41 protein-coding genes (2 of these 41 running past the window's edge) are annotated in these 57671 nt (G+C 60.3%); 26 read left to right on the plus strand and 15 right to left on the minus strand.

Annotated features, from left to right (window positions below):
- From ABH909_RS16450 to ABH909_RS16510, 13 genes are all read left to right on the plus strand, one after another.
- Positions 1 to 3172: the 3' end of a filamentous haemagglutinin family protein gene (locus tag ABH909_RS16450; protein WP_429434981.1), read on the plus strand. The gene continues 9419 nt to the left of window position 1, outside the view; the window shows 3172 of its 12591 coding nt (coding positions 9420-12591); its start codon lies beyond the left edge, outside the window; the stop codon is at positions 3170 to 3172.
- Positions 3173 to 3808: 636 nt separating this feature from the next.
- Positions 3809 to 4168 (plus strand): DUF6124 family protein, encoded by a 360-nt coding sequence (locus tag ABH909_RS16455; protein ID WP_429434983.1) that lies wholly within the window; start codon positions 3809 to 3811, stop codon positions 4166 to 4168.
- Positions 4169 to 4528: 360 nt separating this feature from the next.
- Positions 4529 to 5140: a transposase gene (locus ABH909_RS16460; RefSeq protein WP_429434986.1), complete on the plus strand. Its 612-nt coding sequence runs from the start codon at positions 4529 to 4531 to the stop codon at positions 5138 to 5140.
- Between the two features lie 53 nt (positions 5141 to 5193).
- A complete protein-coding gene (locus tag ABH909_RS16465) occupies positions 5194 to 6789 on the plus strand; it encodes a ShlB/FhaC/HecB family hemolysin secretion/activation protein (RefSeq protein WP_429434989.1) in 1596 nt (531 codons plus the stop codon).
- A 19-nt stretch (positions 6790 to 6808) separates the two neighbouring features.
- Positions 6809 to 8617, plus strand: coding sequence for a DUF2341 domain-containing protein (locus tag ABH909_RS16470; protein ID WP_429434992.1), 1809 nt, complete (start codon positions 6809 to 6811; stop codon positions 8615 to 8617).
- 11 nt (positions 8618 to 8628) lie between these two features.
- Entirely contained in the window at positions 8629 to 9054 is a 426-nt protein-coding gene (locus ABH909_RS16475) for an ExbD/TolR family protein (RefSeq protein ID WP_007901242.1), read from the plus strand.
- Between the two features lie 2 nt (positions 9055 to 9056).
- Positions 9057 to 9761: an energy transducer TonB family protein gene (locus ABH909_RS16480; protein WP_429434995.1), complete on the plus strand. Its 705-nt coding sequence runs from the start codon at positions 9057 to 9059 to the stop codon at positions 9759 to 9761.
- 40 nt (positions 9762 to 9801) lie between these two features.
- Positions 9802 to 11502, plus strand: a complete 1701-nt coding sequence (locus ABH909_RS16485; RefSeq protein ID WP_429434998.1) for a putative porin — start codon at positions 9802 to 9804, stop codon at positions 11500 to 11502.
- Between the two features lie 17 nt (positions 11503 to 11519).
- Positions 11520 to 12149: a DNA repair protein gene (locus tag ABH909_RS16490; protein ID WP_429435000.1), complete on the plus strand. Its 630-nt coding sequence runs from the start codon at positions 11520 to 11522 to the stop codon at positions 12147 to 12149.
- A gap of 20 nt (positions 12150 to 12169) precedes the next feature.
- Positions 12170 to 12649 carry a YbjN domain-containing protein gene (locus ABH909_RS16495; protein WP_429435003.1) on the plus strand — a complete coding sequence of 160 codons (480 nt, stop codon included), beginning with the start codon at positions 12170 to 12172 and terminating at the stop codon, positions 12647 to 12649.
- Positions 12646 to 13587: a peptidylprolyl isomerase gene (locus ABH909_RS16500; protein ID WP_429435006.1), complete on the plus strand. Its 942-nt coding sequence runs from the start codon at positions 12646 to 12648 to the stop codon at positions 13585 to 13587. Before ABH909_RS16495 ends, ABH909_RS16500 begins: the two co-directional genes overlap by 4 nt.
- A 159-nt stretch (positions 13588 to 13746) precedes the next feature.
- Positions 13747 to 14727: a LysR substrate-binding domain-containing protein gene (locus tag ABH909_RS16505; protein WP_429435008.1), complete on the plus strand. Its 981-nt coding sequence runs from the start codon at positions 13747 to 13749 to the stop codon at positions 14725 to 14727.
- A gap of 171 nt (positions 14728 to 14898) precedes the next feature.
- Positions 14899 to 15423, plus strand: coding sequence for a GNAT family N-acetyltransferase (locus ABH909_RS16510; RefSeq protein WP_429435011.1), 525 nt, complete (start codon positions 14899 to 14901; stop codon positions 15421 to 15423).
- A gap of 162 nt (positions 15424 to 15585) precedes the next feature.
- Here the strand turns inward: ABH909_RS16510 and ABH909_RS16515 are convergent, their stop codons facing one another.
- A complete protein-coding gene (locus ABH909_RS16515; protein ID WP_429435014.1) occupies positions 15586 to 16278 on the minus strand; it encodes an aspartate/glutamate racemase family protein in 693 nt (230 codons plus the stop codon).
- A gap of 210 nt (positions 16279 to 16488) precedes the next feature.
- On the opposite strand from ABH909_RS16515, the gene ABH909_RS16520 reads away from it, so the two are divergent.
- Positions 16489 to 16983: a hypothetical protein gene (locus ABH909_RS16520; protein WP_429435017.1), complete on the plus strand. Its 495-nt coding sequence runs from the start codon at positions 16489 to 16491 to the stop codon at positions 16981 to 16983.
- A gap of 137 nt (positions 16984 to 17120) precedes the next feature.
- On the opposite strand, the gene ABH909_RS16525 is transcribed toward ABH909_RS16520, so the two are convergent.
- Complete coding sequence (locus ABH909_RS16525; protein ID WP_429435019.1) at positions 17121 to 17342, minus strand: cbb3-type cytochrome c oxidase subunit 3; 222 nt, start codon at positions 17340 to 17342, stop codon at positions 17121 to 17123.
- A 15-nt stretch (positions 17343 to 17357) separates the two neighbouring features.
- Positions 17358 to 18785, minus strand: coding sequence for a cytochrome-c oxidase, cbb3-type subunit I (gene ccoN / locus ABH909_RS16530; protein WP_429435022.1), 1428 nt, complete (start codon positions 18783 to 18785; stop codon positions 17358 to 17360).
- Between the two features lie 687 nt (positions 18786 to 19472).
- On the opposite strand from ccoN, the gene ABH909_RS16535 reads away from it, so the two are divergent.
- Entirely contained in the window at positions 19473 to 20150 is a 678-nt protein-coding gene (locus tag ABH909_RS16535; protein ID WP_429435025.1) for a DUF3313 domain-containing protein, read from the plus strand.
- Positions 20151 to 20479: 329 nt separating this feature from the next.
- Here ABH909_RS16535 and ABH909_RS16540 read toward each other — a convergent pair whose 3' ends face one another.
- Positions 20480 to 20905 carry a YciI family protein gene (locus ABH909_RS16540; protein WP_123496885.1) on the minus strand — a complete coding sequence of 142 codons (426 nt, stop codon included), beginning with the start codon at positions 20903 to 20905 and terminating at the stop codon, positions 20480 to 20482.
- Between the two features lie 593 nt (positions 20906 to 21498).
- On the opposite strand from ABH909_RS16540, the gene tpx reads away from it, so the two are divergent.
- The 7 genes from tpx to ABH909_RS16575 all read left to right on the plus strand — a co-directional run bounded on the left by tpx (position 21499) and on the right by ABH909_RS16575 (position 34774).
- On the plus strand, positions 21499 to 21999 hold the full coding sequence (gene tpx / locus ABH909_RS16545; RefSeq protein WP_429435027.1) for a thiol peroxidase: 501 nt from the start codon (positions 21499 to 21501) through the stop codon (positions 21997 to 21999).
- A gap of 176 nt (positions 22000 to 22175) precedes the next feature.
- Positions 22176 to 23492, plus strand: coding sequence for an MdtA/MuxA family multidrug efflux RND transporter periplasmic adaptor subunit (locus ABH909_RS16550; RefSeq protein ID WP_429435030.1), 1317 nt, complete (start codon positions 22176 to 22178; stop codon positions 23490 to 23492).
- Positions 23489 to 26581, plus strand: a complete 3093-nt coding sequence (locus ABH909_RS16555) for an MdtB/MuxB family multidrug efflux RND transporter permease subunit (protein WP_429435033.1) — start codon at positions 23489 to 23491, stop codon at positions 26579 to 26581. Before ABH909_RS16550 ends, ABH909_RS16555 begins: the two co-directional genes overlap by 4 nt.
- Before the next feature lie 112 nt (positions 26582 to 26693).
- Positions 26694 to 29801 carry an efflux RND transporter permease subunit gene (locus tag ABH909_RS16560; RefSeq protein ID WP_429435035.1) on the plus strand — a complete coding sequence of 1036 codons (3108 nt, stop codon included), beginning with the start codon at positions 26694 to 26696 and terminating at the stop codon, positions 29799 to 29801.
- Positions 29798 to 31291, plus strand: a complete 1494-nt coding sequence (locus ABH909_RS16565; protein WP_429435038.1) for an efflux transporter outer membrane subunit — start codon at positions 29798 to 29800, stop codon at positions 31289 to 31291. Before ABH909_RS16560 ends, ABH909_RS16565 begins: the two co-directional genes overlap by 4 nt.
- A gap of 370 nt (positions 31292 to 31661) precedes the next feature.
- Positions 31662 to 33743 (plus strand): putative bifunctional diguanylate cyclase/phosphodiesterase, encoded by a 2082-nt coding sequence (locus ABH909_RS16570; RefSeq protein WP_429435041.1) that lies wholly within the window; start codon positions 31662 to 31664, stop codon positions 33741 to 33743.
- A 284-nt stretch (positions 33744 to 34027) separates the two neighbouring features.
- Entirely contained in the window at positions 34028 to 34774 is a 747-nt protein-coding gene (locus ABH909_RS16575; RefSeq protein ID WP_095631465.1) for an SDR family oxidoreductase, read from the plus strand.
- A gap of 98 nt (positions 34775 to 34872) precedes the next feature.
- Here ABH909_RS16575 and mapR read toward each other — a convergent pair whose 3' ends face one another.
- The 3 genes from mapR to ABH909_RS16590 form a co-directional block, all read right to left on the minus strand.
- Positions 34873 to 36282, minus strand: coding sequence for a GntR family transcriptional regulator MpaR (gene mapR, locus ABH909_RS16580; protein WP_048397653.1), 1410 nt, complete (start codon positions 36280 to 36282; stop codon positions 34873 to 34875).
- Positions 36283 to 36451: 169 nt separating this feature from the next.
- Positions 36452 to 37882, minus strand: a complete 1431-nt coding sequence (gene ccoG / locus ABH909_RS16585) for a cytochrome c oxidase accessory protein CcoG (protein WP_429435044.1) — start codon at positions 37880 to 37882, stop codon at positions 36452 to 36454.
- A gap of 195 nt (positions 37883 to 38077) precedes the next feature.
- Complete coding sequence (locus tag ABH909_RS16590; protein ID WP_429435047.1) at positions 38078 to 38311, minus strand: DUF3203 family protein; 234 nt, start codon at positions 38309 to 38311, stop codon at positions 38078 to 38080.
- A gap of 130 nt (positions 38312 to 38441) precedes the next feature.
- Here ABH909_RS16590 and ABH909_RS16595 point away from each other — a divergent pair, with 130 nt between their 5' ends.
- Complete coding sequence (locus ABH909_RS16595; protein ID WP_429435050.1) at positions 38442 to 38942, plus strand: MgtC/SapB family protein; 501 nt, start codon at positions 38442 to 38444, stop codon at positions 38940 to 38942.
- A gap of 121 nt (positions 38943 to 39063) precedes the next feature.
- On the opposite strand, the gene ABH909_RS16600 is transcribed toward ABH909_RS16595, so the two are convergent.
- Positions 39064 to 39246 (minus strand): hypothetical protein, encoded by a 183-nt coding sequence (locus tag ABH909_RS16600; RefSeq protein ID WP_429435052.1) that lies wholly within the window; start codon positions 39244 to 39246, stop codon positions 39064 to 39066.
- Between the two features lie 216 nt (positions 39247 to 39462).
- On the opposite strand from ABH909_RS16600, the gene ABH909_RS16605 reads away from it, so the two are divergent.
- The 3 genes from ABH909_RS16605 (at position 39463) to glgB (ending at position 47251) form a co-directional block, all read left to right on the plus strand.
- The gene (locus ABH909_RS16605) at positions 39463 to 41460 is read left to right on the plus strand and encodes an alpha-1,4-glucan--maltose-1-phosphate maltosyltransferase (protein WP_429435054.1); all 1998 of its coding nucleotides are present in this window, start codon (positions 39463 to 39465) and stop codon (positions 41458 to 41460) included.
- Between the two features lie 218 nt (positions 41461 to 41678).
- Complete coding sequence (treS, locus tag ABH909_RS16610) at positions 41679 to 45020, plus strand: maltose alpha-D-glucosyltransferase (protein ID WP_429435057.1); 3342 nt, start codon at positions 41679 to 41681, stop codon at positions 45018 to 45020.
- A 2-nt stretch (positions 45021 to 45022) separates the two neighbouring features.
- A complete protein-coding gene (gene glgB / locus ABH909_RS16615; protein WP_429435060.1) occupies positions 45023 to 47251 on the plus strand; it encodes a 1,4-alpha-glucan branching protein GlgB in 2229 nt (742 codons plus the stop codon).
- A 131-nt stretch (positions 47252 to 47382) separates the two neighbouring features.
- Here the strand turns inward: glgB and ABH909_RS16620 are convergent, their stop codons facing one another.
- From ABH909_RS16620 to ABH909_RS16650, 7 genes are all read right to left on the minus strand, one after another.
- Positions 47383 to 48450, minus strand: coding sequence for an autotransporter domain-containing protein (locus tag ABH909_RS16620; protein ID WP_429435062.1), 1068 nt, complete (start codon positions 48448 to 48450; stop codon positions 47383 to 47385).
- Between the two features lie 322 nt (positions 48451 to 48772).
- The gene (locus tag ABH909_RS16625; protein ID WP_429435064.1) at positions 48773 to 51322 is read right to left on the minus strand and encodes an autotransporter outer membrane beta-barrel domain-containing protein; all 2550 of its coding nucleotides are present in this window, start codon (positions 51320 to 51322) and stop codon (positions 48773 to 48775) included.
- A 286-nt stretch (positions 51323 to 51608) separates the two neighbouring features.
- On the minus strand, positions 51609 to 52409 hold the full coding sequence (locus ABH909_RS16630) for an endonuclease/exonuclease/phosphatase family protein (RefSeq protein ID WP_429435067.1): 801 nt from the start codon (positions 52407 to 52409) through the stop codon (positions 51609 to 51611).
- A gap of 242 nt (positions 52410 to 52651) precedes the next feature.
- Positions 52652 to 53410: a PIG-L deacetylase family protein gene (locus ABH909_RS16635; RefSeq protein WP_429435070.1), complete on the minus strand. Its 759-nt coding sequence runs from the start codon at positions 53408 to 53410 to the stop codon at positions 52652 to 52654.
- Between the two features lie 334 nt (positions 53411 to 53744).
- Positions 53745 to 55904: a glycogen debranching protein GlgX gene (gene glgX, locus ABH909_RS16640; RefSeq protein ID WP_429435073.1), complete on the minus strand. Its 2160-nt coding sequence runs from the start codon at positions 55902 to 55904 to the stop codon at positions 53745 to 53747.
- 128 nt (positions 55905 to 56032) lie between these two features.
- Positions 56033 to 56377: a DUF2934 domain-containing protein gene (locus tag ABH909_RS16645; RefSeq protein ID WP_429435076.1), complete on the minus strand. Its 345-nt coding sequence runs from the start codon at positions 56375 to 56377 to the stop codon at positions 56033 to 56035.
- A 21-nt stretch (positions 56378 to 56398) separates the two neighbouring features.
- Positions 56399 to 57671 carry the 3' end of a malto-oligosyltrehalose synthase gene (locus ABH909_RS16650; RefSeq protein WP_429435079.1) on the minus strand. It continues 1523 nt past the right edge of the window, so only the last 1273 of its 2796 coding nucleotides appear in the window; the start codon falls outside the window, past its right edge; its stop codon occupies positions 56399 to 56401.

Genomic DNA, 57671 nt, shown 5'->3' on the forward strand with positions numbered 1-57671 from the left:
TCGCACCGCTGCAGCGGACCTTGAGCTGCTGTCGGCAGACGATCTGAAAATGGATTCGTTGTACGGCGTTTATACCGCCGGTACATCGGCGAGCGCCACCGACGCCAATGACCCTTATAACCAGCCCAGGGCGCGGGGGGGCAATGACACGGTGCTCAATGACGCGTTCGGCGAGAATGAAAAACTGGTGGATGGCAGCACCAGCAGCCTCTACCGCGCTTGGTACCCTGAGCTTGGCGGCAACCTGACACTGAAGGTCGGCGGCAACCTGACTGGCAACAGTATGGATGTGGTGACCTCTGGTTATGGACGCCCCAACACAGGTGATCTGGGTTATGACACGGTCAATGTAGGCAATTGGTTATGGCGCCAGGGCAGTGGTTCAGTCGCCACCGGCACCCAGGCACAACCGACCGCCTGGTGGATCAACTTTGGCAGTTATACCGCTGCACAGGACGGCAAGGCCGACCTGATGGTCGGGTTTACCGGTTTCGGCACCTTGGGTGGTGGTGACCTGAACGTACAGGTTGGGGGCGATGCCGGGGTGTTGAATACCCTGGCTGGAAACTCCTTTCAAGGTATCAACCCACGGAGCCAGGGGCTGGTACTGGCAGTGGGCAGCACCGGGCGCGTGGGCGCCGATGGCAGCGTGCAACTGACCGGCGGTGGCGACCTTGACCTGCGCATCAGCGGCGCAATCAATCCGGCCAGCACCACCGTCGACGGGCATCTCAATGGTGCCGTGATCGACCTGCGCGGCCATGCTCAACTCGACAGTGCGTCGATGGGCAGCCTGAACCTTCATTACGGCAGTGTGTTGAACGACCAGTCGCCTGGAGAAACCCGTGCTTATGACGTATTCCGTGCGACCCGTGGTCTCGCGGCGGGCGGGCTGACATTGATGCCCGGTGATGCCACGTTTGCGCTGTCGACGCTGGGAGATCTGGTGGTGCAGGATGTCGCGGATCCGGGGCGTGCGCCGTTGATGAGCGGTTCGGCGTTTACCTCTGGCGCTGGCGTCCATGGGCTGGGGCACAGCTGGTTCACATTGTGGACAGAGCGCACTGCCATCGATCTGTTCGCGGCGGGCGGTAATCTCACGCCATATACCCAAGGTTTGGAGACGGACCTGGCGGTGGTTTACCCCTCCATTCTGCGAGCGGTTGCGGCCAGCGGCAGTCTTTACTATGGCGAAGCCAGCAAGCTGGGGACCGGTGGTGGTGTGAGCAATCACCGCCCTGCGTTAGTACTCGCACCGTCGGCGAGCGGGGAATTGCAGTTGCTGGCCGGTGATTCCATCTACGGCGGTGATCTGACCGTCACTCAATCGAGTGCCTCCGGCAGTGCGATGGCGACACCTCAACGACCTGCATTTTTGGCAACTGTCTCTACAGGAACAGTCGGCAGCAATCTGTCCGAAACCGGCAATCGTTACGGGGCCGGCTCTAACATCTTCCCACTATTCGCCTTTGGTGCAGACAGCGCGGCCGGCGAAGGGGACGCTAATGCCAACCCGGCTCGTTTTTACGCCGTGAACGGCGATTTGCTGGCGGTCAGCAGCGGTCGGGCGATGACCTTCACCACACCTGGTGATGCGCGTCTGGGGCAAACCTGGTATGAGGGCGGCGGCCCCGTCTGGATGATGGCCGGGCGGGACATCGTCAGCAGTGGCACACCCCTGAGCGGCGGTCGGGGCGGTGAGTCTGTCACTGGGGAATACAACAGCGCCGGCAACCTCTTCATCCACAACAACCCAACCGATATCTCCATCGTTTCAGCCGGTCGCGACATTCTCTACAGCAACTTCAACGTCGCCGGTCCCGGCACGCTGGAACTCAGCGCCGGGCGCAATCTGCTGATGGAAGACAAGGTCAGCGTCACCAGTATCGGTGCCGTGGTGCCGGGGGATTCCAGAGCCGGGGCGAGCATTGTGATGCAGGCCGGGGTTGGTGCCGGTGGACCTGACTACGATCGCTTCATCACTCCTTATCTGTCGTCCGCGAATCTGGCTGAGGCCGGTCTTGGGCTGGCCAGTCAGGATGGCAAAGTCGCCAAGACCTACGAAACCGAACTGGTCAGCTGGCTGGTCGCTCGTTATGGCTTCATGGGCACCCCGCAGCAGGCGCGCAGCTTCTATGCCGCCTTGCCGGCCGAGCAGCGCCGGGTGTTCGCCCGTGAGGTGTACTTCGCCGAACTCAAGGCCGGTGGCCGCGAGTACAACGAAGAGGGCGGCCTGCGTCAGGGAAGCTACGTACGTGGCCGCGAGGCGATTGCGGCGTTGTTCCCAGAGAAGGACGTGGCCGGGAATCCGATCACCTACAAGGGCGATATCACGATGTATGGCGGTGCCGGTGTGCACACCGATTTTGGGGGTGGCATCCAGATGCTGACGCCGGGTGGCGGCCAGGTCTTCGGCATCGAAGGCACTGCACCGCCGTCCACCGCTGGTGTGATCACTCAAGGCGAGGGCGACATTCAGCTGTACGCCAAAGGCAGCATCTTGCTTGGCCAGAGCCGGATCATGACCACCTTTGGTGGCTCGATCATCGGCTGGTCCGCCGAAGGCGACATCAACGCCGGCCGCGGTTCGAAAACCACCGTGGTCTACACACCGCCCAAACGTCTGTACGACACCTGGGGCAACGTGACCTTGTCGCCCTCGATGCCGAGCACCGGTGCGGGGATCGCCACGCTCAATCCGATTCCGGAGGTAGCGCCGGGTGACATCGACCTGATCGCGCCACTGGGCACCATCGATGCCGGCGAGGCGGGGATTCGGGTGTCGGGCAACGTCAACATCGCGGCATTGACGGTGGTGAACGCGGCGAACATTCAGACCCAGGGAAAATCGACCGGGGTGCCGATGACTGCTTCAGTAAATACCGGGGCGATCACCTCAGCCAGTTCCGCGGCGTCGTCGGCCACCCAAGCGGCGGAGGACGTGGCGCGTCAGCAGCAGGCAGCATCACGGCAGAATCAGGCGTCGGTGTTTACCGTGCAGGTGTTGAGTTTCGGCTCCGAACAACTGGCGCCGACCCGCGATGGCGCGAGCCGGGTGCCGGAGGCTGGGTACAACCCGAACAGTCCGGTGCAAGTGTTGGGGGCCGGGGCTCTGGATGAATCAGCGCGGCAGCGGTTGACCGAGGAGGAGCGGGGCAGCCTTACCTTGTAGGACTCTCGTTGTAATTTTGGGCGACCTTTGGGTCGCCTTTTTTTTGCAAATCTGGTGGATGTACACAGTCCATCTGTGGGAGCGGGCTTGCTCGCGAAGACGGCGGCACATTCAACAGGGAAGTGACTGACAGACCGCTTTCGCGAGCAAGCCCGCTCCCACAGTTGATCTCGGGCGTACGCAGATAGTGTGTTCACCGAAGGTCTACTGTGGGAGCCGGGCTTGCTCGCGAAGAGGCCGATACAGCCACCACAAGGCTCGATGTCAGAGCGCTAAACAAGCCATGTTTAAACGACACTTCCAGATACTCACTCAGGCTACACATCCTTGCGCCGCTGCCTACGACTGCGCCAGAATCCGCCGGCTTGTGCGCCTTGGGTCCGGGCCCTATCGTTTGCCTGTCGCTGAAAAACAGCGAACGGGTTTGGTAGCCCGGATTAATCAAGGCGCACAACGCCGACGTTTCAAGCAGTTGACGCTTTTTTTCGTCTGCTGTTTTGTTATGGCGGTTGTGCGCAGGGCGCCCTCGGACGCGCTGGGTTCCCTTGATGCCCGGTCTACCAACCTGCGTACAGCCGCCACCCTAATGTTTGGTAGCAATAGGTCTGCGGCTCCATTTATCAAGGAGTTTCATCTATGTTCAAACCAACACCCAACCCACCGGAAACCGATCCGGCATCCCCCTACGAATCCCTCGATTCGAAAAAGCTCAACGAAGCCGCCGATCGCGCCCTCGATTACTACCTCAAACCACCCATCCCCAAAGACACCAAGCGCAAACCCAGCACCATTTACCACGTCGGCCCCGAGGTCGATAACGAAACCCTGCTGGTCAACGCCTGCGAATCCCTGGCGTCAGCCAGCATGATGCTCAGCGAGTTCGCCGGATTGATGGACATGCCACATCGCAACATGATGCTGGGGATTCAATCGGTGGTCATGCTCGGGGAGCTGGCGGTGAACCGGGTGCTGGATAACCTCGACCCGCGAGGCTAGCGAAGAACCTGTGGCGAGGGAGCTTGCTCCCGCTGGGCTGCGTAGCGGCCCCAAAACCTGAGCATGCGGTGTCCTGATGGGGCCTGCGTAACCGGTTTTGCGGGCGCTGCGCACCCGAGCGGGAGCAAGCTCCCTCGCCACAACAGCGTGTTCGGCTTCATTTCTTCATGCGTAACTCCCCGCCACATCCTGCCCACCAGTCGCCCATCGTCAAAACACCCCACTTCCAAACCCCTGTAATGAAGCTTTTATGACAAAAGTTCGGTAGCACATCGCCATTCCGGTCATGCCTATGTAACGCGCTTGAGGGGGCCGCAGGGCCACTTTTCCAGCCGAGGGCGGGAAGCCGGGAGTGAGGCAATGGGGACTATGGAACGCTACTCGAAAGTGGGCATGCAAGAGCTCGATCAACGCTTGTCGAAGATCGTCGAAGCCGCGCGCAAGAAGCCGGTTTCGGTCTATCGCTACGGCGCACCGTGGGTCTGGATCGTGTCCCAGGATGACTGGCAGGGCGCCTTGAAAGAAGTGTCCAGCTACATCCCGCCGGGCCATTCACTGGTGTTGCTGCGCCCACAAATCGATGACCTGCTCCAAGAGCACCACGACATCCTGCACGGCCTCAATGTCGCGCCCGGCATGTTCATCGCCCCGCAAACGGTCATGCACATCCTGCTGCTGCAGTTGCTCTATTCGGTGCCCAGCGAGCAGCAACTCTACGAACAGCTCAATTACAACCTGCTGTTCCGCTGGTTCGTCGGCCTGGACCTGAACCAGAAGGTCTGGAGCTTCAACGTATTGAGCCGCGACATCGCCACGCTGCTGAACAACCCGCGGGCGGTGCAGCTGATCCAGAAAATCATTGGCGAAGTGTTCTGCGGTGCCTTGCTGCAAATGCCCGAGTTCTCCTTGAACTTCGCGCTGCTGCACACCTGGCTGGGCAAACACGCCGCGACGTCGACAACAAGCAATTGAGTGGGCCGAACGCTGGGCAAACAGCGACGGTCATTTCGAATTCAGGGGGTGGTGTGGAGCATCTTTTCAAGTCACGGCTGGCGCTGTGGGGCTGGCTGCTGGTGGCGGCCGGTGTGCAGCCGGTATTCGCCGACGAGACCGAAACCGCGGCGCCGACCAAACGGGTCGATGTGAACGAATACTTCGTGCGCGGTAATACCGTGCTCGACGCCCGGGCGATCGAAGAAGCGGTTTATCCGTTCCTCGGTCCGCAAAAGACCCTGAACGATATCGAAGGCGCCCGCGAAGCCTTGCAGAAGGTTTATCAGGCCCGTGGTTATCAGTCGGTGTTCGTCGAGTTGCCGGAGCAGAAGGTCGAGGACGGCATCGTTTATCTGCAGGTCAGCGAAACCAAAGTCGGCCGGGTGCGGGTGGTCGGTGCCAAACACTATTCGCCGGTGGACATTCGCGAAGACGTGCCGGCCCTCAAAGAAGGCGAAGTGCCGGACTTCAGTAAGGTCCAGGGCGAGCTGGCGCAACTCAACAAGACCCCGGGCCGGCAGGTGATGCCGCTGGTGCGTGAAGGGCAGCGCCCCGGCACCATGGACGTGGACTTGCAGGTCGAGGACCAGAACCCGTGGCAGGCCAGCGTCGGGCTGAACAACGATTACAGCGCCGACACCGAGAAACTGCGTGCCGTCACCAGCCTGGGTTACAACAACCTGTGGCAACTGGGCCACAGTATTTCACTGACCTATTTCACCGCGCCCCAAGACACCGAGAATGCCAAGGTCTGGTCCGGTTCCTACACCGCGCCATTGAACGAGCGTTGGAGCCTGCAACTGTCCGGTTATCAATCCGACAGCAACGTCGCGACCATCGGCGGCAGCAACGTGTTGGGCAAGGGCCACTCCTACGGGATCTCGGCGATTTACACGCTGCCGTCCAGCGGCAACTGGTCCAACTCGTTCTCGGCCGGCATCGACTTCAAGGACTTCGACGAGCGCCTGACCCTGGCCGGTGAAAGCGACAAGGTGCCGCTGCAATACGCACCGTTCACCTTCGCCTACAACGGCTTTCGCTACACCGAAAACTCCCAATTGGGTCTTGGCCTGAGTCTGGTCGCCGGCACCCGCAGCCTGTTCGGTTATGGCAGCTCCGACGAAGACTTCGACTACAAACGCTACCGCGCCAGCCCCAGCTTCGCCGTGCTCAAGGGCGACAGCAACTACACCTTCACCTTCGGCAACGACTGGCAGACCGCGAGCAAAGCCGCGTTCCAGCTGGCGTCCGGGCCGCTGGTTTCCAACGAGCAATTCTCGGCCGGCGGCGCGACCTCGGTGCGCGGTTATCTGGCCGCCGAGCGCACCGGTGACGACGGCTACCTGTTGTCCCAGGAGCTGCGCACGCCGTCCCTCGCCAAATACCTGGGCGCTTACGTCCAGGAATGGCGCTTCTACGCCTTCGCCGAAGGCGCCCAGTTGTACCTGCGTGACGAGCTCCCCGATCAGGACGCCGATTACGCCCTGGCCAGTGTCGGCCTGGGCACCCGCGCGAGCTTGAGCAAATGGCTATCCGGCAGCGTGGACTGGGGCTACCCGCTGCTCGAAGGGCCGAACACCTCGAAACAGGAATCGCGCCTGCACTTCAACCTGCAAGCGACGTTCTGAACCTACGGAGAAATTTTTCATGCAGCGCTTATTCATCGCTTTCCTGATCTGCCTGGGCTTCGTGCTCCCGGCCACTGCCCAGGCCTGGTGGCAGGACGACTGGCATTACCGCAAACAGATTTCGCTGGACACCACGCCCCAGGGCGCGGCGATCAACGAGACGCTGGGGCGCACAGCGCTATTGGTGCGCCTGCACACCGGCAACTTCACCTTCGACGGGGTCAAGGAAGACGGTTCGGACCTGCGCTTCGTCGCCGCCGATGACAAGACCGTGTTCAACCACCAGATCGAAAGCTTCGACCCACTGATGGGCATGGCACTGATCTGGGTCGATGTGCCTGTGATTACGGGCGGCCAGCGGCAGGACATCTGGATGTATTACGGCAACCAGAAAGCCCCGGCCACCGGCAACGGTCAGTTGACCTTCGACCCTAATTTCACCGCGCTCTATCACTTTGATGGCGCCAACGGCACACCGCCCAAGGACACCACGGCCTACGGCAACACCGCGCAAAGCGCTACCGGCGCGAGCATTGACGGCGTGATGGGGCGGGCCTTGCAGTTGAGTGGCCAGCCATTGCTGCTGCCGGCCAGCCCATCGCTGCAACACAACGCTGGCAGTGCGTTTACCTTCAGCGCCTGGTTGCGTCTGGATCAGGCCAATGGCGAACAAGTGGTGTTGGCAAGACGGGAAGGGGCGAACAGTCTGTTGCTGGGCCTGAACCAGGGCATGCCGTTCGTGGAGATCGACGGCCAACGCGCCGTGTCTACCCAACCGTTGAACCCCGGTCAATGGCAGCACCTGGCGTTGACCGCCGAAGGCAGCAAGGTTTCGCTGTATGTCAACGGCCGTGAAACCGCGAGCTTTGCGGTCGCGATGCCGGCGTTCAATTCGGTCATGGCCATCGGTGCCGACCTGCCGAGCGAAACCCCTGGCACGTATCTGCCCTTCAGCGGCGCCATCGATGAGTTGCGCCTGTCCAAAGTCGTCCGGCCTGCCGCGCAGTTGCTGGCAGACGCCAACGCCCAGGGCGCCGAGTCGAAACTGCTGGCTTACGGCGTCGATGAAGAACAGTCGGGTTACGGCTTCGGCAGCCTCGGTTTTCTGCTCAACGCCGTGCCGATGGACGCCTGGGTGATCATCGCGGTGCTGGTGCTGATGATGTTCCAGTCGTGGGTCATCATGATCCGCAAGAACCGCATGGTCAGCCGCCTCAGCGCCGCCAACGAAGCATTCCGCGAGCAGTTCGCCACGGTTGGTACGCGTCTGGAAATGTTCGCCGACGATCAGGACCTCGCCCAGCGTTTGCAGCATTCGTCCTTGTGGCGCCTGTATCAAGTGGCGGTCAAGGAAATCCGCACCCGCCGCGAGCAGGGCGCCGACACCTCATCGGTGTCGGCCGCGACCATCGAAGCGATTCGCTGCTCCATGGACGGCGTGCGCACCCGCGAGAATCAGGCGCTCAGCTCAAAACTCTCGACCCTGTCCAACGCTATCGCCGGCGGCCCGTACATCGGCCTGCTCGGCACGGTGCTGGGGATCATGGTGGTGTTTCTCGGCACGGCCATGGCCGGTGACGTCAACATCAACGCCATCGCCCCGGGCATGGCCGCTGCCTTGCTGGCCACGGCCATGGGCCTGTTCGTCGCGATCCCGGCGCTGTTTGGCTACAACCGGCTGATCACCCGCAACAAGGAAGTCAGCGCCGACATGCGCGTTTTCGTCGATGAGTTCATCACCCGTCTGGCGGAGATGCACGGCGAAAGCCAGTCCAGTGAAGCGGCCCATCGCCGCGGCAACCACACCCACGCATCGGTCCCGGCCTGAGGAGCACTGACATGGCTAGCGTCAATACCTCCCACGACGATGACGATGATGCCGCGGTGGACAGCATCAACATCACGCCCCTGGTGGACGTGCTGATGGTGGTGCTGGTGATGTTCATCCTCACCGCCACCGCCCAGGTTTCCGGCATTCAGATCAACCTGCCCAAGGCCAGTGCCTCGGTGTCGCTGTCCGAGGCCAAGACCAAGGCGATCTCGGTCAACGATGGCGGCCAGGTGTTTCTCGATGCCTACCCGGTGACTTTGGCGGAGCTCGAAGACCGCTTGCGCATTGAAAAGGCGCAGAACCCTGACTTCCCGGTGATCGTGCGCGGCGACGCCACGGTGCAGTACCAGAAAGTCATCGAAGTGCTGGACTTGTTGCGCCGGCTGGAACTGTCCCAGGTCGGTCTCGTCACCGGCAAACCGACCCAGGGCTGACCATGACCGCACAACTCCCCATCCGCCCGTCGCCCGTCAAGCCGTCGTCCCTGCGCTTTGTGAAGTGGGGCGCCGGGTTACTGATCGCCGGCGTGGCCGCGTGGTTTCTCTGGCAGTGGGCCAACGACATGAGTGGCGTACGCCGGGAAGCCCCGAAGGTGCCGACGATTATTCCGTTGCCGCCACCGCCACCTCCGCCGCCGGAAAAACCGCCGGAGCCGCAACCCCCCCTGGAAGAAAAAATGGTCGAGCCTGAACCGACGCCGGAACCGGAGCAGGTCAAGCCCGAAGAAGAGGCGCCGCCATCGCCCGCCGATGACCTGGCCAACCCGATGCAAATGGACGGCGACGCCCAGGCTGGCAGCGACGCCTTCAACGTCGGCGCCCGCAAGGGCGGCGGCATGGCCGGTGCCGGAGGCGGGCGCCTGGGCAATGGCACGTACAGCCAGTTTTTGGCGTTCACCTTTCAGCGTTTGCTGCGGGAAAACCCGGACCTGCGCAACCTGGCTTTTTCGCTGCAGACCGACGTCTGGCTGAGCAGCGTGGGCGAGATCACCCGGGTCGAGCTGGTGAAGTCCAGCGGCAACCCGGACGTCGACGCCCAGGTGCTCGTCGCGTTGCGCGGCGCACCGCATTTAACCGAACGGCCACCGGCCTCCATGACCTTGCCTGTGCGCTTGTCCCTGCAAGGGCGGCGTCCGGGTTAACCGAACATTTTCAGGTTTTGCCAAAAGGAGTTGTGTGCAGATGATTTCCAACGTGAATCGATTGTCCCTGGCGGTCGGCATGGTCATTGCGACCCTGGTCGGGCACGCAGCGGCAGCCCCTGCGCCCTCGGAAAACGCCACGATCAATCTGATCCGCTTGCTGGTGCAGCAGGGTGTGTTGAAGCAGGAACAAGCCGACGGGCTGATCGCTCAGGCGGAAAGAGAAGCGGTGCAGGCGCGTCAGGCCAGCACGGCGGTCGCTGCCGTCCCTGCCGGCCCGGCGGCTGCGCCGGGTGACGTGCGGGTGCAATATGTGCCGGCCGCGGTGCGCGATCAGATCCGCGATCAGGTCAAGGCCGAAGTCATGGCCACCGCCAAGCAGGAAAACTGGGCCCAGCCCAATACCTTCCCGGACTGGGTCTCGCGCATCAGCTTCGACGGCGACATTCGCCTGCGCGACGAGTCGCGCTATTACTCGGGCACCAACAGCAACGAAATCGTCGACTTTGCCAAACTCAATAACAACGGCCCGTACGACGTGAACCCCAACAGCAGCACCAACCTGCCGCCGTTGCTCAACACCCGCGAAGATCGCGAAAACCTGTTCCGCCTGCGGGCGCGCCTGGGCATGAAAGCAGTGATCTCACCGGAATGGACCGCCGGCATCCGCATCGGCACCGGTTCGGACAACAACCCGGTGTCCACCACCCAGACCCTCGGCGGCGGTTTCGGCAAAAAAGATATCTGGCTCGATCAGGGTTACCTGACCTGGAAACCGTCCGATCAGTTGACGTTGACTGGCGGGCGAATCGCCAATCCGTTCTTCTCCACCGACATGCTCTATTCCACCGACCTGAACTTCGACGGCGTGGCGGCGATTTTCGACCATAAGCTCAACCGCGATTGGGGCTTGTTCGGCACCGTCGGCGCATTCCCGGTGGAGTACACCAACGACACCAGCAGCAGCAACGGTTTTGACAAGGAAGAGAGCGACAACAAATGGCTGTATGGCGCGCAGATCGGCGCCAATTGGGCGATAAACAACAACAACCGTCTGAAAGGCGCCTTGGCCTATTACCGTTTCGACGACATCGAAGGCCAGCGCTCCAGCCCTTGTGAACCTTGGGCCGGCGCACCAGGCTGCGACAGCGACGGCAGCCGCTCGGCGTTCATGCAGAAGGGCAACAGTGTGTTCCTGCTGCGCGACATCACGCCCAACCCGCTCAACCCGGCCGCCACGCCGCAACCGCAATTCGTTGGCCTGGCCTCGGAATTCAATCTGCTGGACCTCAACCTGGTGTGGGACACCGATCTGCCGGAAGACTTCAAGCTGCGCAGCCAGGGCAATTACGTGCACAACCTCGGTTACGACGAAGGCGAAATGCGCAAACGCTCGGCCGGGCAGATCGTCAACAACCTCGACAGCGATGGTGAGCTGGAAAGCGGCGCCAATGCCTGGATGGTCCAGTTTACCCTCGGCAACTCGCTGGACTTGAAGAACCAGGGCGACTGGAATTTCTTCGCCGGCTACAAGTACATCCAGCCGGACGCCTTGCCGGACGGTTTCAACGATTCGTCGTTCCACCTCGGCGGCACCAATGCCAAGGGCTATTTCCTCGGTGGCAACTACGGCCTGGCCAAGAATGTCTTCGCCACCGGTCGCTGGTTGAGTTCCGAAGCGGTGTACGGCGCACCGTTCGATATCGACGTCTTGCAGCTTGAAATCAATACGCGCTTCTAAGGCGCAGGGAGAGCGTCATGAACACGAAAATCCTGCTGTTTGCCCTAGGGTTGCTACTGACTCAAGGGGCGAGCGCCGAAGGGATGGAGGAACGTTTGCGCACTCAACTGCGCAGCACCACCCAGCAGTTGCAGGCCCTGCAAAGCCAGCAGGCTCAGGCCAGCGCTGCGCAAGTGGCGGCCGAGAGTCAGGCCAAGGCCGCGCAGGCGCAAATCAAGCAACTGACGGCGGAATTGGCCAAGGTCAAAGGCGTGGCCGAACAACTGGCCGGCCAGCACGACAGCCTGCAAAACCAGGCCCAGGCGCAAGCAGCGGCCAGCAGCGAGCAAGTCAGCAAGTTCAAGAAGGCTTACGAAGAACTGTTGGTGATGGCTCGGGGCAAAGAAGCCGAACGCGCCCGGCTCGAGACGCAACTGGCTGAACGTGACACACAAATGCAGCAATGTTCAGTCAAGAATCAACAGATGTACGGCGTGGCCAAGGAGATCCTCGCGGCCTACGAAAAGATCGACGTCGCCGAGGTGATGAAAATCCGCCAACCGTTCGCAGGCGCTGCCAGGGTCAAGTTCGAAGAACTGGCCCAGGGCTTTGGCGACGAACTCTACAAGACGCAATTCGACGCGCCCCAGGCCGCGCTCGCTCATTGAATGACAGGGAAGACTTTCACATGACTCAATTGATCAGCCACGTATCGCCACAATCCCTCACCGACGTGCTGCAAGCCGCCGGTTACCGGGTCAATCAAACCGAACAGAACGGCATCGTGCAATTGCTCAGCGCCAGCCAGGGCATCGGCTACGCGGTGCGTTTCGGCAATCCGGCGGCCGAGCCGGGCCGCTACGTCGACTTCACCTTCAGCTGCGCCTTGCGGGTGCAGGGCGAGTTGCCGGCCGGATTGGCGGAACTGTGGAACGCGTCGCGACGCTTTGCCCGGTTGTCGGTGCAGGGCGAGTTTCTGGTGATGGAGATGGACGTGGTGGTCGCCGCCGGGGTGAGCGACGATCACCTGCGGGGCAACCTTGAACTGTGGGATCGCTTGCTTCAGGAGTTCATCGTTTACCTGCGTGAATACAGCCAGAACGCTGCGCAGTTGCAGGCCCAGGCTGAAACCGCCGAGGCCCCTGCGCAAGAGGTGTCAGCCCTGTGAAAAAACGCACAGTAGTGGCCGGCGCCGGTGCGTTGGCCGTGTTGGTGGTTGCCGTTGCGTTGGGCTTGCGTCCGGGCAATGACCCGGTCGCGGCGCAGCAGCCGGCGCCATTGGTAACGAATGAGCCTGCGGTCGCGCGCCTGGGCAATCAGCAGGTCGCCGCCGAAGAACTCAAAGCACTGCTCGCCACCTTGCCGACGGAGGCTGGCGAACAACTTCGGGCCAATCGCGGGGCGCTGGAAAGCTGGATTCGCTCGCGCCTGGCCGAAAAAGCCGTGCTCGAACAGGCCGACGCCCAAGGCTGGCGTCAGCGCCCGGAAGTCGAGCGGCAAACCCGCGCCGCCACCGAGCAGATCGTCTTTCGCGACTACTTGCAGTCGGTCAGTCAGGTGCCGGCCGATTACCCCAGTGCCGCCGAATTGCAGCAGGCGTATGAGGCCGGCAAGGCAGGTTGGGTGACGCCGCCGATGTACCGGGTCAGTCAGATTTTCCTCGGCGTGGCCGATCCACAGACACTCGAAACAGTGCGCAAGCAAGCGCTCGAACTGAGCAAAAAAGTCCAGGCGGCGCCGACGGAATTTGCGGCGTTGGCGAGTCAGTATTCACAGGACCGCGCCAGCGCCGAACGGGGCGGCGACACGGGATTGCAACCTTTGCAGCAACTGATGCCGGAAGTCCGTGGCGTGGTGGCGCGACTCAAGGTCGGCGCGGTGTCGGAGCCGGTGCAGAGCGCGGCGGGTTTTCATGTGATCAAACTCACCGAGCAGCAACTGGCGCGCACCGCGACGCTGGAAGAACTGCGCGAACGCCTGACCCAGGCCTTGCGTGCCCAGCGTCAGGAACAGATCGCCAAGGCTTATCTGGAAGGCATGCTCAATACGGCGACGTTGAGTATTGATGGTGCCGAGCTCAACAAAGTGCTGGAGGAAAAACGCTAATTTTCCCGTTTACAGCGATCCAGTGTGGGAGCGGGCTTGCTCGCGAAGAGGCCTTCATAGGCAACATTTCCATTGAATGTGCCGACGCCTTCGAGAGCAAGCCCGCTCCCCACGGGGATGTGTGGAATACCTAAAACAAAGATCGACAGGGAGTCATCGATGTCATTCATAGAACCCACAGGACGTCAGGGTGTTGTCGAATACCGATCCCCGCAGGAGCCATCCACGTCCTGGCTGACACGGGCCGCAGGGATTGATGCCGAGGTCGCGCAATACTTTCTGGTCAGCGCCCGTTGCGGCTGTTTCATGCAGGCCGCGCGCAGCCTCAATGTGCGGGCGACCCTGCTGCGCAAGCACTTGGCGCAGCTGGAAGATCAGCTGCAACGTTCGCTGTTCAAGTTCCAGGGCAGCGCGCTGACCTTGAGTCGTGACGGGCAGCAGTTGCAAGCGCAGTTGATTGCGCTGGTGCACGAGCGCAAGTTGCCGGTGATCGAACAGCCGTTGATTCGCCTGGCCGTGGCCGAGTCGATCCTGCACGACATCCTCGGCCGAGATCTGATCTCACTGTTGCGGCGCAACGCCAGTGTGCGCCTGGACATCATTTCCCTGGACAGCGAACTGTCGCTGCGAGCGATCAGCGCCGATGTGGTGGTGTGGCTGGGGGGCACCGATTCGCCGTTGCCAGGTCCCAGTTTCGCCATCAGCGAGCCCCAGCGTCTGGCACAGCTGGACTATCTGCCACACATCGCCAAACGCTATTCACGGGTCGCGGCGCGGCCGGACAGCCTGGGTGACCTGGCTGATTTCATGCTGGTGCAATGGCAGCACGACCGCCATGTCAGCGCTTTTGGCCCGTGGAACAGCCTGGTGGAGCAGCGTCTGGCGGGGGTGGTGCAACTGCATGCCTATGAGCTGATGCTGGAGATGATCCGCTGCAGCGCCTGCATCGGTCTGCTCCCGCATTACATGAGCCAATTCGACCGGGGGCTGGTGGCGTTGCCCGGGCTCTTCAAGCAGCCGATGCAGCGCCAGGTGTGGATGGCAGTCAATGCCGATTCCCGGGATGACGGTGAGGTGCAGAGCATCGTCGAACTGATCCACAACACCTTCAACGAGCGGCGGGAGTGGTTCGAGAGTTGACGACTAACAAATGTGGGAGCGGGCTTGCTCGCGAAGGCGGTGTGTCAGGCAACATTGATGTCGACTGACACACCGCCTTCGCGAGCAAGCCCGCTCCCACAAGGTTCTCGCCATACCGAAAGTATGCGTTATAGAGTAGGCAGCCATGCACGCATCAAGGACGAAACATTCATGCCCGCCGACTCTGTCATTACCCTCGAACGCTTCAGCGAATCCCACATCGAGGGCATCACCGCGCTCTACAACGATCCCGCCGTGGCCCGGCAGGTGCTGCAAATGCCGTTTCAGTCCACCGAGGTCTGGCGCCAACGCCTGATGGCGGACAACGAGCGGGCGATGAAACTGGTGGCGCTGCACCAGGGATCGGTCATCGGCCACATTGGCCTGGAACAGTTTTCGCGGATCCGCCGCAGCCACGCCGGTAGCTTCGGCATGGGTGTCGCTGTGGCTTGGCAGGGCAAGGGTGTCGGCTCGAAATTGCTGGCGGCGGCGCTGGACGTCGCCGACAACTGGATGAATCTGCAACGGGTCGAACTTTCGGTGTACGCCGACAACGAAGCGGCCATCAGCCTGTACCGCAAATTCGGTTTCGAGACCGAAGGCCTGTTTCGCGATTACGCCGTGCGTGACGGTCGACTGGTCGATACCCTGAGCATGGCGCGCCTGCGTCGCACCCCCGAGGCCCAGTTTCGGTAAGTCAAGGCGCAGAACCTGTGGGAGCGTGGCTTGCCCGCGAAGAATTCATCGCGGTTTTTCAGGTATTACGCGTTATCGTTCTTCGCGGGCAAGCCACGCTCCCACAGGATATTCGTCGCTCAAATTTCTTGACTTACCGGCATTAGGCCAAAGCCGATTGAGTCAGTCACCCAACGCAAACGCCACCGCCGCCTGCGCATGCAGTTCGGTGGTGTCGAGCAAGGGCAGGGCGCTGTGCTCGGGTTTGATCAGCAGGCCGATTTCGGTACAGCCGAGGATAATCGCCTGCGCGCCACGCTCGGTCAGCGACTCGATCACCCGTTGATAAACCTGACGTGACGCCTCGCTGATCACCCCGACGCACAACTCGTCATAGATGATCCGGTGCACGGCCAGACGTTCATCAGCCTCCGGTACCAGCACCGTCAGGCCCTTGGCCGTCAGACGTGCCTTGAGAAAGTCTTGCTCCATGGTGAACGCAGTGCCCAGCAAACCCACGCGCAGCGCACCGGTGTCCAGTGCCGCCTGACCCGCCGGATCGGCAATGTGCAGGAACGGAATATCGATCGCTGCCTGAATCTGCCCGGCCACCTTGTGCATGGTGTTGGTACACAGCACCACGCACTCGGCGCCACCCGCCTGCAGACGCTGGGCCGCATCCACCAGAATCGCCGCCGCGTCGTCCCAGCGCCCGGCATGCTGGGCCTGTTCGACCGGGCCGAAATCGACGCTGTACATCAGCAGTTTCGCCGAACGCAACGGCCCGAGGCGATCGCGTACCTGCTGATTGATGAGACGGTAATATTCGGCGCTGGACTCCCAGCTCATGCCGCCGATAAGGCCGATGGTGCGCATGTTGTGCTCCTGTGAATGGCAAACCCTTGCGAGAGCGGTCTTTGTTCGAGGATATCCCGTGAGCTACTTGGCAATCTATCAGGAAATTTCAAATGCCCACCTCGGCATGACCCCAAGCCAATACCGTTCACGCTTTTAGTCGTACGCCTGTGGCGCGCATCTGCCATGCTCAAAGTCCGCAGCAACGCTTCAACCAAAGGGAACACAGCAATGGACGATGTACAGCAACTGGGCGAGATGCTTCGCCACTACGCAGAAAGCGAAGCGCACAAGAAGCAACTGTTTGAGTCGCAATCGGCCGTGTGGGCGACGCGCATTGGTGAGTTGTTCGACCAGATCCAGCAGTGGCTGGCACCGGTCCTGACGCCGAATTTGCTGGAAGTGAGTCGCGAGGCGTATGTCGCGTCCGGGCCGAGCGTGCCGCTTGAGACGTCGACATTCAAGACCGAGAAACTGTCCATTGTGATCGCCGGGAAACCGGTGGAGTTCGTGCCGGACGTGATGGGCGCGGGTGGGCAGATTTCCCTGGCCGTGATGGGCTTGACCGCCGCGCGTTATGGCAGCATTTCGCTGGTGTGCCTGCCACCCTCCAGCAATTGGCAATGGCGCAAGACCAATGGCTTGAAAGACCCGGACACCTTTGCCTTCGATGCGAACTTCCTGGCGCAGCAACTGCAGAGCCTGATTCCTCGCGAACGCGGCTGAAGCGTGTTATTGGTGACCAACACATAACCACTGTGGGAGCGGGCTTGCTCGCGAAGAGGGAGTGTCAATCGGCATCAATGTTGCCTGACACACCGTCTTCGCGAGCAAGCCCGCTCCCACAGTGGATGGGGTGTGCCTCAGATTTCGAGGTTGCCCCAACCGGGCTTCACCTCTTGCGGCGCGACCGCATTCACTTTCTTGCCCGTCGCCAATTCCACCCGCCGCGCCACCTCCGGATCATCGGCGAATGGAATCAGGCTGGCATCGTCCAGGCTCTCGGCCGTCTGCTGTTTCAGGCTGTACTCGACCGCCAGCCAAAGCCCCAGAACACCCAATAGATTCAACCCTGTCTCGATCATGTCAGGCTCCTTGCCTCAGGCAATCTGCGCTTCAAGTTCGGCCATTTTCACGTCCGCTACCCGCACCGTGCGCCAGGTGTTGTAGGCCATCAGCAACATGCCGCTGAGGAAAAACACTCCGCCGACAAAACGCACCACAAACCCCGGATGACTGGCCTGCAAGGCTTCGACGAAGGAGTAGGTCAGCGTGCCGTCGTCGTTGATCGCGCGCCACATCAAACCCTGGGTGATGCCGTTGACCCACATGGACGCGATGTACAGCACGGTGCCGATGGTCGCGAGCCAAAAGTGCGCGTTGATCAGGCCGATGCTGTGCATCTGCGAGCGGCCGAAGACTTTCGGGACCATGTGGTAGATGGCGCCGAAGGTAATCATCGCCACCCAGCCCAAGGCCCCGGCATGCACGTGGCCGATGGTCCAGTCGGTGTAGTGGGAGAGGGCGTTCACGGTTTTGATCGCCATCATCGGCCCTTCAAAGGTCGACATGCCGTAGAAGGCCAGTGACAGCACCAGAAAGCGCAGGATCGGGTCGGTGCGCAACTTATGCCAGGCGCCCGAGAGCGTCATCATGCCGTTGATCATGCCGCCCCAACTCGGCGCCAGCAGAATCAGCGACATCGCCATGCCCAGCGACTGCGCCCAATCCGGCAGCGCGGTGTAGTGCAGATGGTGCGGGCCGGCCCAGATGTACAGGGTAATCAGCGCCCAGAAATGCACGATCGACAAGCGATAGGAATACACCGGCCGGCTGACCTGTTTCGGCACGAAGTAATACATCATTCCAAGGAAGCCGGTGGTCAGGAAGAACCCCACCGCATTGTGCCCGTACCACCACTGCACCATGGCGTCGGTGGCCCCGGAATACACCGGATACGACTTGAACCAGTCCACCGGGATCGACAGGTGATTGACCACGTGCAGCATGGCGATCACCACGATGAATGCGCCGAAAAACCAGTTGCCGACGTAGATGTGTTTGGTCTTGCGTTGCACCACCGTGGTGAAGAACACGATGGCGTAAGCGACCCAGACCAACGTCATCCACACCGCGCCGGAGAATTCGATTTCGGCGTATTCCTTGGTGGTGGTGTAGCCCAGCGGCAGGCTGATCAGCATCACCACGATCACCGATTGCCAGCCCCAGAAGGTGAATGCGGCGAGTTTGTCGGAAAACAGCCGCACCTGGCAGGTGCGTTGCACCGCGTAGTAACTGGCGGCGAATTGGGCGCTACCGGCAAAGCCGAAAATCACCAGGCTGGTGTGCAGCGGACGCAAGCGGCCGAAGGTGGTCCACGGCAGGTCGAGGTTCATCTCGGGCCATACCAGTTGCGAGGCGATCCACACCCCCATCGCCATCCCGACAATGCCCCAGACGATGGTTGCCACGACGAATTGGCGAACGACCTTGTAGTTATAGGCCTGTCCGATTGTTGCTGTGCTCATGGTCAGTTCTTCCACGGTTGCAAAGACTTGCCAGGCCACCCGGTCTGGCATGCCATGAACTGTAGAAACCCTGCCGCAAACAAAACAGGCTCAGAAAAACCGAGTTTATGCGGATCAGATGCGATGCAAGCCTGCGGCCATAGGCCGCGCTCCTGATACGGTTTCCTCGTGTTTGGCTGAATCTGTAACGTACAGCGCGGCCCGTGGCGAGGGGGCTTGCCCCCGTTGTGCGGCGAAGCAGCCCCAGAATCTCTGGTGTGCCAAAGATTTTGTGAGTGCGGCGCACTCAAACGGGGGCAAGCCCCCTCGCCACAAGGTTCTTCCTGGCTGGTTTTTCTGCTTGGGCCACTGGTGGCATTTTGGTAGAGTTCGCGCCTTTTAGGAGTCGGCAAAGAAAGGAGTCTGGTTTGAGCGTGGGGCAAGAAGGTTTTAGGGCTTTTCGCGTTGCTGCTGATGGCGGCCCTGTGGGGCAGTTACTTTTATGTGTTCAAAGAGAACCGTAACGGCCAGCTCGGGGAGACGGTCCTGCAGGCACGAGGCTTGCCCGCGGAAGGGGCCTTTAAAGCATTCAACGGCCGTAACAATAGATGAATATTGTATGTATCGATAACAAAATGCCCAGTATTGGCTATACCTTTAATTCCCATATGCCATATTGTTGCCGGCCTTCTGACAGGAGTTACAAGCATGAAGCTTGCGTTAATGATGAGCACCCTGTGCATTGCCTCTATCGGAGTGGTGGGTTGCTCCAGCAAAGTCGTCGAGCCAGACCAGTATTCCGGCTTTCTCAAGGACTACAGTCAGCTGAAGGAGGCCAAGTCGCCATCGGGCGCCGTGGTGATGCGCTGGATGGACCCCAAGCTCGATATCAATAAATTCACCAGCGTTTATATCGAGCCATCTCAGCTTTATCCTAAACCGCAACCGACGGTGAAAATTCCTCAGGCCACCCTGAACGGCATCACCAGTTACTACGATCAGGCACTTAAACGCGAAATAGGCAGATCCCTGCCACTGGCCAGTGGTCCTGGCCCTGGCGTGATGGTGGTGCGTGCGGCGATCACCGCCGTCAGCAGCAAGACCGAAGGCCTCAAGCCTTATGAAGTCATCCCGATTGCCCTTGTGGCAGCGGCAGTCAGCACGGCCACCGGCATTCGAGACCAGGAAACCGATCTGGCCACCGAAGCTGTGTTTCTCGATGGCGGCAACAATAAAGTCCTTGCCCAGGTCGTACGCAAGGGCACCGGCAAACCGTTGGAAAACTCAGATCAAGTGATGAAGCCCAATGACGTGAAAAACGTGATCGATGGTTGGGCGTCGGACCTGCATCAGTCGTATTTGAAACTCAAGTCCACGTCCAAATAATGCGGCGGGGCTGACAATCCCGATACCCCGCGTAGGAGCTGCCGAAGGCTGCGATCTTTTGATCTTGCTCTTCGGCAACTTCAAAAAAGAAAAATCAAAAGATCGCAGGCTGCGCCAGCTCCTACAGGGGTTGAGGTACACCCGTTATCTCACGGTCGCACGCTATCAATGTAGGAGCTGCCGAAGGCTGCGATCTTTTGATCTTGCTTTTGCGGCCCCCGGAAAGAGCAAAATCAAAAGATCGCAGCCTTCGGCAGCTCCTACAGTGCATCAAGCGGCGCCAGGTGCATCAGAAGTGCATCAGGTATGTCAGGTACATCAGTTTTGCTTCAATGCTTCTTCGCCTGCGCACGTACTCGTTCTTCCTGCTCGCGCAACTGCGGTGTGAACTCGGCCCCGAAGTCTTCGGCCTCGTACACCTGACGAATTTCGATCTCGGCCTCTGTGCCCGGCATCGGGTTGGGGCAACGCTTGACCCACTCGATCGCTTCCTCTTTCGACTTCACCTGCCACAACCAATAGCCAGCGATCAGCTCCTTGGTTTCGGCAAACGGGCCGTCGATCACCGTACGCTCGTCACCCGAAAAACGGACGCGGGCGCCTTTACTGCTGGGCTGCAGGCCGTCGCAATCGATGAGGATACCGGCCTTGGCCAGTTCCTCGTTGAAATTGCCCATCGCGGCCATCAGTTCTTCGCTAGGCATTACACCCGCCTCGGAATCCGGGCTGGCTTTCACAATGATCATGAATCGCATGGTTTTATCTCCGCTGTTTTTGAGTGACTCACTGTCTAGTCGAATGACCATGGACCAAATCGACAACGCGGCCCTAGGAAAATCGCTGCAAACCTTGTGCTACCCCATATCCCTGTAGGAGCTGCCGAAGGCTGCGATCTTTTGATCTTGCTTTTGCGGTGCCTGGAAAGAGCAAGATCAAAAGATCGCAGCCTTCGGCAGCTCCTCCACGGGATAGGTAGGATTTTAGCGTGATGGTAGTCTGCCAATCCCCTGGCCGATGGGATGCCATCATTCATGCCCGTTCTGGAACTCACCACCCTGATCCATCGGGGGCTCTCGATTCCAGGGCATGGTCAGGCAGCTCCTGACCGTATTTCATACCTGTAAACGATGCCTCCGGTTTAAAACGTAAAGGATGTCTCCGGTTTCTACCCGAGCAAGCCCGCTCCCACAGGGGGGGCGCTGCTTGTAAGCTTTGCTGAAGCGTTTGTATCCAGTTTTGTGCGACGACATATCACAATTTGTATCTGGGCATAGGTCGTCGGGCGATTTCGTGGTTAACTTCGGCCTCGTCAAAATTCTCTACACCAACGTTCAGAAGGACTCCGTTCATGGCTCAAGTCACTCTTAAAGGCAACCCGGTTCAAGTCAACGGCCAATTGCCACAAGCCGGTTCCCAGGCGCCAGCCTTTACCCTGGTTGCCGGCAATCTGTCGGATGTATCCCTGAAGGATTTCGCCGGCAAGCGCAAAGTGCTGAACATCTTCCCAAGTATCGACACCCCGACCTGCGCCACTTCGGTTCGCAAGTTCAACGCCCAGGCCAACGACGTCGCCAACACCGTCGTGCTGTGCATCTCCGCTGACCTGCCGTTCGCCCAGGCTCGTTTCTGCGGCGCCGAAGGTCTGGAAAACGTCCAGAACCTGTCGACCCTGCGCGGTGCCGAGTTCATCGAGAACTACGGCGTGGCGATTGCCGATGGCCCACTCAAAGGCCTGACCGCCCGTGCCGTTGTGGTACTGGACGAAAACGACAAGGTCCTGCACAGCGAACTGGTCAAGGAAATCGCTGAAGAGCCGAACTACGAAGCTGCTCTCGCAGCTCTGAAATAAGCATACCGTTACTATTGTTAACGGCCTGGCCCTGTCCAGGCCGTTTTCATTTGTGCTTCAGCGTCTTAGATAAATCTTCTGTTACGTAAGCCAAAGGTAAATTGCCGGTAAAGGCGCTTTGCTTCAGACCCGCCAGTGCTTATCGTTCAGCCTCATGTAAAAAGCCCACGCGCCCAATGGTTGATCACTCAATGCAATCCTCCGCTTCCCGTAGTCCCCGTCGCTGGCTGTTTGGCCTGTTTGTCCTGTTGGTCATCGCCGCTCTGTGCTGGAAATTCTGGCCCGGCGGCGCTGCGCCGAAAGAAGGCGCAGGGCAGAAAGCCGTTGCCGGGCAAACCGGCAGGTCGGGAGGGATGCGTCCGGGGTTCGGCGGGGCGTCCGGTCCGGTCCCGGTGCGTGTGGCGCCGGCGGTCCAAGGCGATTTCCCGCTGTATTACAAGGCGCTGGGCACCGTGACCGCGCTGAACACCATCAATGTGCGCAGCCGGGTGGGCGGCGAACTGATCAAGATTTCGTTCGAAGAAGGGCAAATGGTCAAGGCGGGCGACCTGCTGGCCGAGATCGATCCGCGTCCTTACCAGAACGCCTTGCTCCAGGCTGAAGGCACCTTGCTGCAGAATCAGGCACAACTGAAGAATGCCCAAGTCGATGTCGAGCGCTATCGCGGCCTGTACCGCGAAGACAGTATCGCCAAGCAAACCCTGGACACCGCCGAAGCACTGGTCGCCCAGTACCAGGGCACGGTCAAGACCAATCAGGCGGCGGTCAACGACGCCAAGCTCAATTTGGAATTCACTAAAATTCGCGCGCCGATCGCCGGGCGTGTGGGCTTGCGTCAACTGGACGTCGGCAACCTCGTGGCGGCCAACGACACCACGGCGCTGGTGATTATTACCCAGACCCAACCGATCAGCGTCGCATTCACCTTGCCGGAAAACAGCCTGGACACCGTGCTGGCCCGCTATCGCACCGGTGCCAGGCTGACCGCCGAAGCCTGGGACCGTGGTGATACCAAATTGCAGGCCACTGGCGTGTTGCAGAGCCTGGACAACCAGATCGACGTCACCACCGGCACCCTGAAATTCAAGGCCCGCTACGAGAACCGCGATCAAGCGCTGTTCCCCAACCAGTTCGTCAACGTCCACTTGCTGGCCGACACCCTCAAAGGCGTGGTGCTTGCGCCCTCGGCGGCGATCCAGTTCGGCACGAACGGGACGTTCGTTTATGCCATGGATGGCGACAAGAAGGTCACCATCCGCCAGTTGAAAGTCGGCGCCAGTGACGGTGACAACACGGTGATCACCGAAGGCCTGGCCGCTGGTGATCGGGTGGTACTGGAAGGCACCGACCGCCTGAAGGAAGGTAGCGAAGTGGAGGTCGTCAACGACAGCAAGGATGTGCCGGCGACTCCGACCGAGCACTTGCAAGGCAAATCGGCGGCCGATGCGACTGAACCTGCGACCACCGACAAGGCGAAAAAGGGCGGCGCATGAACATCTCGCGGCTGTTCATCCTTCGCCCGGTCGCCACGACCCTGAGCATGCTGGCGATTATTCTGGCCGGTGTGATCGCTTATCGGCTGCTGCCGGTGTCGGCATTGCCTCAGGTGGATTACCCGACCATTCGCGTCATGACGCTCTATCCCGGCGCCAGCCCGGATGTCATGACCAGCGCCGTGACTGCGCCGCTGGAGCGTCAGTTCGGGCAGATGCCCGGCCTGACCCAGATGGCATCCACCAGTTCTGGCGGCGCCTCGGTGCTGACCCTGCGGTTCAGCCTCGACATCAACATGGACGTCGCCGAACAGCAGGTGCAGGCCGCAATCAACGCCGCGACCAATCTGCTGCCCAAGGATTTGCCGGCACCACCGGTGTACAACAAGGTCAATCCGGCGGACACCCCGGTGCTGACCCTGGCGATCACCTCCAAAACCATGCTGTTGCCCAAACTCAATGATCTGGTCGACACCCGCATGGCGCAGAAAATCGCCCAGATCAGCGGCGTCGGCATGGTCAGTATTGCCGGTGGCCAGCGTCAGGCGGTGCGCATCAAGGTCAACCCCGAGGCTCTTGCGGCCAACGGCCTGAACCTGTCGGACGTGCGCACGTTGATCGGTGCCTCCAACGTCAATCAGCCCAAGGGCAATTTTGATGGCCCGACCCGGGTGTCGATGCTCGACGCCAACGACCAACTGACGTCACCCAAGGACTACGCTAACCTGATCCTCGCCTACAGCAACGGCGCGCCGTTGCGGCTCAAGGACGTGGCAGAGATCGTCGACGGTGCCGAGAACGAACGTCTGGCGGCATGGGCCAATGAAAACCAGGCTGTGCTGCTGAACATCCAGCGCCAGCCCGGCGCCAACGTCATCGAAGTGGTCGACCGGATCAAGGCCTTGCTGCCGAGCATCACCGACAACCTGCCGGCCGGCCTCGAAGTCACAGTACTCACCGACCGCACCCAAACCATCCGCGCCTCGGTCACCGACGTGCAACATGAACTGCTGATCGCCATCGCGCTGGTGGTGATGGTCACGTTCCTGTTTCTGCGGCGGGCCAGCGCCACGATCATTCCGTCGGTGGCGGTGCCACTGTCATTGATCGGCACCTTCGGCGTGATGTACCTCGCAGGCTTTTCGGTCAATAACCTGACCCTGATGGCGTTGACCATCGCCACCGGTTTTGTGGTGGACGATGCGATCGTCATGCTGGAGAACATTTCACGATACATCGAAGAGGGCGACAGCCCGCTGCAAGCGGCGCTCAAGGGCGCCAAGCAGATTGGCTTCACCCTGATTTCCCTGACGCTGTCGCTGATTGCGGTGCTGATTCCACTGCTGTTCATGGCCGACGTGGTGGGGCGCTTGTTCCGCGAGTTCGCCATCACGTTGGCAGTGGCGATCCTGATTTCACTTGTGGTGTCCCTGACCCTGACGCCAATGATGTGCGCGCGGCTGCTCAAGCGTGAGCCCAAGGCAGCGGAGCAGGGCCGGTTTTACCGCTCCAGTGGCGCCGCAATTGACTGGATGATCGAGGCTTACGGGCGCAAGTTAAAGTGGGTTCTCAAGCACCAGCCGCTGACACTGATGGTGGCCATCGGCACGCTGGCATTGACCGTCTTCCTGTACATGGTGGTGCCCAAGGGTTTCTTCCCGGTGCAGGACACCGGGGTGATCCAGGGTATCTCCGAGGCGCCGCAGTCGATTTCCTTTGCGGCGATGAGCGAGCGGCAGCAGGAACTGGCCAAGGTGATTCTGGCCGATCCGGCGGTGGAGAGCCTGTCGTCCTATATCGGAGTCGACGGTGACAACTCGACGCTGAACAGTGGCCGGCTGCTGATCAACCTCAAATCCCACAGCGAGCGCAACCTGAATGCGACTGAAGTGATTGCGCGTCTGCAACCGGAACTGGACAAGCTGATCGGCATTCGCCTGTTCATGCAGCCGGTGCAGGACCTGACGATCGAAGATCGGGTCAGCCGCACGCAGTACCAGTTCAGCATGTCCTCGCCGGATTCCGAATTACTCAGCCTATGGAGCGGGCGTCTGGTAGAAGCGCTTGCCCAACGGCCGGAGCTGACCGACGTCGCCAGTGATTTGCAGGACAAGGGCTTGCAGGTGTATCTGGTGATCGACCGTGATGCGGCGTCGCGTGTCGGCGTATCGGTGTCGAACATCACCGACGCACTGTACGACGCCTTCGGTCAGCGGCAGATTTCCACCATTTACACCCAGGCCAGCCAATACCGCGTGGTGCTGCAATCGCAGTCCGGCGAGAAAATCGGCCCGGATGCGCTGAACCAGATTCACGTCAAGACCACCGATGGCGGTCAGGTGCGCCTGTCCAGCCTGGCGCATATCGAGGAACGTCAGGCGCAACTGGCGATCACTCACATCGGCCAGTTCCCGGCGGTGATGATGTCCTTCAACCTGGCGCCAGGCGTGGCACTGGGACATGCGGTCGAGATCATCGATCAGGTGCAGAAAGACATCGGCATGCCGATTGGCGTGCAGACCCAGTTCCAGGGCGCGGCCGAAGCGTTCCAGGCGTCGCTGTCGAGCACCTTGCTGCTGATCCTGGCGGCGGTGGTGACCATGTACATCGTGCTCGGCGTGCTTTACGAGAGCTACATCCACCCGATCACCATTCTCTCGACCTTGCCCTCGGCGGCGGTCGGAGCGTTGCTGGCGTTGCTGTTGAGCGGCAATGACCTGGGGATGATCGCGATCATCGGCATCATTTTGCTGATCGGCATCGTGAAAAAGAACGCGATCATGATGATCGACTTCGCCCTCGAGGCGGAACGCAATCAGGGCATGGACCCGGAAACGGCGATCTATCAGGCCGCGCTGCTGCGCTTCCGGCCGATTCTGATGACCACCCTGGCAGCATTGTTCGGCGCGGTGCCGCTGATGCTGGCCACCGGTTCCGGCGCGGAACTGCGCCAGCCGTTGGGTCTGGTGATGGTGGGTGGCTTGCTGGTGAGCCAGATTTTGACGCTTTTCACAACGCCGGTTATTTACCTGGCTTTCGATCGGTTGGGGCGGCGTTGGGCGAAATCCGGCGCGGGAGAGGCCGTGTGAGGTGCGTCGTGAACGCAGCTACAAGCTTCAAGCTTCAAGCTGCAAGAGAACATCGGGGACGACGCACGGCTTTAACTTGCAGCTTGCAGCTTGCAGCTAGTGGTTGCCACCTATGAATCTATCAGGTCCTTTCATCAAACGTCCCGTGGCAACCATGCTGCTTTCCCTGGCGATCATGCTGCTGGGCGGCGTGAGCTTCGGCCTGTTGCCGGTATCGCCGCTGCCGCAGATGGATTTCCCGGTGATTGTGGTTCAGGCCAGTTTGCCCGGCGCAAGCCCGGAGGTCATGGCCTCGACTGTGGCCACGCCACTGGAGCGTTCTTTCGGCGCGATTGCCGGTGTCAACACCATGAGCAGTCGTTCCAGCCAGGGTTCGACGCGGGTGATTCTGCAATTCGACCTGGACCGCGACATCAACGGCGCGGCGCGGGAAGTGCAGGCGGCGATCAACGCTTCGCGCAACTTGCTGCCCAGCGGGATGCGCAGCATGCCGACCTACAAGAAGGTCAACCCGTCCCAGGCGCCTATCATGGTGTTGTCGCTGACCTCGGATGTGCTGGAAAAAGGCCAGCTCTATGATTTGGCCTCGACCATTCTGTCCCAGAGCCTGTCCCAGGTGCAGGGCGTGGGGGAAGTGCAGATCGGCGGCAGTTCGTTGCCGGCGGTGCGCATCGAACTCGAACCCCAGGCACTGAACCAATACGGCGTGGCCCTGGACGATGTGCGCAACACCATCGCCAACGCCAACGTGCGCCGGCCCAAGGGCTCGGTCGAAGACGGCCAGCGGCTGTGGCAGGTGCAGGCCAACGATCAGCTGGAAAAGGCCAAGGATTACGAGTCGCTGATCATCCACTACGCGGACGGCGCGGCCCTACGCCTGAAGGATGTGGCCAAGGTCAGCGACGGTGTCGAAGACCGCTACAACAGCGGCTTCTTCAATGACGACTCGGCGGTGTTGCTGGTGATCAACCGCCAGGCCGGCGCCAACATCATCGAGACGGTCAGCGAGATCAAGGCTCAGTTGCCAGCGTTGCAAGCGGTGCTGCCGGCCAGCGTCAAGCTGAACCTGGCGATGGACCGTTCCCCGGTGATCAAGGCCACCCTGCATGAAGCGGAAATGACCCTGCTGATTGCCGTGGCGCTGGTGATTCTGGTGGTGTTTCTGTTCCTCGGTAACTTGCGTGCCTCGCTGATTCCGACCCTGGCGGTGCCGGTGTCGCTGGTGGGCACGTTTGCGGTGATGTACCTCTACGGGTTCTCCCTGAACAACCTGTCGCTGATGGCACTGATCCTGGCCACCGGGCTGGTGGTGGACGATGCTATCGTGGTGCTGGAGAACATTTCCCGGCACATCGACAAGGGCGTGCCGCCCATGAAGGCGGCCTACCTCGGGGCCCGGGAAGTCGGCTTCACGCTGCTGTCGATGAACGTCTCGCTGGTGGCGGTGTTCCTGTCGATCCTGTTCATGGGCGGGATCGTCGAAAGCCTGTTCCGCGAGTTTTCCATCACCCTGGCGGCGGCCATTGTGGTGTCGTTGCTGGTGTCACTGACGCTGACGCCGATGCTCTGCGCGCGCTGGCTCAAGCCGCACACGCCGGGGCAGGAAAACCGCCTGCAACGCTGGAGCCAGCGGACCAACGAGTGGATGGTCGGCAAATACGCCACCAGTCTTGACTGGGTATTGCGTCACCGTCGGCTGACCTTGCTCAGTCTGATCGTGACGATTGGCGTGAACATCGCGCTGTATATCGTTGTTCCTAAAACATTCTTGCCTCAACAGGACACCGGCCAGTTGATCGGTTTCGTGCGTGGCGATGACGGGCTGTCGTTCAGCGTGATGCAGCCGAAGATGGAAATCTTCCGTCGCGCCGTGCTCAAGGATGAGGCGGTGGAAAGCGTCGCCGGGTTCATCGGTGGCAGCAACGGCATCAACAACGCCTTCATGCTGGTGCGCCTCAAGCCGATCAAGGAACGCAACCTGTCCGCGCAAAAAGTCATCGAGCGCCTGCGCAAGGAAATGCCCAAGGTGGCCGGTGCGCAATTGATGCTGATGGCGGATCAGGACCTGCAATTCGGCGGCGGCCGTGAGCAGACCTCCTCGCAATATTCCTACATCCTGCAAAGCGGCGATCTCGGCGCGTTACGCGAGTGGTATCCGAAAGTCGTCACGGCCCTCAAGGCGCTGCCGGAATTGACGGCAATTGATGCACGCGAAGGGCGTGGCGCCCAGCAAGTGACCCTGATCGTCGATCGCGATCAGGCCAAGCGTCTGGGCGTGGACATGGACATGGTCACTTCGGTGTTGAACAACGCCTACAGCCAGCGGCAGATTTCGACGATCTACGACAGCCTCAACCAGTATCAAGTGGTGATGGAGGTCAATCCGAAATACGCTCAGGATCCGATCACCCTCAACCAGGTCAAAGTGATCACTGCTGACGGTGCGCGGATTCCGTTGTCGACCATCGCGCATTATGAAAACAGCCTGGAAGACGACCGGGTCAGTCACGAAGGCCAGTTCGCCTCCGAAAGCATTGCTTTCGACATGGCCGAAGGCGTGACGGTGGAGCAGGGCTCGGCGGCCATTGAGCGGGCGATTGCCAAGGTCGGTTTGCCGGAAGACGTCATCGCGAAAATGGCCGGTACCGCCAATGCGTTTGCCGCGACCCAGAAAAGCCAGCCGTGGATGATTCTCGGCGCGCTGGTGGCGGTGTATCTGGTGCTGGGCGTGCTTTATGAAAGCTACATTCACCCGCTGACCATTCTCTCGACGTTACCGTCGGCCGGGGTTGGGGCGTTGCTGTCGATCTATGTGCTCGGTGGTGAGTTCAGTCTGATTTCCTTGCTCGGGCTGTTCCTGCTGATCGGCGTGGTGAAGAAAAACGCGATTCTGATGATCGACCTGGCGCTGCAACTGGAACGGCACCAGGGTCTGGAGCCGCTGGAGTCGATCCGCAGCGCTTGCCTGCAACGGCTTCGACCGATTCTGATGACCACTCTGGCGGCAATCCTCGGCGCCTTACCGTTATTGCTGAGCCGGGCCGAGGGGGCGGAAATGCGTCAGCCACTGGGCCTGACCATCATCGGCGGGCTGGTCTTCAGCCAGGTGCTGACCCTTTACACCACCCCGGTGGTTTACCTCTATCTCGACAATCTTCGCCATCGGTTCAACCGCTGGCGTGGAGTGCGTACCGATGCTGCTCTGGAAACTCCGCTATGACTGACCGTTCGCTTATCAACCTGGCTGCACCGCCGATCACGGCGCTGTTCACGGCGCAGCGCTCGCGTTTGCTGGGCCTGTCGCTGTGCGTGGCGATGCTCAGTGCCTGCGCCATCGGCCCGGATTACCAGCGCCCGCAAGCCGCCGCGCCAGCACAGTACAAGGAAGCGGCTGGCTGGCGTCAGGCCAATCCCAGCGATTCTCTGACCCGTGGTGCCTGGTGGGAGCTGTATGGCGATCAGCAGCTCAACGGCCTGATCGAAAAGCTCAACAGCGCCAACCAGACCGTCGCCCAGTCCGAAGCCCAGTACCGCCAGGCCCAGGCCTTGGTGCGCAGCGCCCGGGGGGCGTTTTTCCCGACGGTGGACCTGACCGTCGGGAAAACCCGTTCCAGCCAGGGCACCGGTAGCAGCAGTTCGAGCCTGAGCAGTTCCTCCAGCGGTATTCGCGACACCTACACCGCGCAGGCCGGGGTCAGCTGGGAAGCGGACGTCTGGGGCAAATTGCGCCGAGGCCTGGAAGCCGACACCGCCAACGCCGAGGCGAGTTTTGCCGACCTGGCGGCGATGCGCCTGAGCCAGCAATCGGAGCTGGTGCAAAACTACCTGCAACTGCGGGTGATCGACCAACAGAAGCGCCTGCTGGAAGCGACGGTCGAGGCTTATCAGCGCTCGCTGACCATGACCGAAAACCAGTACCGCGCTGGCGTCTCCGGCAAGGACGCTGTGGCGCAGGCCACCACGCAGCTCAAAAGCACTCAGGCAGAGATGGTCGACCTGATCTGGCAGCGCGCGCAGTTCGAGAACGCCATCGCTGTACTGATTGGTCTGCCACCGGCCGAGTTCAGGCTGGCTGAAACCCAAGACATCCCGGCATTGCCGCAGGTGCCGCTGAGCCTGCCGTCGCAGTTGCTGGAACGCCGCCCGGACATCGCCTCCGCCGAACGCTCGGTGATGGCCGCCAACGCCAATATCGGCGTGGCCAAAGCCGCCTACTACCCGGATTTGACCCTGAGCCTGAACGGCGGCTATAGCAGCAGCACCTCTAACAACTGGATCAGCGTGCCGAACCGCTTCTGGTCGGTTGGCCCGCAACTGGCCATGACCCTGTTCGACGGAGGGCAGCGCTCGGCGGAAGTCGATCGCAGCGAAGCGGCCTATGACGAAACCGTCGCCAAGTACCGCCAGACCGTGCTCGACGGCTTCCGTGAAGTGGAAAACTATCTGGTGCAGCTCAAGGTGCTGGAAGACGAAGCCAAGGTGCGTCAGGAAGCTCTGGAAGCGGCGCGCGAATCCTTGCGTTTGACCCGCAATCAGTACCGGGCCGGGCTGATTGCCTATCTGGATGTGGTGGTGGTTCAGGCCACGGCGTTGAGCAACGAGCGCAACGTGCTGAGCTTGCTGCAAAGCCGCTTGATCGCCAGCGTGCAATTGATCGCCGCGCTGGGCGGCGGGTGGGACGGGCAGCTTCAGGTGAGCGACAAGCAATAACACAACCCCTGTGGTGAGGGGGCTTGCTGTGATGAGGGCTGTTGTGGCGAGCGCTTTTGTGGTGAAGGCTGTTGTGGCGAGGGAGCTTGCTCCCGCTGGACGGCGAAGCCGTCCCAAAAGTGCTGACGCGTACGTTCAGACAAAACGCATCATCCGGTTTGCGACTGCTGCGCAGCCGAGCGGGAGCAAGCTCCCTCGCCACAATGATTTGTTGGCCATCGAGTCGTGAGCAACGACCACATAAACGCTTCATCACCTTGATGGCCTTCTGATGACTTTGTGAGTGCGTTCGTTCGCGGAATCAGTACAATCGCCGACTTTGCTCCCCGAGAATGAACGCAGCACGGCGGGGGCGGTCGCGAGAAGTCCCATGCTCATTGGTAGTTATTCCCTTACGCTGGTTTTCATATCGCTTTGTGTGGCGATACTTGCCTCTTATACCGCGCTCGACCTCACCGGTCGCATCGCCACGGCCACAGGCCGGGCGGTGCATCTGTGGACGGCGGGCGGCGCTTTTGCAATGGGGGTTGGCGTGTGGTCGATGCATTTCATCGGCATGCTCGCCTTCACATTGCCGATCGACCTGGGTTATGACGTTTCCCTGACGGCGCTGTCGCTATTGATCGCGGTTCTATCCTGCGGTTTTGCCTTGTGGCTGGTGAGCCAGCCACAACTGCCGGCCTGGCAACTGGCGTTCGGTGCGCTGGTGATGGGCGCTGGCATCAGCGCGATGCATTACACCGGCATGGCCGCAATGCGCATGCAGCCGGGTATCGATTACGACCCTGCACTGTTTAGCGCCTCATTGCTGATCGCCGTCGTCGCGTCGGGCGCGGCATTGTGGATCGCTTTCCGCCTGCGTCGGCACGCGCCTTATGTTCGCCTGATCCGTGGCGGTGCAGCGGTGATCATGGGCATCGCTATCGTCGGTATGCACTACACCGGCATGGCTGCGGCACGTTTTGCCGACGGCAGTTTCTGTGGCGCGGCGGCCGATGGCCTGAACGGCGAGGGCCTGGATAACCTGATTCTGATCACCACCCTTGCCGTATTGAGCATCGCCTTGCTGACTTCGATCCTCGATGCACGCCTGGAGGCTCGCACCGCGGACCTGGCCCACTCGCTGACCGAGGCCAATCGTGAACTCACCCAATTGGCGCTGCACGACACCCTGACCGGGCTGCCAAACCGCGTATTGCTGGCCGACCGTATCGATCAGGCGATGTCGAGGGTGCAGGAACAGGGTGGCTGTTTTGCATTGATGTTCATCGACCTGGATGGCTTCAAACCGGTCAACGATGCTTTTGGGCACCACATGGGCGATCAGTTGCTGCGTGAGGTCGGCCTGCGCTTGCGTGAAGATTTGCGTAGCCCGGACACCCTGGCGCGGATCGGCGGCGATGAATTTGTGTTGCTGGTGCAACTCGCCGAGCCGAATGACGCGCTGAACCTGGCGGCGCGCCAGGTGGGGCTGATCGCGCGCTCGTTCCGGGTTGCGGAACATGACTTGCAGATTTCCGCCAGCGTCGGCATCGCGCTCTATCCGGGCAACGGTCAGACCGCCGAGGAGTTGCTGATGAACGCCGACGCGGCGATGTACCACGCCAAGGGCGCCGGAAAAAACGGCCACAGCTTCTTCGACGCCTCTATGAACAGCAACGCGCGCAAACAGCTGCAATTACTTCAGGACTTGCGCAATGCTCTGGATCAGCAGCAGTTCAGCCTCTATTACCAGCCCAAGTTCGACGCCGGCCATGGCCGACCGGTGGGTGCCGAGGCGTTGCTGCGCTGGGAGCACCCGACCCAGGGCATGCTGCAGCCGGACAGCTTCATCGATCTTGCGGAGAAGACCGGGCTGATCATTCCGATTGGCGAGTGGGTGCTCAATGAAGCCTGCCGTCAGATGCGCGTGTGGTACGTGCTCGGTTACACCGACTGGCGCATCGCGGTGAACCTCTCGGCCTTGCAGTTCTGCCATGCCGGGTTGGTCCAGAGCGTCGCCAAGGCCCTGGCCACTCATCATCTTCCGGCCAACAGCCTGACCCTGGAAATCACCGAAACCACCGCCATGAGCGATGCCGATGCGAGCATGACGGTGCTGCAGGAACTCTCGGAGATGGGCGTCGACCTGTCTATCGATGACTTTGGCACCGGCTATTCGAGCTTGATGTACCTCAAGCGCCTGCCGGCCAATGAATTGAAGATCGACCGGGGTTTCGTCCGCGATCTGGAACACGACAGCGACGACGCAGCCATCGTCTCGGCCATCGTCGCCCTCGGCCAGGCCTTGGGCTTGCGGATTGTCGCTGAAGGGGTGGAAACCGGTGTCCAGCAAGACTTCCTGACCCAGTTGGGCTGCGACTCGTTGCAGGGTTACCTGCTGGGGCATCCGCTGCCGGCCGATCGCTTCATGGCCGATATTCACCGTGGGGAGCGATTGGCGGCTGGCTGAAATCGGGCAGCTTATTGGGGGCAGACCTGTGGCGAGGGAGCTTGCTCCCGCTCGGCTGCGAAGCAGTCGCAAAACCAGTCGGCCTGATAGGTCTGAAAAAATGAGGGGCCGCTGCGCGCCCCAGCGGGAGCAAGCTCCCTCGCCACAGAAGCATCTTCAGCCACAGGAAAGGTTCACTTCAGATCGCCATCAGTGCAGCCATTGACGCAGGTTCATGCAAAACCCGCCGATGGCGGTTATTCTTGGCGCCGACTGCATACGCTTGAAACGGGGGAAATGCCAGCATGGACAAAGTCATCGTCATCACCGGCGGCAGCCGTGGAATCGGCGCCGCCACGGCCCTGTTGGCCGCAGAGCAGGGCTATCGGATCTGTATCAACTATCAGTCCGACGAACAGGCGGCGCACGCTGTGCTGGAGCAAGTGCGCGCACTCGGCGCCCAAGCCATTGCGGTGCGCGCCGATGTCAGCATCGAAGACGAAGTGATCGGCCTGTTCCACCGCGTAGACACCGAACTCGGTCGGGTCACGGCGCTGGTGAACAACGCCGGCACTGTCGGGCAAAAGTCGCGGATCGACGAAATGTCCGAATTCCGTATTCTGAAAATCCTCAAGACCAACGTCCTGGCGCCGATCCTCTGCGCCAAACACGCGATCTTGCGCATGTCACCCAAACATGGTGGGCAGGGCGGCAGCATCGTCAACGTGTCGTCGGTCGCTGCCCGCTTGGGCGCCCCCAGCGAATATGTCGACTACGCCGCGTCCAAAGGCGCGCTGGACACCTTCACCATCGGTCTGTCCAAGGAAGTGGCGGGCGAGGGTATTCGCGTCAACGCTGTGCGCCCTGGCTACATCTACACCGACTTCCATGCGTTGAGCGGCGATCCGGACCGGGTCAGCAAGCTGGAGTCGGCAATCCCGATGGCCCGGGGCGGGCGGCCGGATGAAGTGGCGGAGGCGATTGTGTGGTTGTTGTCGGATAAGGCTTCTTATGCGACCGGGACGTTCGTTGACCTTGGTGGTGGGCGGTAAGAGTCAGGAGCAAGATCAAAAGATCGCAGCCTTCGGCAGCTCCTACAGGTGTACGCTAATTCCCTGTAGGAGCTGCCGAAGGCTGCGATCTTTTGATTTTAGAAGGATCTGACAATCCGACCCAACGTCTCCATCGCCTTCTCCGAATCCTCAGTCCAAGGGCTGCCATAGTTCAGCCGAATACAATTCCTGAACCGCTGGGTCGGTGAAAAGATCGGCCCCGGCGCGATGCTGATCCCTTGCGCCAACGCCATCTGAAACAACTTCAACGAATCCATCTGCGGCGGCAGCTCCAGCCACAAAAAGTACCCTCCCGCCGGCTGACTGACGCGCGTCTGGGCCGGGAAGTAGCGGGCGATGGCGGCGAGCATGGCGCTTTGCTGTTCTTCCAGGGCATAGCGCAGTTTGCGCAGGTGCCGGTCGTAGCCGCCGTGTTGCAGGTAGTCGGCGATGGCGGCCTGGGCGGGCATCGAGGCGCAGAGTGAGGTCATCAGTTTCAGGCGCTCGATTTTCTGCGCATAACGCCCGGCCGCGACCCAGCCGATCCGGTAACCGGGGGCCAGGCTCTTGGCGAACGAACCGCAGTGCATCACCAGACCCTCAGTATCGAAAGCCTTGGCCGGTTTTGGCGCCTGTTGCCCGTAATAAAGCTCGGCATAGACGTCGTCCTCGATCAGCGGCACCTGGTGACTGCGCAACAACTCCACCAGCTCCTGCTTCTTCGCCTCGGGCATGGTCGCGCCCATCGGATTCTGGAAACTGGTCATGCACCAGCAAGCCTTGATCGGATGTCGTTCCAGGGTCTGGGCCAGCACACCAAGGTCAATGCCATCGCGCGGGTGCACCGGAATTTCCACTGCTTTGAGCTTCAGCCGTTCCAGCACTTGCAGGCTGGCGTAGAAAGCCGGGGCTTCAATGGCCACCAGATCGCCGGGTTCGGTGACCGCTTGCAGGCACAGGTTCAGGGCTTCGAGGGCGCCATTGGTAATCAGCAACTCTTCCATGGGCAACATCAGCCCACCGACCATGTAGCGCAGGGCGATTTGCCGACGCAGTTGCGGGTTGCCCGGCGACATGTCGGTGACCACCATGCGCGGGTCCATCTCCCGGGCGGCGCTGGCCAGCGAGCGGGACAACCGCTGCAGCGGGAACAGCGTGGGGCTGGGGAAGGCCGAGCCGAAGGGTACGGTGTTCGGGTCCTTGATCGAGTCCAGCACCGAGAACACCAGTTCGCTGACGTCGACTTCGGTGGACTCGTTGACCTGGCTGCTGATCACCGGCTCCGAAAACGGGCTCGGTGCATGCGCATTGACGAAGTAGCCGGAGCGCGGCCGGGCGCGGATCAGGCCACGGCGCTCAAGCAGGTAATAGGCCTGGAACACGGTGGACGGGCTGACCCCGTAAGTCTGGCTGGCGTAGCGCACCGATGGCACCCGCTGGCCGGGACCGAGGACGCCGGAGCGGATCAGTTCAGCGATGTCGTCGGCGAATTTTTCGTAGCGTTTCATCGAGTGCCTGGTTTGAAGTTGTTCAGTTGATTCGCTGTTGTGGCGAGGGAGCTTGCTCCCGCTGGGGTGCGAAGCGCCCCCAAAAATTTACGACTGCTACGCAGCCGAGCGGGAGCAAGCTCCCTCGCCACAGGGGACAGCATCTGACAAAGGACTGCATCTTAATGGCTCAACGGTTCATCGGCGCAACAAACCGGCTCTTCGCCACGCTGTAGATGTCCGGCTCATCACTGTCGACAATCTTGAAACTGATCGTCTGCGAACTGCTGCTGGGCCGTTCCGTGGTCATCGCCACCGACACCGGCACATCCACAATCTCGCCCGGTGCCAGGCTCAGTTCGGTCTTGCCTTGCAGCTGGAAGCCGTCGCCATCGACCAGCGTCAGTCGATAATCCTGACGTTGCTGGGTCTTGTTGATGACTTTCAAGCTGTAGATGTTTTCGACCTGGCCTTCACTGTTCTCGCGGAACAGGCCACGGTCCTTGCTCACGTCCAGCGACACCATCGGCCGTTCCACCAGCGCCAGGACGAGGGCGCCGATCATCACCAGCAACACCGCGCTGTAGCCGATCAGCCGCGGCCGCAGCAGATGGGTCTTGCCGCCCTGCAGTTCATGCTCCGAGGTGTAGCTGATCAGCCCACGGGCGTAGCCCATTTTGTCCATGATCGAATCACAGGCGTCGATGCATGCGGCGCAACCGATGCATTCCATTTGTAAGCCATCGCGAATGTCGATGCCGGTCGGGCACACCTGCACGCACAATTGGCAATCGATGCAATCACCCAGTCCGACCTCGGCAGGTTTCACCTCACGTTTACGCGGGCCACGGTTTTCGCCGCGGGCTACGTCGTAGGAAATGGTCAGGGTGTCCTTGTCGAACATCACGCTCTGAAACCGCGCATATGGGCACATGTGCATGCACACCGCTTCGCGCAGCCAACCGGCATTGATGTAAGTGGCGCCGGTAAAAAACAACACCCAAAACAGGCTGACCCCGCCGATTTGCAAGGTCAGCAGTTCTTCGGCCAGCGGACGGATCGGCGTGAAGTAGCCGACAAAGGTCAGGCCGGTGAGCAGGCTGATCGCCAGCCACAGGGTGTGTTTGGCCGTACGGCGGATCAGTTTGTTCAGGCCCCATGGTGCGGCTTGCAGTTTGATTCGCTGGTTGCGCTCGCCCTCGGTGAGCTTCTCGCACCACATGAAGATCCAGGTCCAGGAACTCTGTGGGCAGGTGTAGCCGCACCAGACCCGGCCGGCGAACACGGTGATCGCAAACAGGCCGAACGCAGCAATGATCAGCAGCGCCGAAAGCAGGATGAAATCCTGTGGCCAGAAGGTCGCGCCGAAGATGTGGAATTTACTTTCAGAAAGGTCCCAGAGCACTGCCTGGCGGCCACCCCAGTTCAGCCACACCGTACCGAAGAACAGCAGAAACAGAACCCCCGCGCCACTGATGCGCAGGGTGCGGAACACACCCGTGAAACTGCGGGTATGGATCAGGTTATCGCTGGATTTGGCCTTTATCGTTGGACGCAAAGGCTCATTGCTTTTTATGAATGCGGCAGGTTCAACGGTTCGAACGGGGATTCTATCGCTCATGGTCTTTCGCTCATCAGCCTCCATCAGGCCGGAGCACTATGACCAGCGATCTGTTTGCATAACAGACTCAGCTAAAGCAATAAAAAGCGGATCAGATGGGTTGTACGCACTTGCCTGCGACAACTTGATGCACCCGCAATGGTTGGCCGCAAACACCTATGCCCGTTGTTTGCAGCGTGTGTTGATGCGGGTCAGTCAAATCACCGAATCACTGTCCGTGGCCTTCAGATGCCGGCGCTCATCCACCGCGCCTGCTACGGTTAATGCATCGGCTTCTGCTTCGGTGATGTAGATGCGCTGGCCGTTGAGATCGACCGCCGACATGGATTTTTCCCCGTCGGTGATGATAGTCACGTCGGGGCAAAGACGGATTTCTTCGCCGCTTGGGGTGATGAAGAAGCAGGTCTGGTTTTCGATGCGCACGGTCATGGAGGCGTCCTTTTTTCGGCGGAGTCTGAAGTGTTAGGACGCATCCGCCGGTCATCGTTCGGTGCAACCGATTAATGGTGGGTGCGGTCCATCCTCTATCGAGTCATGAAATCTTCACAAGGACTGCGCCATGGACGCTTGGTGGCACGAGGTTTGGGAGACACTGCAAGCGGAGTTCACCGACATTGGCGATGCTTCGCAATTGACGCGCATTACCGTGCGCTTGCTGATGGCCGCCTTGCTGGGCGGCATTCTCGGTTTCGAACGTGAGCAAAAGGGCAAGGCCGCCGGGGTTCGCACCCATATGCTGGTGGCGCTTGGCGCGGCATTGTTTGTGCTGGTGCCGCAGATGTCAGGATCCCAGGCCGACGCCATGAGCCGGGTGGTGCAGGGCGTGATCGCCGGCATCGGTTTTCTCGGCGCCGGGACTATCCTGAAAAACAATGATGGCGATGAGGGCCATGTCAAAGGCCTGACCACCGCCGCCGGTTTGTGGATGACCGCGGCCATTGGCGTTTCGGCCGGAATGGGCCGCGAGGCGACGGCGGTGCTCAGTACGTTGCTGGCGTTGGTGATTCTCGGTGTGATGCCGATCGTGGTGCGCCAGCTCGAGAAGGATCGCCCCCCGTAGGAGCTGCCGAAGGCTGCGATCTTTTGATTTTGATGTTTCTTGGAGATTGCCGAAGATCAAGATCAAAGGATCGCAGCCTTCGGCAGCTCCTACATTGAACCCTCATGCGTCGGGGGAGTGTTTACGGCTTCACGATCTCCGGCGGCTGGGTGCTCGGTGGCTCTTCGCGCGGTGGCGGGTTGGTGCCCGGCGGTTCCTGTTCAGGGACGGGGGCGGGCTCGGTCGGCGGTGTTGGCTGTGTCGGTGGCACCGTTGGCTCATCGAGGTTCGGATCGGGTGTTTCAGGCGGGGTGGGAATGCTCATCGATGCAGTCTCCAGTGGCAGGTGGCGTGAGTCGTGCTTAAGTTGGTTGACCCGTAAACAGTGAGTTTGATTCCCCGAAAGACTTGGCAAATCCCTCTGAACTTTTACCGCCGCCTGCTGTTCGGAACTTAAGTGAGTTCATGCCGTGGCAGATCGCTTCGTGTGAACGACGACCAGGCACAAGAGCGTCCTTGGGGCGTTAAGGAGAGATGCTCGATGACCGCTGAGAAACCCACAGAGTTGAGCTACAACCCGCATATACCGCTGTCGCAGGCGTTACTGCTACCGCGGATCGTGATTGAAAACACCATGCCGATCCTCGATGGCGGGCAATTCGCCGTTAAAGCCGTGATTGATCAGGACGTGGTGGTGACCAGCAAAGTGTTTGCCGACGGCCATGACAAACTGGCCGTGCGCATCCGCTGGCGTGCCGACGGCGATGAAACCTGGCAGAGTGAGGTGATGGCCGAGCTGGGCAATAACGGCTGGCAGGGCCAGTTTCGTGTCAACAAGCAGGGGCGTTATGTGTTCTGCCTCGAAGCCTGGATCGATCAGTTCGCCAGCTTCTGTTATGAGCTGAAAAAAAAGCACGACGCCGGCGTCTCGGTCAGCCTGGAATTGCAGGAAGGGCGCAATCACGTCCAGCAGGCCGCTGAACGCTCTGAAGGCTCGCTCAGTGAACAACTGGCGACGTTGCACCATGAACTGTGCGGTCTGCTCGAAACCGAGCAGGTCGCCTTGTTTCTGCACCAACGCAGCGCGGATTTGATGGCCCAGGCCGATCATCGTCCCTTCCTGAGCCTGAGCCCGGAATACCCGGTGGACGTGGAGCGAGAGCTGGCTCAGTTCGCTAGCTGGTATGAATTGTTTCCGCGCTCGATCACCGATGACCCGGCCCGTCATGGCACCTTCAACGACGTGCATTCGCGGCTGCCGATGATCCAGGACATGGGCTTCGACGTGCTGTATTTCACGCCGATCCACCCGATCGGCCGCAGCTACCGCAAAGGCCCGAACAATTCGTTGATCGCCGGCCCGGACGACCCGGGCAGCCCGTACGCCATTGGCAGCGAAGAAGGCGGGCATGAGGCGATTCACTCGGAGCTGGGCACTCGCGAAGATTTTCGCCGGCTCGTCGCGGCGGCATCCCGGCATGGGCTGGAAATCGCCCTCGATTTTGCGATTCAGTGTTCCCAGGACCACCCATGGCTCAAACAGCACCCGGGCTGGTTCAACTGGCGGCCGGACGGCACGATCAAATACGCCGAGAACCCACCGAAGAAATACCAGGACATCGTCAACGTCGACTTCTATGCCGTGGACGCGATTCCCAGCCTGTGGATCGAGCTGCGTGACATTGTGGTGGGTTGGGTCGAGGAGGGCGTGAAGCTGTTTCGCGTCGACAACCCTCACACCAAGCCGTTGCCGTTCTGGCAATGGATGATTGCCGATGTGCGGGCGCTGTACCCGGAGGTGATTTTCCTGGCCGAAGCCTTTACGACGCCGGCGATGATGGCGCGTCTGGGCAAAGTCGGTTACTCCCAGAGCTACACCTATTTCACCTGGCGCAATACCAAGCACGAGCTGGCGACCTATTTCACCGAACTCAATGAATCGCCGTGGCGTGAATGCTACCGGCCGAATTTCTTCGTCAATACGCCGGACATCAACCCGACGTTCCTGCATGAATCCGGGCGCGCCGGTTTTCTGATTCGCGCCGCGCTGGCAACCATGGGCTCCGGCCTGTGGGGCATGTATTCGGGTTTTGAGTTGTGTGAAGCGGCGCCGGTACCGGGCCGGGAGGAATACCTCAATTCCGAGAAGTACGAAATCCGCCCCCGGGACTTCAACGCGCCGGGCAACATCATCGCCGAAATCGCCCAGCTCAACCGCATCCGCCGGCAGAACCCGGCGCTGCACACGCACTTGGGCCTGAAGGTCTACAACGCCTGGAACGACAACATTCTGTACTTCGGCAAACGCAGCGTCGACGGCAGCAATTTCATTCTGGTGGCGGTCAGCCTCGATCCGCATCACGCCCAGGAGGCGAATTTCGAATTGCCGCTGTGGGAAATGGGCCTGCCCGATGACGCCGTCACCCAGGGCGAAGACTTGATGAATGGCCACCGCTGGACCTGGCACGGCAAGTACCAGTTCATGCGAATCGAACCGTGGCATTTGCCGTTCGGGATTTGGAGGATCAGCACTTCTTAAATGCGCCATGCATCCCTGTGACGACACTATTTTGCTGGCGAATAGATGACCCCGTAGGAGCTGCCGAAGGCTGCGATCTTTTGATTTTTGGTGCAGCGCAAATGGCAGAAGATCAAAAGATCGCAGCCTTCGGCAGCTCCTACAGAAGAGCACCAGGCTTGAGATATGTGTAGATACGCATAGGTGGTGCGCTCTATTGAATTCAACAGGAGTTACAAATGGCGAAGAAACCCAGGTCAGCCACCTTTATCAAGGACCCGCTCTGGTACAAGGATGCGGTGATCTACCAGGTTCACGTTAAGTCTTTTTTCGACTCCAACAACGACGGGATCGGCGACTTTTCCGGCCTTATCGCCAAGCTCGATTACATCGCCGATCTGGGTGTCAATACCATTTGGTTGTTACCGTTCTATCCCTCGCCACGTCGCGACGATGGCTATGACATTGCCGAATACCGTGGTGTACACCCAGACTACGGCACCCTCGCCGATGCCAAACGCTTCATTGCCGAGGCCCATAAACGCGGGCTGCGGGTGATTACCGAACTGGTCATCAACCACACTTCGGACCAGCACGCCTGGTTCCAGCGCGCGCGCAAGGCCAAGCCCGGTTCGGCGGCCCGCGACTTCTATGTCTGGTCCGATAACGATCAGAAATACGACGGCACCCGCATCATTTTTCTCGACACCGAAAAGTCCAACTGGACCTGGGACCCGGTCGCCGGTCAGTACTTCTGGCACCGTTTCTATTCTCACCAGCCAGACCTGAACTTCGACAACCCGCAAGTGATGAAAGCGGTGCTGTCGGTGATGCGTTACTGGCTCGACATGGGTATCGACGGCCTGCGGCTGGACGCGATCCCGTACCTGATCGAGCGCGACGGCACCAACAACGAAAACCTGCCCGAGACCCACGACGTCCTCAAGCAGATCCGTGCTGAAATCGACGCCAATTACCCCGATCGCATGCTGCTGGCCGAAGCCAATCAGTGGCCGGAAGACACTCAGCTGTACTTTGGCAACACCTCTGTCGACGGCCAGAACGGCGACGAATGCCACATGGCCTTTCACTTCCCGTTGATGCCGCGCATGTACATGGCGCTGGCCCAGGAAGATCGTTTCCCGATCACCGACATTCTGCGTCAGACCCCGGAAATTCCCGCCAACTGCCAGTGGGCTATTTTCCTGCGCAACCACGATGAGCTGACCCTGGAAATGGTCACCGATCGGGAACGCGATTACCTGTGGAATTACTACGCCGCCGACCGCCGGGCGCGAATCAACCTGGGGATTCGTCGGCGTCTGGCGCCGTTGATGGAACGTGATCGTCGCCGCGTGGAATTGCTCAACAGTTTGCTGCTGTCGATGCCTGGCACGCCGACCCTGTATTACGGCGATGAAATCGGCATGGGCGACAACATCTACCTCGGCGATCGCGACGGTGTACGCACGCCGATGCAATGGTCGATCGACCGTAACGGCGGTTTCTCCCGCGCCGACCCGGCCAGTCTGGTGTTGCCGCCGATCATGGACCCGCTCTACGGCTACCTGTCGGTCAACGTCGAAACCCAGGCCGGCGACCCTCATTCGTTGTTGAACTGGAACCGGCGTTTGCTCGCGGTGCGCAAGCAGTCCAAGGCCTTCGGGCGCGGGACGCTGAAGATGCTCTCGCCGAGTAATCGACGGATTCTGGCGTATACCCGCGAATACACCGGCCCGGACGGCAAGCACGAGATCATTCTGTGCGTGGCCAACGTATCCCGCAGCGCGCAAGCGGCGGAGCTGGACCTGTCGGCTTATGTCGGCATGGTTCCGGTGGAGATGCTCGGTGGCAATGCGTTCCCGCCTATCGGCCAGTTGAATTTCCTGCTGACGCTGGCGCCTTACGGTTTCTATTGGTTCGGCCTGGCGGCGGAAAACCAAATGCCGAGCTGGCACGTGGAGCCGGCACAAAGTTTGCCGGACTTCACCACCCTTGTGCTGAAGAAACGCATGGAAGAGCTGCTCGAAGCGCCATCCCGACAAATCCTGCAACAGAGCATTCTGCCGAGCTGGTTGCAGAATCGCCGCTGGTTCGCCGGTAAGGACGGCGTCATCGACAGCGTCAACCTGGCGTATGGCGTGCGTTTTGGCGATCCGCAGCATCCGGTGCTGCTGGGGGAAATCGACGTCACCAGCGGCGGACAGACCAGCCGCTATCAGTTGCCATTCGGTTTTATCTCCGAGGAGCAGGTCGGCGCGGCGTTGCCGCAGCAATTGGCGCTGGCCCGGGTCCGGCGTGGGCGTCAAGTCGGTTTGATCACCGACGCCTTCAGCCTCGACAGCTTCGTCCATGCGGTATTGCAGAGCATGCAGGCCGGCACGGTATTGTCATCCGACGGTGGCGAGATCCGCTTCGAGCCGACCGACGCACTGACCAGGCTTGGCCTGACCGCCGAGTCGGAGGTGCGCTATCTGTCCGCCGAGCAATCCAACAGTTCGGTGGTGATCGGCAGCAGCCTGGTGCTCAAGCTGATCCGCAAGGTCGCGCCAGGGGTGCACCCGGAACTGGAAATGAGTGCGTACCTGACCCATGCCGGTTTCCAGAATATTTCGCCGCTGCTGGGCGCGGTGACCCGTCGCAATGCGGCAGGCGAGGACACGCTGCTGATGATCGCCCAAGGTTATTTGAGCAATCAGGGCGACGCATGGGAATGGACCCAGAACAACCTCGAACGGGCGCTTCGCGACGAACTCGCCGATGCCGTGTCGGAACAGGAGCAGCATTACAACGCGCTCGGCGAGCTGAAGGATTTTGCCGGCATGCTCGGCCAGCGTCTGGGGGAAATGCATCAGGTGTTGGCGGCCCCAAGCGCCAACCCGGACTTCGCGCCACAGATCACCACCCAGAAAGACGCCCTGGCCTCGGCCAAGGACGTGGCGGCGCAGCTGGAACATGCCCTGAAGTTGCTCAAGCAGCATCAAACTGAGCTGAGCGCCGCCGATCAGGCATTGGTCAGTCGCCTGCTGGACAACAAAAAAACCATTCTCAGCCATGTTCAGGAATTGGGCAAGAAAGCGGCCGGTGGCCTGCGCATTCGCGTCCATGGCGACTTGCACCTGGGGCAGGTGCTGGTGATCAAGGGCGATGCCTACCTGATCGATTTCGAGGGTGAACCGGCGCGGCCACTGCATGAACGCCGAGGCAAACACAGCCCCTATAAAGATGTCAGCGGCGTGTTGCGCTCCTTCGATTACGCCGCGGCGATGACGATCAACGTGCATAACGTCGATAACACCGCCGAGGCCCAGGCCGCGCGGCAACGGGTTGCCGATCGTTATCTCAGAGAAGCGCGGCAAGCATTTGTCGACGCTTATCGGCTGGCGGCAGCTAGTCTTGCTCATGCATGGCAAGATCCTGAAGGCGAGGACGCCGCGCTGGCGTTGTTCGGTCTGGAGAAGGCGGCTTATGAAGTGGCCTATGAGGCTGAAAATCGACCCACTTGGCTGCCCGTGCCGTTGCACGGTCTGTACGGTTTATTGAGTGGGCTCAAACCCTTTTCCGATCTTGGTGGAGAGTAGTCATGAGTATCTCGAACAAGGAACAGGGGCACGTTGAACAGGCGCTGCCCAGGGCGCGGGATATCGATGCGTTGGTACGCGCCGAGCACCAAGACCCCTTTGCAATTCTCGGCCCGCATAGCGATGGCGCTGGCGGGCAATTCATTCGCGCCTATCTGCCGGATGCCTTAAGCGTGCAAGTGGTGGACAAGGAATCCGGGGAAGAGCTCGGCAGCCTTGAGGCCACGCAAACCCCAGGGCTGTTCGTCGGGCACTTCGAACAGGCTCGGCCCTATTTGTTGCGAACCCGTTGGGCGGGTGGCGAGCAACTCGCCGAGGACCCTTACAGCTTCGGTCCGTTACTCGGCGAGATGGATTTGTACCTGTTCGCCGAGGGCAATCACCGGGACTTGAGCAGTTGCCTCGGCGCGCAGCTGAAGACGGTCGATGGTGTAGAGGGGGTGCGCTTCGCCGTGTGGGCACCGAATGCCAGAAGGGTTTCGGTGGTTGGCGATTTCAACGTCTGGGACGGCCGTCGGCATCCGATGCGTCTGCGTCATCCTTCCGGGGTCTGGGAGTTGTTCATTCCGCGCCTGCAAGCGGGGGAAGCCTACAAATACGAAATCCTCGGCGCCCACGGCATTCTGCCGCTCAAGGCCGACCCGATGGCCCTAGCCACCGCTTTGCCACCGGATACCGCATCGAAAGTCGCCTCGCCGCTGAGAATCGACTGGAAGGACCACGACTGGATGCAGTCGCGGGGCGAGCGTCAGCGAACCAGCGCACCGTTATCGATCTATGAATTGCACGCCGGTTCCTGGCAATGCGAGCTGGATGACCTGGGCGAGGTCGCCCGTCAGTACACCTGGCCCGAGTTGGCCGAGCGGCTGATTCCTTATGTGAAGGAGCTGGGTTTCACCCACATCGAACTGATGCCGATCATGGAGCATCCATTCGGTGGCTCCTGGGGTTATCAATTGCTGTCGCAATTCGCCCCGAGTGCCCGTTACGGCACGCCGGATGAGTTCGCCGCGTTCGTCAATGCCTGTCACCAGGCCGAGATCGGTGTGATCCTCGATTGGGTGCCGGCGCATTTCCCCACCGATACCCACGGCCTGGCGCAGTTCGACGGCACGGCGTTGTATGAGTACGGCAATCCGCAGGAAGGTTTCCACCAGGACTGGGACACGCTGATCTACAACCTGGGCCGCACCGAAGTGCACGGCTACATGCTGGCGTCGGCGCTGCACTGGCTCAAGCATTTCCACGTCGATGGCCTGCGCGTGGACGCAGTGGCGTCGATGCTGTATCGCGATTACTCGCGCAAGGCCGGCGAGTGGGTGCCCAACCGTCACGGCGGTCGGGAGAATCTGGAGGCCATCGATTTTCTGCGTCATCTCAATGACGTGGTGGCTCTGGAAACGCCGGGCGCGCTGGTGATTGCCGAAGAATCCACGGCGTGGCCGGGCGTCAGCCAGAGCACGCAACAGGGTGGGTTGGGTTTTGCCTATAAGTGGAACATGGGCTGGATGCACGATTCGCTGCATTATATCCAGCAGGATCCGGTGTACCGCGCCCATCATCACAACGAGCTGAGTTTCGGCTTGATGTATGCCTGGTCCGAACGCTTCATCCTGCCGATTTCTCACGATGAAGTGGTGCATGGCAAGCATTCGCTGATTGACAAGATGCCCGGCGATCGCTGGCAGAAGTTTGCCAACCTGCGGGCTTATCTGAGCTTCATGTGGACGCATCCGGGCAAGAAACTGTTATTCATGGGCTGCGAGTTCGGCCAGTGGCGGGAATGGAATCACGATCAGCAACTGGACTGGTATCTGCTGCAATACCCGGAACACCAAGGGGTGCGCAAACTGGTTGGTGACCTGAACCGGTTGTATCGCGAAGAACCGGCGCTGCATGACCAGGACGATGCGCCGCAAGGCTTCCAGTGGTTGATCGGTGACGATGCGACCAACAGCGTCTACGCCTGGCTACGCTGGAGCAAGGACGGGCGGCCAGTGCTGGTGGTGGCCAACTTTACCCCGGTGCCGCGCCAGGCTTATCGCATCGGTGTGCCCTTCGCCGGGCGTTGGGTCGAATTGATCAACAGCGATGCCGACACCTACGCCGGTTCCAATTACGGTAACGGCGGCGGAGTGTTCACCGACGAAGAACCGAGCCATGGCCAGGCGCTCTCACTGGAGTTGAATTTGCCGCCGTTGGGGGTGTTGATTTTGCGGCCGGAGGGTTGATCCAAAATCGCGTCGCTCCTATCGCGAGCAGGCTCGCTCCCACATTGGATTGTCGTCGTACATAAAACCAATGTGGGAGCGAGCCTGCCCGCGATGGCGTCAGAACTGACAACACCTGCCTGCGGTCCCACTCACCACCGCATCCGCACCCCCAAACTACCAATCAACCCGTTCAAATCATTGTCATCCACATCGCTGCTGTAATCGGCGCTGATGTACAGGCTGACCAACGGCGTCACTCTGGCGACCAGCCCCAAACCCACATCCACCGTCGAGGATTTACGGCTGCTGCTGATTTTGTCGACCTGATCCAGGCTCACGGTATTACCGGTGTAAACCGTGTGCCACACGTTGGTGCGCACATAGGGTTCGACCGGCAGGCCGTTAATATCGTAACTGCCTTTCAAGCGGGCACCGACCCGACCGCTCCAGGACGACATGTCGCTGGAGGAGCCGTTGCCGGAGCCGGCGTAGGGCGTATCCAGCATAATGCGTTGATTGATCAACTGCGCCTGGGGTTCGATCACCCAGTTATTACCCAAGCCAATCGGGAAACCACCTTCCACCGACAGCGTCACCGCGCTGCCTTCGGTGGCTTGTCGCGCGCCTTGATCATTGCGGCTGTAGCCGTTGACCCGGCCACCACTGGCACTCAAATCTACGTGCCAGCCTTGTGGGCCGGTCAGGCTCCAGTAGGCGCCGAGACTCTGGCCTTGAAGGTTGAGCGTGTCATGGCCGGGATCGGCGAGGGCGCGACTGGTCAGCAGACCGTTGTCATTGCCCTGGAATTGGGTGGTGCCGCCGATCAGTCCGACCCGCTGGGTATGGCCGCTGTTGCTTTGCACGGTCAACAGCGCCGGGCTTTTGAATTCGCTGGCGCCGGGGATGGAAGAGCCTTGGGCCAGATAGTCGGTTTGGGCTTGCCGTGAGGTCTTTCCATAGACGTGGTCCCAGGCTGAAGGCGCGGCATCTTCCACCGTCAGGCGTGAGCTTTGTAAGTCTTGATTAGCGCGTAAGCGGCCGGGATATGTGGCGGAGTCGGCCGGCAAGGTCAGGGTCGGCAATGCCTGGTTGTACCAGAGGTTTGTTTCGTCCTCGGCAGGCGAGGCCTGCACCTCCATGGATGAGCACAGCAGGAATGAACCTGTGACAGTGCAAAACGTGACTTTGATCTCTTGTGAGGTGAATGAAGTTCTCATGGGGGTCTACCTTGCAATCGCATGTGTATCTCGCTGTGGCGTCTCTCCTACCCCGAATGAGGGGCGACCGAATGGATTGGAGCAAGGTCAGACCCGCCTTTTCTTACAGGAGTCTGGTGGCTTGCCCCTGATGGATTTCCGGGGGTAGTAAGCACTAGCTAAGGAGACCGATGACGCTGCGTCAAGAAAATGGCCGATAAGCGGTATGGCTATTTTATGAGCTAGAAGTGACTGATTTTTGGCGTATATATAAGTAGTTGTTTGTGCGTAAGATCATCAAAAATACCCGTACACCAGCGACTCTTGGAAGCAATCGTTCGTCCTACCAGCTCATGCGCACCCCGATGTTCGCACTCGTTCCGCGTAGCTGATTGCTGTCGATATTGCTGCTGTAGTCAGCGCTGGCATACACGCTGACCGTTGATGCGAGACTCAGTACCACGCCGACGCCCAAATCAGCCGAAGAAGATTTTTGTTGGGTCTCGATCTGATCGGCACCATCGAATGTCACCGTGTCAGTGCCCGAAAACGTGTGCCAAAGATTGGCCCGCACATAAGGTTCGAGCGGCCGGCCACTGATTGCGTAGTGCCCCTTGAGTCGAGCACCGAGGCGACCAGTCCAGGCACCGTCTGAATCGAACGAGATGCGTGAGATGCCATCGTCCTGACTGTCGAGGGATACTTTTTGGTGGATCACTTGCACCTGGGGTTCCATGACCCAGTTGTCCGCCACCACAAGCGGATAACCTGCCTCGGCCGAGAGGGTGAGGGCGTGGCCACGGTTATCGAGTTTCAGTCCGCGTTCGGATCGATTGTCGCCATCCAGCCGGGTGCCCATCACCACAGTGTCGACGTACCAGCCTTGCGAATCAGTCAGCGTCCAGTATAGGCCGTAACTGTCACCTTCCAGCTCCACCTTACCGGCGCGTTTGCCTTCGAAGCCTTGGTTGAAGCCATCGACATCACCCTGCAAGCGGGTATGGCCGACGAAAAAACCGGTGCGCTGAATTTGCCCACCCGACGTTTGCGAGCTGTACAAGTCGTTGCCGACTTGAAAGCCGTTGAGCGATCCGTCGAGCCGCGGCGTCACTGTGCCGGCCCAGGTTTGGTCGAAGTTTTTGCCGTACACACGACCCCATCCAGCGCCAAAGGCACCTGTTTCGTTGAGCAGGCGCTGATCGCCCTGGCGATCGTGGAACGTGCCCAGTGCCAAAAGGGTCATTTGTGCTGCAGCCGGCGGTAATACGGACCAGGTCGGGACTTCCGGTCGGTACAGTGGAACCGGTGCAGCACCGGGTTCGACGGTCGGCAGCGATGGGGTACCGACGGCAGCCACTGGAGCCGCCACCAGCGGCACTAAAATCGGCGGCAAGGCCGGGTCTGGGTTGGGCACGGCCACCAACGGGGCCGCGACGACGGACGAACGCAGGTACCAGTTGTTTTCGCTGCCGGCCGTGACGCCACCCTTGAACAGGTGGTAATCATGGGCGCCTGCGGACACTGGGGACTGCAGGGCAAACGCCCCGTTGTCGCTGCTGGCCGTGCCTTGGGCCTGGACCAACTGAATGCCGTTCTGCCGGGTCAGGGCGCCAAGACCGCCCAGGTTGCTGACGGAAATCGAGGTGGTGCCGGTCAAGGTTCCGTCGATGACCACCAGTTTGTCGCTGGGGGAGGTGTCATCACCGACCTTACTTTGCAAAAACAGCTGGCCGCCATTGCCCGTGTAATTGCCCTGCACCGTCAGGGTGTCATTGGAGCGGGTATTGCCGCTGCTCAGGTCAATGACCCCGGCGTTGTTCAAGGTTGCACGCTGGCCAGCGGTGAATGGCGTGATGCTGCCTTGCGTTGACGTCAGGACGCTGCTGCCGTCGATATTGAACATGCCGGTACCGGTAGCGCTGTCACCCAGCACAAGGTTATCGGTGAGATCGAACTGCGAATGCTTGGTCAGGTTTACCGTTTCCCAATTGGCGTAGCGGCGAGCACCTGCGGTTGTAGTGTGATCGAAGATCAGCACATCGTTGCCGGTGCCACCGTCGAGGCTCGGGGTCTGGGCGAGCGTGCTCGCGCCGAGATTGCGCAAGGTCGCGCTGTCACTGCCGTCTCCCATGAGGATTGCCGAATGGAGGATGCCACCGCCATCCCATACAAAAGTGTCGTTGCCAACGCTGGTGCGGATCTCGCCGACGACTTCGCCACCCGTCACCGTGATGTTGTCGTTGCCACCGCTCACACTGATGTTGCCGCCGATCCTGCCACCAGAGACGATGATGGTGTCGGTGCCAAAGCCGGTGACCAGATTGCCGAGGATCTCCCCATCGGAGAGTTCGAACAGATTGTCATCGAGTTTCATATCGACACGACCGATGGTGCCGCTGGTCATTCTGGCGGTGTCGCCGTCCTCGAAGGCGCCGATGATAGTGCCGCCGCTCATCTGGAAAAAGTCGCGGCTGTCGCCTTGGGCCAGGGCCTGGATGGTGCCGCCGCTCATGGTGAAGTTATCGACGCCATTGCCCTGGCTGACGGCCCCGGTTATCTGTCCGGCGCTGATGTTGAAGGTGTCGGCACCATCACCCTGATTGAGCGTACCGACGATGCGCCCGGAATTCATGTCAACCGTGTCGGTGCCTGCCCCGAACGTCACGTTGCCATTGATCGTTCCGGTACCATTGGCGGGGAAGGTCAGGCTGTTGTTGCCCGTCAGGTCGGCCAGCGACCCGCTGCTGGCGCTGTCACAAACGAAGTTGTCATCGCCAGCGGTGGGGCTGAGCGTACAGGCCGCTTGGGTGGGTTGAGACCCACTTACGCATAACCAGATTGAAACCGCATAGACGCTGTAGCGGTACTTGGGCCGATCGCTGGAAAATTGCATGCTCGTCTCCGCAGGTGGGTCGGCGACTGAGTTGCGACTTGTCAAAAGCGGCAGACATCAGACACCCTCGGCAGCGCGAGTTGCGAGACAACATCGGGAAAACTATCACCCGTAAATCGAGAACTTTCGGCAACGACGGCCACTGTAGATCGCATGTCCATACCGTCATGAGGTACAGACGATAACAATTTAGCAGTCGTATTTTTGCGTCGCTACTGTCAAAAGTAACAGGTTAATCGATTTAGCAACGGGTCATGAACAGTTTTCGATATGACCGGCAAAGAGCTCAGAGGCGTACTTCAACGGCCAACGGCAGATGATCTGACAGGTGGGTCCACGGCTTGTGCCCCAATATCCGTGGTTCATAGCTAATGGCATTACGCAGGTAGATCCGGTCCAGGCGCAACAAGGGAAAACGTGCCGGGTAAGTTTTCGCCGGTCGGCCATGATGGCGTTCGAAGGCTTCATGCAGGTAATGGCGCCGGGCGAGGGCGGCGTTGCCTTGCAACTGCCAGTCGTTGAAATCGCCGGCAATGATCACCGGGGCGTCATCGGGCAACGATTCTAGCAACAGGCAGAGCAACTGCAGCTGCAGTTGTCGATGGCTTTCCAACAGGCTCAGGTGCACGCAAATGGCATGCACTTCCGCGTGCCCCGGTACATCCAGCACACAGTGCAGCAACCCGCGCCGCTCGGGGCCGGTGATCGAGACGTCGAGGTTGCGAAATTCGCGGATCGGGTATTTCGACAGCAAGGCATTGCCGTGATGGCCGTCGGGGTAGACCGCGTTGCGACCGTAAGCGAAATCGCTCCACATGCTGTCGGCCAGGAACTCGTATTGCGAGGTTTGTGGCCAATCGTTGTAACGGGAAGAATGCCGGTCGTGCTCACCGACCACTTCCTGTAGAAACACCAGGTCGGCCGACGTGCTGCGTACCGCTTCACGCAGTTCCGGCAGGATGAAACGCCGGTTGAGGGCGGTGAAGCCTTTATGGGTGTTGACCGTCAGCACCCTGAGTCGATGAACCGTCGCAGGCGTGTCCGGTGGTATTGATTCGACGGCGTGTCGTTCGGCATCGCTGGTCACGTTTACTCCTCTGAATCAGGCTGATGTATGCATGCGACTGGTGCACAGGCGAGCAGTTCAGTTTGAGCGACACCAATCCAATGTGGGGAGCGGGTTACTGTGGCGAGGGAGCTTGCTCCCGTTCGGCTGCGAAGCAGTCGCAAAGCTTTTGGGGCCGCTTCGCGCCCCAGCGGGAGCAAGCTCCCTCGCCACAAAAGCCCTTTGCCACAAAGACACTCTCGCCAAAACATTCCCCGAATGATTCAGACAAACACAATTTCATACGGCAGTCGCATGCGCTCCAGAAGCACCCGGGGCAGTGACGGGGTGGCGCCGATCATCGGCTCACCGTCGAGTTGGCTGGCGTAGGCATAGGTGGCGTGGCTTTTACGGGCCACGGTCCAGGTGTCGAGGCGTACCTTATGCGCGCGATGCCAGGGAATCGACGCGTGATCGCGTGATGGCCAGTGCCAGGCCCAAACCGGTACTTCGTTGAGCGAGGCACCGACCAGCGCCGCGGCCCTGGCGCTGGCACGGCCGACGGCGTCGTGATCGACATTGCCGTCTTCGCGCCAGGTGGTGAACACCACATCGCCGGGGCGCAGGTAGCGGACGATGAACTGGGTCAGTTCAGACTCTCTCTCGGCCAGCCCTGCGTCGGTGAAACCGGCGCGAATCCACTTCAGGCTGTGCATCGGCAATCCGAGCCGGCGCAACGCTTCCACGCTTTCTTGCGGGCGAATTACGCTCAGGCGTTTCTGTGACCACTGTTGCGAACCAAAATGACTGTAGCTACCGTCGGTGATCGAGATCAATTGCAGAGGATGGCCAAGGGCGCACAGCTGTTGCAGGAGGCCGCCGCAGGTCAACACTTCATCGCCAGGATGCGGTGCGATCACCACTGCGCGAGCGCCGGCCGGGACCAGGGTTTCGGTGTTGATGAAAGGGATGTCGTCCAGTTGCCGGGCGCTGTTCCAGATCTGCGCGGGCAGACCATTTTCGCTGATGGACACGTTATTCATAGGCACTACGTCCTTGTTCTGTCTGGCCCTCAGTCGCGCGCAATGCTTGCGAGGGCGCAAGCCTGGCAGACCCGTGAAGGCGGGATAAATAGCAATTGCAGCGCTCCGAACCCTGGATTGCTGCGGGCAGAGTATTGCTCATGGATCGCTATTCGTCGCCTCAGCCTTTGGTCTGATACGATTTTTTTAATCCAGGCTGTGTCAGGTTTCGCAAATAATCACAATCCGTGTAGGAGCTGACGAGTGGAACGAGGCTGCGATCTATTGATTTTGCTTCTGCGTTGATGTCGAAAAGATCGCAGCCTCGTTCCACTCGTCAGCTCCTACAGGATGTTCACTCTTCTTCTTCGCGCTGCAATTCGAACAGCAGCAACGAGCGGCCGGTGACTGAATATTCGTGACCGAACTCAAAGCGTTCCTGGCCACGAATCGAGGGTTGATTGGTATCGATCATGCAGGTCCAGAAAGCGCCGTCGGGCACTTCCGGGAGCAGGAAATTGACGACGTCATGGTGGGCGTTGACCACCAGCAGCAGGGTCGCGTCGGCGCCCTTGCGACGAATGCCGGTTTCCTGGGCGCGGCCATCGAGCAACATACCCAGGCAACGACCGTGGCCTTCTTCCCATTGTTCGGTGGACATTTCGCTGCCGTCCGGGGCCAGCCAGGTCACGTCCTTGACGCCGATGTCTTCGTTGTAGTTGCCCACCAGAAAGCGTCCGCGACGCAGAATCGGATAGGCCAGGCGCAATTTGATCAGGCGTTTGACGAACTTGAGCAGAGCCTTGCCGTCTTCGCTCAGGTCCCAATTGACCCAGCCGATCTCGCTGTCCTGGCAATAGGCATTGTTATTACCATTCTGGGTGCGCGCGAACTCATCGCCGGCCACCAGCATTGGCGTGCCTTGGGACAGCAGCAACGTGGCGAAGAAGTTGCGCATCTGCCGCTGGCGCAGCGCATTGATCTCGGGATCGTCGGTGGGGCCTTCGACCCCGTGGTTCCAGGACAGGTTGTTGTTGCTGCCGTCCTCATTGTTTTCGTCGTTGGCTTCGTTGTGCTTGTCGTTGTACGACACCAGATCGTTGAGTGTGAAACCGTCATGGGCGGTGATGAAGTTAAGCGACGCATACGGCCGGCGTCCACGCTGGTTGAACATCTCGCCGGAGGCGGTCATGCGGCTGGCGAAGTCGGCGAGTTGGCCGTCGTCGCCTTTCCAGAACCCACGCACGGTGTCGCGGAATTTGTCATTCCATTCGACCCAGCCCGGCGGGAAATTCCCGACTTGATAACCGCCGGGGCCACAGTCCCAGGGTTCGGAAATCATCTTCACCTGGCGCAGCACCGGGTCTTGTCGGCAGGCCACAAGAAAGCTGTGACGCTCGTCGAAACCGTCGTGATAACGGCCAAGAATGGTCGCCAGGTCGAAACGGAAACCGTCCACATGCATTTCCGTGGCCCAGTAACGCAGAGAATCGGTGACCATTTGCAGCACGCACGGGTGGCTCAGGTCCAGGGTATTGCCGGTCCCCGAATCGTTGATGTAGTAGCGCTTGTCGTCGGGCATCAAGCGGTAGTAAGAGGCGTTGTCGATGCCGCGCATCGACAGGGTCGGGCCTTGTTCGTTGCCCTCGGCGGTGTGGTTGTAGACCACGTCGAGGATCACTTCCAGATTGGCTTCGTGCAGGTGCGCGACCATTTCCTTGAACTCGGCGATCTTGCCGCTGGCCAGGTAGCGTGGGTCCGGGGCAAAGAACGCAATGCTGTTGTAACCCCAGTAATTGGTCATGCCTTTGTGCAGCAGATGCTGGTCATTGACGAAGGCATGTATCGGCAGCAGTTCCACGCTCGACACGCCGAGCTTGCGGATGTGTTCGAGCACGTCATCGACCATCAACCCGGCGAAGGTGCCGCGCAAGTTTTCGGGGACGGCGGGGTGACGCATGCTGAAACCGCGGACGTGTGTTTCATAAATGATCGTTTTGTCCCACGGCACGCTGACCCGATGGTCATGGCCCCAAGTGTGCGCCGGGTCGATCACTTTGCATTTGGGCACGAAGGGCGCGCTGTCCCGTTCATCGAAACTGAGGTCAGCGTCAGGGTGGCCGATGGTGTAGCCGAACAATGCTTCGGACCACTTCAATCGGCCGACCAATTGCTTGGCATAGGGATCGATCAGCAGCTTGTTGGGGTTGAAACGATGACCATTGGCCGGGTCGTAAGGACCGTACACCCGATAGCCGTAGATCAACCCCGGGTGGGCGTCAGGCAGGTAGCCGTGGTAGATCTCGTCGGTGTATTCCGGTAACTCGATACGCTCCAGTTCCACCTCGCCGGAATCGTCGAAGATGCACAGTTCGACCTTGGTCGCGTGAGCCGAAAACAGCGCGAAATTGACCCCCAGGCCATCCCAGGTCGCGCCTAGCGGGAAGGGCAAGCCTTCACGGATTCGCGAGGTCTCGGCACGAGGTTCGGGCGCGGTTTTCTTTGGACTGCTCATAGTTGCTCCTGCATGGGGTGACGGCACTCGACTGCGATGAACCGTGGCTCTGGTTTTTTTCGAGGGCGAGCGCGCCCTCGGTGGCGAGGGACACGCCACAAATCAAGCGAGGTGAGGCGATAAACGCGTCAGGTCGTTGGCGGTTTGCGTGCAGCGCGTGGCTTTTTCTCGACGTTTTTTTCGCCAAGCGGGGTCACTGTCGAAGCAGAGGGTTTGGCTTTGGCCCTGGTTTTGGGTTCGACGCCTTTGGCATTGAGCTTGCCATCGGGCTTGCCGGCCGAGGACTTGGCGCCGACGCTTTTGCTGCCAGTCGTTTTCGCTGACTTGCCGGGCGCCAGCGCTTTGGCTTGGGCTTCGGCGTCGGCCAGTTTGCGGGCCATCTCCCAATGGCGCTCTTCCTGGCCTTCGGGTTTGCCTTCGGATTCCCAGATTTGATAGGCAAATTCGCGGATGCGTTTATCGTCGGTACTCATCGCAATGCTCCTGAACTGAACTCAAGCTTGGGTAGTTTGGATAAAGAGATTGACCGGGAAATCCCCCAGCGCGGCACTGACCATCAGTTCCCTGTGTTTTGTGACTACGACGCTCGCAAAAAGTCCCTTCAGATTTTCTTCAGGCGTCGCAAACGGTAATTTGACCCGTGTATCGCTCCACAGTGGCGCTTCAACCTGTGGTTCGGCACTGTTTTCCAGCAGCTCGGCACAGCGTATCGGTACTATCACGATAGCCCGCTTTCCCTGCCATTCGCGAACAAATGCCAGTACCCGGTGAGCCTGGCTGCCGAGGACTTCCAGGGCTTGATACGTCCCTTTTTGAAACAGTCCGGCATGCTCGGCACGTCGATGTAACGTCCGGGCGATCAGGGTTTGCTTGATGCGCCCGTCACGCCAGTTCGCCAACAGATCGGGCAGGTCCAACCGTAAGTGCATGGCCTGCTGACGACTGCCGTAATCCACCGGCCGGCGGTTGTCCGGATCGACCAGTGTGAAATCCCAGAACTCGTTGCCCTGATAGAGATCCGGTACCCCTGGCACGGTCATTCGCAGCAAGGTTTGCGCCAAGCCATTCAATGCCCCCGGTGCGGCGATGCTCTGCGCCGCCGCACCGATGGCCGCGCGCAGTCGTTCGCCTTCGGGGCTGAGCAGCAGGCGTTCGAGAAACCCATGGGTGGCCTGTTCATATCCCTCGTTTGGCGCGCTCCAGTTGCTTTGCAACTTGGCTTCGCGCAGGGCTTTCTGTTGCCACTGCCAGAGGCGTCTGGCGTAGTCCTCAAGTGCCGCCTGATCATTGCTGCGCAGCTTCAGCGGCCAACTGCCGAGGATCACTTGATACAGAATCAGCTCGTCACCGGCCGAAGGCGCGCCGGGTTCAATGCGCAGTTCATCGGCCAGGGTTCGCCAGTGCTCGACCTGGTCGGCGTACCAAGTGCTGCGCTCGCTCAACACCGCCAGCCGCGCGCGGGTGTCTTCGCCGCGTTTGTGGTCGTGGGTCGCGGTGGCCAGCAGGTTATCGGGGAACTCGGCCAGGCGATTGACGCAGGCAGCATGGAAGTCGGCCACCGGGGCACTGAACTGCTCGGTGTTGTAGCCGACATCGTTGCGCGACAGCAGCACGGCCGAACGATAAAGCGCAGTGTCTTCCACCGCTTTGGCTGCCGCCGGGGAAGTCAGTTGCTGGAAACGCACACAGGCATGCTTCAGCAGTTTGCGTGAGCGGCCCGGCGGGTGCTTGCGCCAGGGTTGCCCACCAAGCCAGCCGGCCAGGCAA

The organism is Pseudomonas sp. BS3782 TE3695, assembly GCF_050435305.1.
Taxonomy (GTDB): Bacteria; Pseudomonadota; Gammaproteobacteria; order Pseudomonadales; family Pseudomonadaceae; genus Aquipseudomonas.

Excerpts from the sequence above, each read along its gene's own strand:
- ABH909_RS16455 (WP_429434983.1), top strand. The coding sequence starts at position 3,809 with ATGTTCAAACCAACACCCAACCCACCGGAAACCGATCCGGCATCCCCC.
- ABH909_RS16460 (WP_429434986.1), top strand. The coding sequence starts at position 4,529 with ATGGGGACTATGGAACGCTACTCGAAAGTGGGCATGCAAGAGCTCGAT.
- ABH909_RS16470 (WP_429434992.1), top strand. The coding sequence starts at position 6,809 with ATGCAGCGCTTATTCATCGCTTTCCTGATCTGCCTGGGCTTCGTGCTC.
- ABH909_RS16475 (WP_007901242.1), top strand. The coding sequence starts at position 8,629 with ATGGCTAGCGTCAATACCTCCCACGACGATGACGATGATGCCGCGGTG.
- ABH909_RS16480 (WP_429434995.1), top strand. The coding sequence starts at position 9,057 with ATGACCGCACAACTCCCCATCCGCCCGTCGCCCGTCAAGCCGTCGTCC.
- ABH909_RS16485 (WP_429434998.1), top strand. The coding sequence starts at position 9,802 with ATGATTTCCAACGTGAATCGATTGTCCCTGGCGGTCGGCATGGTCATT.
- ABH909_RS16490 (WP_429435000.1), top strand. The coding sequence starts at position 11,520 with ATGAACACGAAAATCCTGCTGTTTGCCCTAGGGTTGCTACTGACTCAA.
- ABH909_RS16495 (WP_429435003.1), top strand. The coding sequence starts at position 12,170 with ATGACTCAATTGATCAGCCACGTATCGCCACAATCCCTCACCGACGTG.
- ABH909_RS16505 (WP_429435008.1), top strand. The coding sequence starts at position 13,747 with ATGTCATTCATAGAACCCACAGGACGTCAGGGTGTTGTCGAATACCGA.
- ABH909_RS16510 (WP_429435011.1), top strand. The coding sequence starts at position 14,899 with ATGCCCGCCGACTCTGTCATTACCCTCGAACGCTTCAGCGAATCCCAC.
- ABH909_RS16515 (WP_429435014.1), bottom strand. The coding sequence starts at position 16,278 with ATGCGCACCATCGGCCTTATCGGCGGCATGAGCTGGGAGTCCAGCGCC.
- ABH909_RS16520 (WP_429435017.1), top strand. The coding sequence starts at position 16,489 with ATGGACGATGTACAGCAACTGGGCGAGATGCTTCGCCACTACGCAGAA.
- ABH909_RS16525 (WP_429435019.1), bottom strand. The coding sequence starts at position 17,342 with ATGATCGAGACAGGGTTGAATCTATTGGGTGTTCTGGGGCTTTGGCTG.
- ccoN (WP_429435022.1), bottom strand. The coding sequence starts at position 18,785 with ATGAGCACAGCAACAATCGGACAGGCCTATAACTACAAGGTCGTTCGC.
- ABH909_RS16535 (WP_429435025.1), top strand. The coding sequence starts at position 19,473 with ATGAAGCTTGCGTTAATGATGAGCACCCTGTGCATTGCCTCTATCGGA.
- ABH909_RS16540 (WP_123496885.1), bottom strand. The coding sequence starts at position 20,905 with ATGCGATTCATGATCATTGTGAAAGCCAGCCCGGATTCCGAGGCGGGT.
- tpx (WP_429435027.1), top strand. The coding sequence starts at position 21,499 with ATGGCTCAAGTCACTCTTAAAGGCAACCCGGTTCAAGTCAACGGCCAA.
- ABH909_RS16550 (WP_429435030.1), top strand. The coding sequence starts at position 22,176 with ATGGTTGATCACTCAATGCAATCCTCCGCTTCCCGTAGTCCCCGTCGC.
- ABH909_RS16555 (WP_429435033.1), top strand. The coding sequence starts at position 23,489 with ATGAACATCTCGCGGCTGTTCATCCTTCGCCCGGTCGCCACGACCCTG.
- ABH909_RS16560 (WP_429435035.1), top strand. The coding sequence starts at position 26,694 with ATGAATCTATCAGGTCCTTTCATCAAACGTCCCGTGGCAACCATGCTG.
- ABH909_RS16565 (WP_429435038.1), top strand. The coding sequence starts at position 29,798 with ATGACTGACCGTTCGCTTATCAACCTGGCTGCACCGCCGATCACGGCG.
- ABH909_RS16570 (WP_429435041.1), top strand. The coding sequence starts at position 31,662 with ATGCTCATTGGTAGTTATTCCCTTACGCTGGTTTTCATATCGCTTTGT.
- ABH909_RS16575 (WP_095631465.1), top strand. The coding sequence starts at position 34,028 with ATGGACAAAGTCATCGTCATCACCGGCGGCAGCCGTGGAATCGGCGCC.
- mapR (WP_048397653.1), bottom strand. The coding sequence starts at position 36,282 with ATGAAACGCTACGAAAAATTCGCCGACGACATCGCTGAACTGATCCGC.
- ccoG (WP_429435044.1), bottom strand. The coding sequence starts at position 37,882 with ATGAGCGATAGAATCCCCGTTCGAACCGTTGAACCTGCCGCATTCATA.
- ABH909_RS16590 (WP_429435047.1), bottom strand. The coding sequence starts at position 38,311 with ATGACCGTGCGCATCGAAAACCAGACCTGCTTCTTCATCACCCCAAGC.
- ABH909_RS16595 (WP_429435050.1), top strand. The coding sequence starts at position 38,442 with ATGGACGCTTGGTGGCACGAGGTTTGGGAGACACTGCAAGCGGAGTTC.
- ABH909_RS16600 (WP_429435052.1), bottom strand. The coding sequence starts at position 39,246 with ATGAGCATTCCCACCCCGCCTGAAACACCCGATCCGAACCTCGATGAG.
- ABH909_RS16605 (WP_429435054.1), top strand. The coding sequence starts at position 39,463 with ATGACCGCTGAGAAACCCACAGAGTTGAGCTACAACCCGCATATACCG.
- treS (WP_429435057.1), top strand. The coding sequence starts at position 41,679 with ATGGCGAAGAAACCCAGGTCAGCCACCTTTATCAAGGACCCGCTCTGG.
- glgB (WP_429435060.1), top strand. The coding sequence starts at position 45,023 with ATGAGTATCTCGAACAAGGAACAGGGGCACGTTGAACAGGCGCTGCCC.
- ABH909_RS16620 (WP_429435062.1), bottom strand. The coding sequence starts at position 48,450 with ATGAGAACTTCATTCACCTCACAAGAGATCAAAGTCACGTTTTGCACT.
- ABH909_RS16625 (WP_429435064.1), bottom strand. The coding sequence starts at position 51,322 with ATGCAATTTTCCAGCGATCGGCCCAAGTACCGCTACAGCGTCTATGCG.
- ABH909_RS16635 (WP_429435070.1), bottom strand. The coding sequence starts at position 53,410 with ATGAATAACGTGTCCATCAGCGAAAATGGTCTGCCCGCGCAGATCTGG.
- glgX (WP_429435073.1), bottom strand. The coding sequence starts at position 55,904 with ATGAGCAGTCCAAAGAAAACCGCGCCCGAACCTCGTGCCGAGACCTCG.
- ABH909_RS16645 (WP_429435076.1), bottom strand. The coding sequence starts at position 56,377 with ATGAGTACCGACGATAAACGCATCCGCGAATTTGCCTATCAAATCTGG.